48 protein-coding genes and 1 pseudogene (2 of these 49 cut by a window edge) are annotated in these 57,671 nt (G+C 31.8%); 27 read left to right on the forward strand and 22 right to left on the reverse strand.

What is annotated here, in order from left to right; all coding sequences use genetic code 11:
• From QWY92_RS15945 to QWY92_RS15955, 3 genes are all read left to right on the forward strand, one after another.
• Positions 1-602, forward strand: partial view of a YfhO family protein gene (locus tag QWY92_RS15945; RefSeq protein ID WP_290273036.1) — the end only. The gene continues 1,834 nt to the left of window position 1, outside the view; the window shows 602 of its 2,436 coding nt (coding positions 1,835-2,436); the start codon falls outside the window, past its left edge; it ends in the stop codon at positions 600-602.
• 18 nt (positions 603-620) lie between these two features.
• On the forward strand, positions 621-1,907 hold the full coding sequence (locus QWY92_RS15950; protein WP_290273038.1) for a glycosyltransferase family protein: 1,287 nt from the start codon (positions 621-623) through the stop codon (positions 1,905-1,907).
• A gap of 73 nt (positions 1,908-1,980) precedes the next feature.
• The gene (locus tag QWY92_RS15955) at positions 1,981-3,435 is read left to right on the forward strand and encodes a lipopolysaccharide biosynthesis protein (RefSeq protein WP_290273040.1); all 1,455 of its coding nucleotides are present in this window, start codon (positions 1,981-1,983) and stop codon (positions 3,433-3,435) included.
• A gap of 111 nt (positions 3,436-3,546) precedes the next feature.
• On the opposite strand, the gene QWY92_RS15960 is transcribed toward QWY92_RS15955, so the two are convergent.
• From QWY92_RS15960 to QWY92_RS15970, 3 genes are all read right to left on the reverse strand, one after another.
• Positions 3,547-4,686 carry a hypothetical protein gene (locus QWY92_RS15960; protein WP_290273043.1) on the reverse strand — a complete coding sequence of 380 codons (1,140 nt, stop codon included), beginning with the start codon at positions 4,684-4,686 and terminating at the stop codon, positions 3,547-3,549.
• A gap of 379 nt (positions 4,687-5,065) precedes the next feature.
• Entirely contained in the window at positions 5,066-5,728 is a 663-nt protein-coding gene (locus QWY92_RS15965) for an HAD family hydrolase (RefSeq protein ID WP_290273046.1), read from the reverse strand.
• Between the two features lie 75 nt (positions 5,729-5,803).
• Positions 5,804-6,643: a mechanosensitive ion channel family protein gene (locus QWY92_RS15970; protein WP_290273048.1), complete on the reverse strand. Its 840-nt coding sequence runs from the start codon at positions 6,641-6,643 to the stop codon at positions 5,804-5,806.
• Positions 6,644-6,889: 246 nt separating this feature from the next.
• Here QWY92_RS15970 and QWY92_RS15975 point away from each other — a divergent pair, with 246 nt between their 5' ends.
• Both QWY92_RS15975 and rlmF read left to right on the forward strand, forming a co-directional pair.
• A complete protein-coding gene (locus QWY92_RS15975; protein WP_290273050.1) occupies positions 6,890-7,090 on the forward strand; it encodes a DUF3995 domain-containing protein in 201 nt (66 codons plus the stop codon).
• Positions 7,091-7,195: 105 nt separating this feature from the next.
• On the forward strand, positions 7,196-8,080 hold the full coding sequence (gene rlmF / locus QWY92_RS15980) for a 23S rRNA (adenine(1618)-N(6))-methyltransferase RlmF (protein ID WP_290274123.1): 885 nt from the start codon (positions 7,196-7,198) through the stop codon (positions 8,078-8,080).
• A gap of 147 nt (positions 8,081-8,227) precedes the next feature.
• Here rlmF and QWY92_RS15985 read toward each other — a convergent pair whose 3' ends face one another.
• The gene (locus QWY92_RS15985; RefSeq protein ID WP_290273052.1) at positions 8,228-8,902 is read right to left on the reverse strand and encodes a ZIP family metal transporter; all 675 of its coding nucleotides are present in this window, start codon (positions 8,900-8,902) and stop codon (positions 8,228-8,230) included.
• Positions 8,903-8,987: 85 nt separating this feature from the next.
• On the reverse strand, positions 8,988-9,719 hold the full coding sequence (locus tag QWY92_RS15990; RefSeq protein WP_290273055.1) for a class I SAM-dependent methyltransferase: 732 nt from the start codon (positions 9,717-9,719) through the stop codon (positions 8,988-8,990).
• A gap of 240 nt (positions 9,720-9,959) precedes the next feature.
• Between QWY92_RS15990 and QWY92_RS15995 the strand changes: the two genes are divergently transcribed.
• Positions 9,960-11,117, forward strand: a complete 1,158-nt coding sequence (locus tag QWY92_RS15995) for a THUMP domain-containing class I SAM-dependent RNA methyltransferase (protein ID WP_290273057.1) — start codon at positions 9,960-9,962, stop codon at positions 11,115-11,117.
• Between the two features lie 114 nt (positions 11,118-11,231).
• Here QWY92_RS15995 and QWY92_RS16000 read toward each other — a convergent pair whose 3' ends face one another.
• Both QWY92_RS16000 and QWY92_RS16005 read right to left on the reverse strand, forming a co-directional pair.
• Positions 11,232-12,530 (reverse strand): sulfatase-like hydrolase/transferase, encoded by a 1,299-nt coding sequence (locus QWY92_RS16000; RefSeq protein ID WP_290273059.1) that lies wholly within the window; start codon positions 12,528-12,530, stop codon positions 11,232-11,234.
• 80 nt (positions 12,531-12,610) lie between these two features.
• The gene (locus tag QWY92_RS16005) at positions 12,611-13,186 is read right to left on the reverse strand and encodes a GNAT family N-acetyltransferase (RefSeq protein ID WP_290273061.1); all 576 of its coding nucleotides are present in this window, start codon (positions 13,184-13,186) and stop codon (positions 12,611-12,613) included.
• A 130-nt stretch (positions 13,187-13,316) separates the two neighbouring features.
• On the opposite strand from QWY92_RS16005, the gene QWY92_RS16010 reads away from it, so the two are divergent.
• The 5 genes from QWY92_RS16010 (at position 13,317) to QWY92_RS16030 (ending at position 18,192) form a co-directional block, all read left to right on the forward strand.
• Entirely contained in the window at positions 13,317-13,739 is a 423-nt protein-coding gene (locus tag QWY92_RS16010; protein WP_290273063.1) for a PaaI family thioesterase, read from the forward strand.
• 2 nt (positions 13,740-13,741) lie between these two features.
• Positions 13,742-14,875, forward strand: coding sequence for a chorismate-binding protein (locus QWY92_RS16015; protein ID WP_290273065.1), 1,134 nt, complete (start codon positions 13,742-13,744; stop codon positions 14,873-14,875).
• A 103-nt stretch (positions 14,876-14,978) separates the two neighbouring features.
• Entirely contained in the window at positions 14,979-16,739 is a 1,761-nt protein-coding gene (gene menD, locus QWY92_RS16020) for a 2-succinyl-5-enolpyruvyl-6-hydroxy-3-cyclohexene-1-carboxylate synthase (RefSeq protein WP_290273067.1), read from the forward strand.
• An 85-nt stretch (positions 16,740-16,824) separates the two neighbouring features.
• Positions 16,825-17,163: a DUF2853 family protein gene (locus QWY92_RS16025; protein WP_290273069.1), complete on the forward strand. Its 339-nt coding sequence runs from the start codon at positions 16,825-16,827 to the stop codon at positions 17,161-17,163.
• 198 nt (positions 17,164-17,361) lie between these two features.
• Entirely contained in the window at positions 17,362-18,192 is an 831-nt protein-coding gene (locus tag QWY92_RS16030; protein ID WP_290273071.1) for a CvfB family protein, read from the forward strand.
• On the opposite strand, the gene QWY92_RS16035 is transcribed toward QWY92_RS16030, so the two are convergent.
• Positions 18,184-18,612 (reverse strand): hypothetical protein, encoded by a 429-nt coding sequence (locus tag QWY92_RS16035; protein ID WP_290273072.1) that lies wholly within the window; start codon positions 18,610-18,612, stop codon positions 18,184-18,186. The genes QWY92_RS16030 and QWY92_RS16035 overlap by 9 nt on opposite strands.
• 237 nt (positions 18,613-18,849) lie before the next feature.
• Here QWY92_RS16035 and mnmE point away from each other — a divergent pair, with 237 nt between their 5' ends.
• From mnmE to QWY92_RS16075, 8 genes are all read left to right on the forward strand, one after another.
• Complete coding sequence (gene mnmE / locus QWY92_RS16040) at positions 18,850-20,247, forward strand: tRNA uridine-5-carboxymethylaminomethyl(34) synthesis GTPase MnmE (protein ID WP_290273074.1); 1,398 nt, start codon at positions 18,850-18,852, stop codon at positions 20,245-20,247.
• A 253-nt stretch (positions 20,248-20,500) separates the two neighbouring features.
• Positions 20,501-21,076, forward strand: coding sequence for a helix-turn-helix domain-containing protein (locus QWY92_RS16045; protein WP_290273076.1), 576 nt, complete (start codon positions 20,501-20,503; stop codon positions 21,074-21,076).
• Positions 21,077-22,216 carry a tyrosine-type recombinase/integrase gene (locus QWY92_RS16050; RefSeq protein ID WP_290273078.1) on the forward strand — a complete coding sequence of 380 codons (1,140 nt, stop codon included), beginning with the start codon at positions 21,077-21,079 and terminating at the stop codon, positions 22,214-22,216.
• Positions 22,203-23,156 (forward strand): hypothetical protein, encoded by a 954-nt coding sequence (locus QWY92_RS16055; protein ID WP_290273080.1) that lies wholly within the window; start codon positions 22,203-22,205, stop codon positions 23,154-23,156. Before QWY92_RS16050 ends, QWY92_RS16055 begins: the two co-directional genes overlap by 14 nt.
• Before the next feature lie 203 nt (positions 23,157-23,359).
• The gene (locus QWY92_RS16060; RefSeq protein WP_290273082.1) at positions 23,360-23,692 is read left to right on the forward strand and encodes a helix-turn-helix domain-containing protein; all 333 of its coding nucleotides are present in this window, start codon (positions 23,360-23,362) and stop codon (positions 23,690-23,692) included.
• 15 nt (positions 23,693-23,707) lie between these two features.
• Positions 23,708-24,391 carry a hypothetical protein gene (locus tag QWY92_RS16065; protein ID WP_290273084.1) on the forward strand — a complete coding sequence of 228 codons (684 nt, stop codon included), beginning with the start codon at positions 23,708-23,710 and terminating at the stop codon, positions 24,389-24,391.
• The gene (locus QWY92_RS16070) at positions 24,391-25,143 is read left to right on the forward strand and encodes a P-loop NTPase family protein (protein ID WP_290273086.1); all 753 of its coding nucleotides are present in this window, start codon (positions 24,391-24,393) and stop codon (positions 25,141-25,143) included. Before QWY92_RS16065 ends, QWY92_RS16070 begins: the two co-directional genes overlap by 1 nt.
• A 54-nt stretch (positions 25,144-25,197) precedes the next feature.
• Positions 25,198-25,635 carry a hypothetical protein gene (locus QWY92_RS16075; protein WP_290273088.1) on the forward strand — a complete coding sequence of 146 codons (438 nt, stop codon included), beginning with the start codon at positions 25,198-25,200 and terminating at the stop codon, positions 25,633-25,635.
• A 69-nt stretch (positions 25,636-25,704) separates the two neighbouring features.
• On the opposite strand, the pseudogene QWY92_RS20600 reads toward QWY92_RS16075, so the two are convergent.
• The 3 genes and pseudogenes from QWY92_RS20600 to QWY92_RS16085 all read right to left on the reverse strand — a co-directional run.
• Positions 25,705-25,797 (reverse strand): annotated as a pseudogene (locus QWY92_RS20600) (topoisomerase DNA-binding C4 zinc finger domain-containing protein); the annotation flags it as partial.
• 143 nt (positions 25,798-25,940) lie between these two features.
• The gene (locus tag QWY92_RS16080; protein ID WP_290273089.1) at positions 25,941-26,378 is read right to left on the reverse strand and encodes a hypothetical protein; all 438 of its coding nucleotides are present in this window, start codon (positions 26,376-26,378) and stop codon (positions 25,941-25,943) included.
• Between the two features lie 111 nt (positions 26,379-26,489).
• On the reverse strand, positions 26,490-27,494 hold the full coding sequence (locus QWY92_RS16085; RefSeq protein ID WP_290273092.1) for an IS30 family transposase: 1,005 nt from the start codon (positions 27,492-27,494) through the stop codon (positions 26,490-26,492).
• 418 nt (positions 27,495-27,912) lie between these two features.
• Between QWY92_RS16085 and QWY92_RS16090 the strand changes: the two genes are divergently transcribed.
• A complete protein-coding gene (locus QWY92_RS16090; RefSeq protein ID WP_290273094.1) occupies positions 27,913-28,884 on the forward strand; it encodes an IS110 family RNA-guided transposase in 972 nt (323 codons plus the stop codon).
• Positions 28,885-28,928: 44 nt separating this feature from the next.
• Here QWY92_RS16090 and QWY92_RS16095 read toward each other — a convergent pair whose 3' ends face one another.
• From QWY92_RS16095 to QWY92_RS16145, 11 genes are all read right to left on the reverse strand, one after another.
• Complete coding sequence (locus tag QWY92_RS16095) at positions 28,929-32,579, reverse strand: RNA-binding domain-containing protein (protein WP_290273096.1); 3,651 nt, start codon at positions 32,577-32,579, stop codon at positions 28,929-28,931.
• Positions 32,580-32,732: 153 nt separating this feature from the next.
• Positions 32,733-34,055, reverse strand: coding sequence for a DGQHR domain-containing protein (locus QWY92_RS16100; RefSeq protein WP_290273098.1), 1,323 nt, complete (start codon positions 34,053-34,055; stop codon positions 32,733-32,735).
• Positions 34,045-34,764, reverse strand: a complete 720-nt coding sequence (locus tag QWY92_RS16105) for a hypothetical protein (protein ID WP_290273101.1) — start codon at positions 34,762-34,764, stop codon at positions 34,045-34,047. The genes QWY92_RS16100 and QWY92_RS16105 overlap by 11 nt, the downstream gene beginning before the upstream one ends.
• A gap of 414 nt (positions 34,765-35,178) precedes the next feature.
• Entirely contained in the window at positions 35,179-36,003 is an 825-nt protein-coding gene (locus QWY92_RS16110; protein ID WP_290273103.1) for a hypothetical protein, read from the reverse strand.
• 5 nt (positions 36,004-36,008) lie between these two features.
• Positions 36,009-36,773: a phosphodiester glycosidase family protein gene (locus tag QWY92_RS16115; protein WP_290273105.1), complete on the reverse strand. Its 765-nt coding sequence runs from the start codon at positions 36,771-36,773 to the stop codon at positions 36,009-36,011.
• Positions 36,774-36,989: 216 nt separating this feature from the next.
• Positions 36,990-38,426 (reverse strand): RICIN domain-containing protein, encoded by a 1,437-nt coding sequence (locus tag QWY92_RS16120; RefSeq protein WP_290273108.1) that lies wholly within the window; start codon positions 38,424-38,426, stop codon positions 36,990-36,992.
• Between the two features lie 180 nt (positions 38,427-38,606).
• On the reverse strand, positions 38,607-40,121 hold the full coding sequence (locus QWY92_RS16125; protein ID WP_290273110.1) for a S1 family peptidase: 1,515 nt from the start codon (positions 40,119-40,121) through the stop codon (positions 38,607-38,609).
• A gap of 1 nt (position 40,122) precedes the next feature.
• Complete coding sequence (locus tag QWY92_RS16130) at positions 40,123-40,734, reverse strand: hypothetical protein (protein ID WP_290273112.1); 612 nt, start codon at positions 40,732-40,734, stop codon at positions 40,123-40,125.
• 78 nt (positions 40,735-40,812) lie between these two features.
• Positions 40,813-42,414, reverse strand: coding sequence for an eCIS core domain-containing protein (locus QWY92_RS16135; RefSeq protein WP_290273114.1), 1,602 nt, complete (start codon positions 42,412-42,414; stop codon positions 40,813-40,815).
• Between the two features lie 108 nt (positions 42,415-42,522).
• Positions 42,523-44,304, reverse strand: a complete 1,782-nt coding sequence (locus QWY92_RS16140; RefSeq protein WP_290273117.1) for a serine hydrolase — start codon at positions 44,302-44,304, stop codon at positions 42,523-42,525.
• A 952-nt stretch (positions 44,305-45,256) separates the two neighbouring features.
• Positions 45,257-46,006, reverse strand: a complete 750-nt coding sequence (locus QWY92_RS16145; protein ID WP_290273118.1) for a DeoR/GlpR family DNA-binding transcription regulator — start codon at positions 46,004-46,006, stop codon at positions 45,257-45,259.
• A gap of 166 nt (positions 46,007-46,172) precedes the next feature.
• Between QWY92_RS16145 and QWY92_RS16150 the strand changes: the two genes are divergently transcribed.
• The 7 genes from QWY92_RS16150 to QWY92_RS16180 all read left to right on the forward strand — a co-directional run.
• Positions 46,173-47,276, forward strand: a complete 1,104-nt coding sequence (locus QWY92_RS16150) for an acyltransferase family protein (protein WP_290273120.1) — start codon at positions 46,173-46,175, stop codon at positions 47,274-47,276.
• A gap of 147 nt (positions 47,277-47,423) precedes the next feature.
• Positions 47,424-50,612, forward strand: coding sequence for a SusC/RagA family TonB-linked outer membrane protein (locus tag QWY92_RS16155; RefSeq protein WP_290273122.1), 3,189 nt, complete (start codon positions 47,424-47,426; stop codon positions 50,610-50,612).
• 11 nt (positions 50,613-50,623) lie between these two features.
• Positions 50,624-52,123: a SusD/RagB family nutrient-binding outer membrane lipoprotein gene (locus QWY92_RS16160; RefSeq protein WP_290273124.1), complete on the forward strand. Its 1,500-nt coding sequence runs from the start codon at positions 50,624-50,626 to the stop codon at positions 52,121-52,123.
• A gap of 622 nt (positions 52,124-52,745) precedes the next feature.
• Positions 52,746-54,206 carry a sodium:solute symporter gene (locus QWY92_RS16165; RefSeq protein ID WP_290273126.1) on the forward strand — a complete coding sequence of 487 codons (1,461 nt, stop codon included), beginning with the start codon at positions 52,746-52,748 and terminating at the stop codon, positions 54,204-54,206.
• Between the two features lie 77 nt (positions 54,207-54,283).
• Positions 54,284-55,105 carry an N-acetylmuramic acid 6-phosphate etherase gene (gene murQ, locus QWY92_RS16170; protein ID WP_290273128.1) on the forward strand — a complete coding sequence of 274 codons (822 nt, stop codon included), beginning with the start codon at positions 54,284-54,286 and terminating at the stop codon, positions 55,103-55,105.
• The gene (locus QWY92_RS16175) at positions 55,102-56,772 is read left to right on the forward strand and encodes a glycoside hydrolase family 3 protein (protein WP_290273130.1); all 1,671 of its coding nucleotides are present in this window, start codon (positions 55,102-55,104) and stop codon (positions 56,770-56,772) included. Before murQ ends, QWY92_RS16175 begins: the two co-directional genes overlap by 4 nt.
• Positions 56,773-56,838: 66 nt before the next feature.
• Positions 56,839-57,671: the 5' portion of a glycosyl hydrolase family 18 protein gene (locus QWY92_RS16180; RefSeq protein ID WP_290273131.1), read on the forward strand. The gene runs 628 nt beyond the window's last position; 833 of the gene's 1,461 nt are visible here — the first part of the coding sequence; it begins with the start codon at positions 56,839-56,841; its stop codon lies off the right edge, out of view.

The following is a 57,671-nucleotide window of genomic DNA, read 5'->3' on the forward strand; positions in this document are numbered from 1 at the left end:
ATTTTTATATTTCGAAAAACAATATTAATGTGCTTAATATGTTTAATACCAAATATCTTATAGCACAAGGTGAAAAAGGAGAAGTTTTTCCATACACCAATGAAGAGGCGAATGGAGCTGCATGGTTTGTAAATCAACTTAAAAAGGTAGATTCGGCAAACGATGAAATTATGGCTTTGGATAGTTTAGATAATAAACATGTAGCGGTTTTTACAAAAGGTAAAGATGAATTACTACCAACGGAAAGTAAAACATTTAAAGTCGATTCGTTAGCGTCGATTAATTTAGTATCTCATGCACCTAATAATTTAAAATACACGTCTAATAATTCAAATGAAGGATTTGCTGTATTTTCAGAAGTATATTATGGTAACGGTTGGAAAACTTTTATCGACGGAAAACCAACGGAACATAGTCGCGTAAATTACACGTTGCGTGGATTATTTATTCCAGCAGGAAAACATGAGATTGAGTTTAAATTTGATCCTGATGTTGTTAAAACAGGAAGTTATATTGCGTTGGCAAGTTCAGCGTTATTTGGTTTGTTGTTATTGGGTGGATTGTTTTTTCAATTCAAGAAAAAGAAAGCCACAAAAGCATAACTTGCTTCGGAAGATATCATGAAAAATTCTAAAGTACTTATCATTAGCTATTATTGGCCACCGGCAGGAGGACCAGGCGTACAGCGTTGGCTAAAATTTGTAAAGTACTTGCCTGAATTTGGTGTAAAACCCATTGTTTATATTCCTGAAAACCCCAATTATCCGCTTTTAGATGAAAGCTTAATAGCGGAAGTTCCAAAGGAAGTAACTGTTATAAAACAACCGATAAGCGAACCTTATCGATTGGCAGGATTGTTCTCTAAAAAATCATCAAAAACAATTAGTAAAGGGCTTATTCCAGAGGCTAAAAAGCAAAGTTTTATCGAAAAATCTATGCTTTATATTCGTGGTAATTTTTTTATTCCTGATGCTCGTAAAAGTTGGGTGAAACCTTCCGTTACTTATCTTTCAGAATATATTTCAAAAGAAAACATTGAAACAATTATTACCACAGGTCCACCGCATAGTTTGCATCTTATAGGTTTACAACTTCAACAGAAAATAGGAGTGAAGTGGATTGCTGATTTTAGAGATCCATGGACCACTATTGGCTATCATAAACAGTTGAAATTAACCGAAAGTTCTAAACAAAAACATAAAACTTTAGAGAAAGAGGTTTTAAACAAAGCAGATGACATTATAGTAACCAGTTCGGTAACTAAAACAGAGTTTGAGGGTATTACAAAAAAGCCTATTACTGTAATTACAAACGGTTATGATTATGAGCCTTTACAAGCTGTAACGCTCGATTCTAAGTTCTCAATAGCGCATATTGGGTCGTTGTTATCCAAACGAAATCCTGAAGTTTTATGGCAAGTTTTATCAGAATTAGTAAAAGAAAATGCTGAATTTGAAAAAGACTTTGAGTTAAATTTTATTGGTGCTGTGAGTGAAAATGTACTGCAATCTATCGAGATTTCTGGGCTTTCAAAATACATGAATAATTTCGGGTATGTATCGCATAAAGCATCTATTCGTTATCAAAAGAGTTCACAAGTTTTATTGTTAGTCGAAATTGATTCTGAAGAAACAAAATGTATTATTCCTGGTAAATTGTTCGAATATCTGGTGTCTAATCGTCCAATTTTAGCTTTGGGACCAAAAGGTTCGGATGTTGAAACCATAATAAAAGAGACCAATACCGGAAACTACTTTAGTTACAACGATAGTAAATCGTTAAAATCGACTATCTTGGGGCATTATAAAAACTTTAAAAATAAAAACTTGAAAGTGCATGCCGTTGGATTACAGAAATATAGTAGAAAAAACTTGACTGCTCAATTGGTTTCCGTATTAAAAAAGTAATAAAATAAGCATTCACAAAAATCAATTTCAAATCAACCTGTTTTGAAATTATAATGTTGAAATCAAAATAATTATGGGCGTAGTTGCTTCTCAATCCTTTAAAAACATAATTTCTACCTATTTGGGGTTTTTAGTAGGAGCAATAAATACCTTGTTTCTTTATACCAAATTTTTAAGTGCGGAATACTACGGTATGGTAGGCTACATGCTGTCTTTGGCTTATGTTATTATGCCTTTGATGAATTTTGGTACACATAATACATTAGTTAAGTTTTACTCTACTTTTAAAACGCGTGTATCGTTAAATAGTTTTTTAACACTCATGCTGCTTTTGCCTATTGCCGTTATTATTCCTATAGTTTTAATTGTTTATTTCGGACATGAATTTATAGGTAATTTATTGTCTAATGAAAATGCAATTATTAAAAATTACCTGTGGCATACTATTATTATCGGTATTTCATTAGCGTATTTCGAGGTTTTTTTTTCTTGGGCAAAAGTGCAAATGCTAACGGTATTTGGAAACTTTATGAAAGAAGTTTTTCACCGTGTTTTTACCATGATTCTCTTGTTTTTACTTCATTTTGAATATATCAATTTAGAGCAGTTTATGGCTGGTTTAGTGGTGGCTTATTTCCTGAGAATGCTGATAATGAAAGTTTATGCTTTTTCGTTAAAGTTTCCAAAATTAACCTTTAAGCGGGTTAATGGTTTAAGCCGAATTTTAAAATATTCATTTTTAATTATTATAGCCGCCGCCATTGCAACCTCACTTTTAGATGTTGATAAAGTGATGCTTGGGTACTATATTCCTCTAGAACAAATTGCATATTATAATGTGGCTATTTTTATAACGGCAGTTATAGCAGTACCTCAGCGCTCGATGTATCAATTGTTAATGCCTATGACAGCCAAGTATTTAAACGATAAGAATTTTGAAGCTTTAGAAGATTTATACAAGCGTAGTTCACTCAACTTGTTTATTATAGGTGGATTTATCTTTTTGCTGATTGTTTTAAACATCAATCAGCTTTATTTGATTATTCCTAAAGAATTTAATGGCGGGTTGTATGTAGTGTTTCTAATTAGTATTGTAAAATTATACGATTCACTTTTAGGGAGTAATAATGCCATTTTATTTAATAGCGATTATTATAGAATGGTACTAGTTTTAGGTGTAATTCTTGTTGTTATTATGGTTGCACTTAATGTGTTATTTATTCCTGTTTTAGGGATAAATGGCGCAGGACTCGCTACTTTTTTAGCCGTATTTTTATACAATTCCGTTAAATTGTACTTTGTATATAACAAGTTTAAAATTCTGCCGTTTTCAGCTAAAACATTACAGATAGGTGTGTTTATTACAATTACGGTATTGCTGTTTTACTTTTGGGACTTTCCATTTCATCCTATTTTAAATATTGGTTTAAAATCGACTTTAATTACTGTGCTTTACATCTATATGGTGCTTAAATTTAAATTTTCCGAAGATATTTCAAATTTACTAAAACGTTATTTAAAGTTGTAAGTTTGTTTTGAAAGGAAAAATAGATAGTAAAACCTATAAAATGAAAAACCCTGCGAAGTTGCTTTGAGGCAAACAATCGTCAGGGTGTTTCGTACTAACCAACCAAAATTTTTATGATCGTCTTCCTGTGGTTGTCGATCTTGTATTGTTGCTAGAATTACTTCGGCTTTGTGTTGCTCTGCTATTACTTTTTTGTGCGGTATTAGCTCGAGTTGTGCTAGGCGTACTTTTCGTACTTCTAGTTGTATTATTGCTTCTATTATATGTACGAGTTTTTGTAGTTTTTGGACTTTGTACTCTCGTGTTTTTTTGAGTACGCGTTGTTGTTCTGTTATTAATCGTTGGTCTTGTAGTTGTACTTCTTGTAGTACTTCTATTTGGTGTCGATTTCACACTACTATTATCGCGTTTTGCGTAAGTGCGATTTGTAGATCTGTTATTACTCGATGTTCTATTTGGTATTGAATTATTGTAACGACGGCCGCTATTGCTGTTTTGAGCAACTTGACGTCTTGAGTTTGTCGTTCTGTTAATTTTAGTAACATTTCTAGCGCTTCTATTTACGGTAGCGTAGTTTCTGTTTCGTGTTATTGTATTTCCACGACGACTATAAATTGCCGATGATGGGCGGTAATTGTTGTAAAAAGGTCTATTGTAAACATAACGTGTTGGTGTATAATGTTGGCGGTAAGGTCTGTTGAAAACCACACGAAAATTTAATGATGGTATACGGTAATAATTGTGCCATGGACGGTAAACATATCCGCGGTTATAATTGTTAATGTATCCTGTATAATGACTATATCTGTTATAACGATCGTAGTGTACATACAATCCGCCAACATGCGAAATATAACCATTACTGTTGTAGTTTATATTTACATTTCCAGCTTGCGATATACGGCCATAATAATCGTAATAAATTGGCGTGTTTTCTATTTGAATAATAGCACCATATTCATCATATTGAACATAAGCGTTATAATCGTAACCCGAATTATAGCTAAAATCGATATTTCTAGAATGTAAAGAAACATTGACGTTAGAGGTTTGACGTTGTAAATTGAAATCGAATTGTCCATCAGGAAAAATCGAAAATTCAATGCCACGTTCTACAAAAATAAAAGAGTTTCCGTAACCTCTATTGTTATTTATTGTGGTGTTTATGTCGCTGTTTGTTGTTGGGGTGTCTGCATTAACGGAAAACCCTGTGAAGATTAAGCCGGCTAATAAGAATATATATCTTTTCATATTGCTATATTTTAATGTTATACACTTTGATAATTACAAACAGCGTGCCATAAAATTAAAACATGCTGTGAAGCCTTGTTTTTAAAGGGAATAAAAACGGATGTGTTGTTTGTTTTGAATGGTTTATTAGAGTTTTAGTAAAAAGAACAATGGTATTATAAGTATTATAAAATAGATGAATATGAGAATCCTTATCTATTAAATGTACATACGTTGTAAAATTGACACGATGCTTGAATGAAAAGTTAGTTCATACCTAGGTTGAAGAATGAAAAGAATAAAGGCATAGGGGGATAGGGTAGCCGAAGAGTTGAAATAGAGTAAGCCTTATTATACGTTGGATAACAAGAACGTTTTTGGTGATTAAATCTCTAATAAATTAGGAGTTGAAATACGACGTTATTTTTTCAAAAGTTATCGACTTAAAATCTTCAATTTTTAAATTGGCGTTGGTATAATCTTGATTTTTAGAATGGATACTATCAAAACCAACGCAAAAAATATTTGCCCCGTTGGCAGCCGCAATCCCATTTGTAGAATCTTCAATAACCATACATTCCGAAGCTTTAAAACCAGAGGCTTCAGCTGCTTTAATAAAAATTTCAGGATGTGGTTTCGATGCTTTTAAATCGGCACCACTAAGTTTAGCTTTAAAATATTTATTCAAATCAAAACGTTTAAAAATGCGTTCAATACTAGGCATGGAGGCCGATGATGCTAAAACTAAAGTCAGTCCGTTGGCGTGGTAATTTTTAATTAAATCGAGTACGCCATCAATTAAATCGAATGTTTTATCGTTTTCAAAAATGTATTCGTAATGCTTACGTTTTATAGCAACCAAAGCTTCTGCAGTTTCCTTGAGGTTGAAATGTTCTTTCACCTGCTTGCAAACATTTAAGGTCGATTGCCCAGTGTACGATTCGTAAAGCGCATCAGACACATCGGCATTTACATCTCGAAACATTTGGTGGTAAGCGGCGTGGTGTAGCGGTTCGCTATCAATAATAACACCATCCATATCGAAAATAACGGCTTTTAACATGATTGAATTTATTTTGGACGAAGATAAAAGAATTCGTGATATTAAAAATTCCAAAGCCGTTTTAAATAAAAGTGTTTACTCGGGTGTATTTGGTTTGATGTGCAAATCCATTTGAGGAAACGGAATAGTAATACCATGTTCAGCAAATTTCTTGCTAATGTTTCTTCGGACATCACTTTTTACACGACTTATTTGAAATATTTTTTGACTAAAAAATAGCACTTGAAAATCTAAGGACGAATTTCCAAAATTAATTAATCGAGCTTCGGTAGTTTCTCGATCTGTAATATCCGGATGTTCAAAAGTGCTTTCTTCTAAAATTTTCATAACCAAATCAATGTCGCTGCCGTAAGCAACTCCTACATTGATTCTAAAACGCGCTTTCATTGCTTGGTGGCTCCAGTTAATCACTTTATTGGTGGTAATAAGTGAATTTGGAATAATTATAGAAACGTTATCCGTATTCAAAGCTTTAGAGGTTCGTAGTCCGATACTCTGTATTTTAACAATTTCACCATCAACATCTAGTACATCATCTATTTTTATAGATTGTTCCGATAGTAAAATAATTCCCGAAATAATATCATTAAACGTTTGCTGTAATCCTAAACCAATACCAACAAGTAAGGCTGCCGATCCTGCGATTAACACTGTTACTTTTATACCAATAGTTTCTAAAACAAGGCCAATGGTGATAATCCAAACTACATATTGAATAATTTGAAATAGGGCATAGGCATTACCTTTATCAAACTTGCTAAAGCGACGTTTTCTAAAAAGGGCTTTCTTTATTAAGATTAATATAAGTTTAGAGATCAGAACAATAATTAAAATGGAGACTAATGTGTATACCTTAATATGGCTTTCTCCCACACTAATAAGTTCTTGTTCTAAAAATTTTGTAAATGTTTCCATATGGTTGTAAAATTGGCTGCAAGTATAGTTTAAAAATACAAAATGCAAGAGATACTTTGTGTCTAAATTGGCATAATTATAGTTTATTAAGGCTAAATTTGGATTATAAATTTATAAGAGATGGTTGCAGCTTTATCTGTAATACTTAATTTTATTTTTTTATTAGGTTTAATTCGTTGTAATTGGCTTTTTGGTGGGCTATAAAGGCTTTCAGGGACTTTACCGTGCAAAGAAAATGAAGAACGTGTGCTAAATCCTAAAAAGATTAATACGGCAATTGTTGGAATGGGCTTAATTACGTTTTGTTTTGTCTATTTTTGCAAAGCAGAATTAAGCACGCTTAATTTACCTTATTGGATTGGGCTTTATGCCGGCTGGATTATTTCAGAATTGTTTTTATTAAGAGCCATTGGCGATTTTAAATACGTTGATTTTTCAAAAAGGTAAGGCAAACTTAATTCGGAAGATTAGATTCAAAACTCTTTTCGCCGTTGTGTTTAGCAATAAGCAGTATAGGCTTAATTATACAGATTTTAACTTAATATAGATACCATCAAAACAACACCAAGCTTTCACCCGAAAAACAAACACCAAGAAGGTTACGATTTAGAAGCCTTATGCACTGCATTTCCAGGCTTATTACCTTTTGTTTTTGAAAATAAACACCAAACACAAACCATAGATTTTGCCAACCCCAAAGCAGTAAAAGCACTAAATACGGCTTTATTGGTTAAATATTATGGCGTTACATTTTGGGCTTTTCCAGACACTAATTTATGCCCGCCAATTCCAGGCCGTGTAGATTATATGCACCATATAGCGCATTTAGTTAAAAAAACAAATACCGAGAACGGCGTTAAAATATTAGATATTGGTACAGGCGCTTCTTGTATTTATCCTATTTTGGGGCATGCTGAATACAATTGGGATTTCGTAGCCACTGATATAGATGAGAGATCGTTAAAAACGGCAGATAAAATTGTAACTAAAAATAATTTAAGTAAAAGTGTTACGTTGCGTCATCAAAAGGACGAAGCCCATATTTTTACAGGAATTATAGAAGAAGACGAAATGTTCTCTGTTGCAGTATGCAATCCGCCATTTTATAAATCGGAAGCAGAAGCTTTAGAGGCTACCACCCGAAAGTCTAAAAACTTAAACAAAAACACAGATAAGCTGGTTCGGAATTTTTCAGGAACTCAAAACGAATTGTTATACAAAGGTGGCGAAAAAGCTTTTTTACACACCTATTTATACGAAAGTTCTCTTTACAAAACCCAGTGCCATTGGTTTACAACCTTGGTTTCTAAAAAAGACTTAGTAAAAGGGATGTATGCGTCGCTTAAAAAATTAGGAGCGACCGAAATAAAAACCATAAACATGGGGCAGGGCAATAAAATATCGCGTATTGTAGCATGGACTTTTATGGAGAAATAAAATGTTTTACGCTTTTGAAAATCGCCTTGTTTTTGGTGATATTTCACACAAAAAAACTCAAATTAAACATTACTTTGTCTAATTTGAGTTTTTTTATTACTAATAAATAGATGATATTTATTAATATTCTCTTTTCTTCTCGAAATACTAAATCACGTAAGCGATTCCAACGCCTAAAATAATAGCAATAAATTTGCTTAGATTAAACTTGTGACCTTCTCCACTTTCAAACAAAATGGTCGTGGAAATATGGAAGAATATACCAATAACCACAGCATTAATACTATGTGCAAAGTGTTCCGAAAAATCAGCCGTGTTAGAAATAAAAGTTCCCAGAGGCGTCATACAAGCAAAAATTACTAAAAACGCTACAATTTTCGACCTACTAAAACTAGACTGAAATAAAAACATACTGATAAGTGTCGCAATTGGAATTTTATGAATTAAAACCCCATAAATCATATCATTGTGTTCGTGTATAGGGAACCCTTCCAAAAAGCTATGAATACACAAACTAACAAATAACAACCACGGAAAATCGGTATCTTCCTTATGGATATGTACGTGTCCATGTTCGGCGCCTTTCGAAAATAATTCCAAAACAATTTGCAGTAAAATACCGCCCATAATAAATAATCCGGTACGCTTGGAATTCAAATGATGGTACACCTCTGGCAATAATTCAAAAAGTGTTAAAGCCAACAGAAAAGCACCACTAAAAGAAAGTAGGAGCTTGGTATTCCACGATTTTTTGTTCTTAGTAATTGTGGCCAGTAGCACACCAAAAATAACAGCAATTATGGGTAAAATAAATTTAATCATCTAAAAAAATACTCAAAAAAAATGAGGTTTATAAGTGTTTTTAACTCAAATAATTTACACTGTAAGGCATAAAATCAACAGTTGTTTATTTAAAAATCATCACTAAACGTTCCGATGTTTTTGCATTGAACTTACTCAATTTATAATCTCCAAAAACATCCAATAAATACACGCCAGCCTGCTCAAAAAGTGACTGAAAATCGGCTAAAGTAAATCCGCGAACACGCTCCTGAAATTTATAAGCATTCCCGTCCGTATCAAACGAAATATCTTTAATAATATAGCCGTTTTCCACGTAACGTTTCAAATAAAAATCAATGCCATCTACCGTTTTTACTTCCTCGGGCACCAAATTATCAATCACAAACTCACTGTTCATAAAATCAATCACGCCAAAACCAAAATCGTTCAAATTAGCCTTAATCGCTTCAATTGTTCTTAAATTATCAGCATCATCTTCAAAATACCCAAAACTGGTAAATAAATTAAAAACGGCGTCAAACTGCTTATTATAAGGCTTGCTCATGTCGTGCACATCAAATTTCAAACTATGATTTTCAAACTGTTTTGCAAAATCAATACTGTTTTCGCTCAAATCTACACCCGTTACATGGTAGCCCATTTTGTTTAAATATCGCGCATGTCTGCCCTTGCCACAAGCCAAATCTAGCACCGTTCCGCCCTCAGGCATATTCAAATATTCAGTCAGCGTATCCATAAAAGCATGCGCCTCGGTATCATCTCTATCCTTGTATAAAATGTGGTAGTACGTCGTATCAAACCACGATGTAAACCATTTTTTTTCCTCTTTCTCCATATTATTTTTTGGGGGTTACCACGCTTGGGCGTGGTCGGGCTTTCTGCTATATCTTTTTGCTAACTCGTTTAAAAACATGAAGTTGAGTGTGTAAAGTCAATCATTTACAAACCGCGTAAAAGGTCTTTAAATTTCAGCAAAAAGGATGCCGCTGCAATCCCTAACCCATTATCTGCCAATTTAGGCTACTTTACGCAAAATTACGTTATTTTTGCAATCTATAAGACGTAGACGTAAAAAATGGAAGAAAATTTCAACATGGTTGCCAAAACCTTATTTGGCTTTGAAGATTTATTAGCAAACGAACTCACACAAATGGGGGCTTTATACGTGAAAAAAGGTGTGCGAAACGTATCTTTTTCAGGCGATAAAGGTTTTATGTACAAATGTAACTTAGGGCTTCGTACTGCCGTTAAAATCCTAAAACCAATCCATAGTTTTACGGTTAATAGTGAAAAAGAACTATACGATAAACTTTACGCCATGAACTGGGCCAACTATATGAAGGCCACAGGAACACTTGCTGTAGATGCGACTATACATTCCGATTTATTTACCCATTCGCTCTATATCGCACAAAAAACAAAAGATGCCATTGTTGATAAATTTAGAGATACCGAAGGTGTACGCCCAAACGTAGATTTAAAATTCCCAGACATAAAAATAAACGTACATATCGATCGTAGAAAATGTACTATTTCTTTAGATTCATCGGGTGATTCTTTGCATAAACGTGGTTATAAAACCGCGACTAACATTGCACCAATAAACGAAGTTTTAGCAGCTGGATTAATTATGCTTTCTGGTTGGGATGGGCAAACAGATTTCATGGACCCTATGTGCGGTTCTGGAACGATGCTTATCGAAGCTGCCATGATTGCCTGTAACATACCGCCAAACTTGATGCGAAAAGAATTTGCATTTGAGCGTTGGACGGATTGGGATGTGGAATTATTCGAAAAAATTGAAGAATCTTTACTTAAAAAAACACGCGATTTTCATCATAAAATTATCGGCTTCGATAAAGCTCCAAGTGCTGTAACCAAAGCCAAAGAAAATGTTGTTAACGCCCAACTGGAAGATTTTATAGAGATAAAACACGAAGATTTCTTTAAAACTCAAAAAGGAGGTGACGAAAAACTACACATGGTTTTTAATCCACCTTACGGCGAGCGTTTAAATATCGATATGGAAGAGTTTTATGCAAATATCGGAGATACGTTAAAACAAAATTATCCAGGTACTGATGCTTGGTTTATTACATCCAACCTCGATGCTTTAAAGCATGTAGGATTAAGACCGTCACGAAAAATTCAACTTTTTAATGCCAAATTAGAATCCCGTTTAGTAAAATACGTGATGTATGAAGGCAGTAAAAAAGGAAAGTACATGAATTAAAGCGGTTTTCGTTTTTCTACATAGTATTCAGCGCGTTTCATAAAGTTTTTAATTTGTGCTGATAAAAAATACCCCCTTAATTTTATGAAAAACTAAGGGGGTATTTTATTTTAATTAATGTCTTATTTCAGCAAGCTTTTGTAGTAATACTTCTTTTTGAGCTTCGTCTTCGTCGCTTAAAGGCAATTGATTTGTGCTTAGTAAATTGGGATTCTCCATCGGGTTTTCGTTTAAATTGAATAGGGCTTCACTACCATCTTCAAAGTAAATATACTTATGTGTTTTATTTCCAATGGTATAATCGGAATCACCGTTGGTTTTACCAATTTCAGAATAAATATAATCTCGAGAATTACTGTTGCTATCAGTTAGTAAACCTTTAAAACTCTTACTATCATTAATTTCAGTAGTAGAAACGCCTGCTATATTGGCGATGGTTGAAAATAAATCAGTTCCGTTAATTAAAGCGTTTTCTTCTTCATTGATGCGGCTAACCCCTTTTCCTGAAATATACATCGGTACATTTACGCCGCCTTTATAAACGGTTTCTTTTACACGTCTAGAGCTAAATTCTTGAGCCACATTATTTGGTGTGCCATTATCTCCAATAAATATGATGATGGTATTGTTTCTAACCTCCTCAGACATGGCATTTAATAAGCGTCCAATTTCGGTGTCCATAGCTTCTATCATTGCCAAATAATAGGGTAGCGGATTGGCATCAATACTAGCTTGGTCTGCAGGTAAATCACCATAAGTATGCAAATTTGTAGGAGGTAAGTGAAATGGAGAATGTGGAGCATTATAGGCCAGCCACAAAAACCACGGCGATGTTTGTTGGTTTATCCAATCTATCGATAAATCAGTGAATTTGGTCGTGCTATAGTCTGTTGATTTATTTGTTTGTCCGTTTTCAGTTAAATCCCAATTAGTATAAGATGGCATGGTACCATTTAGGAACCCCGTATAATAATCAACGCCCATATCTGAAGGGTGATTTGCGTTTCTAGATAAATGCCATTTACCAATAACGGCATTACTGTAAGAGGTGTTTAGCGATAAATATTTTTGTAGAGAAACTTCGGTCGTAGAAAGTTCATCGCCCACTTTGGTAACCTGTGTTCTAAAAGCATATTTGCCTGTAATAATACTTGCTCTAGTAGGTGTGCATGTCGGGTTTACCCAAAAGTTGTTAAATAGAATCCCGTTATTTATTATATTTTGAACATTGGGTATATTCGGTTTAGTTGTTCCAATATTATAACCTGGAGCGGCATCTAAACCCATATCGTCCGCTATAATTAATAAGATATTAGGTTCTGAGGATTGGCTAGGAATACTTGTTGGTTTTTCCTCTTTTGAACAAGAAAAAAGGACTAAACTATAAAACAAGAAACTTATTAATTTATTCATATATAGTAAGACCTTAGAAGAGTAAAATAGTTTAATCTGAAGGTTTTTATAGTTTAATTATTCATTCTAGGTTGAAACCATTATTCGAACCCTGCAAAATTTGTTTTTTTAATATTTGGCCATTCTTCCTTTAAAATGCCGTAACAGCATGAACTTCTTTTAAAACCATCTAGCATCAACATATCTTTACGTAAAATGCCTTCTAAGGTACCTCCAATTTTTTCAATGGCTTTTCTAGAGGCTATGTTTCGCTCATCTGCCCGAAACTCTACTTTATCAAACTTCAAGGTTTCAAAAGCATATTGAAGCATTAAAAATTTCATGTGCATATTTAAACCAGTACCCTGAAATTCATGGCCAATCCACGTCCAACCAATATGTAACACCTTATCATGCTTATTGATGTAGGCAAACCTTGTGGTGCCTGCATATGTATTTGTTTGCTTATCGAATACTAAAAATGGTATCACCGTTTTATTTTGGTAACCCGCAACAGCTGTTTCTGCATAAGTTTTTAAATCTTCTGGTGTTGCAATTTTACTTGGCGAATATAAAACGAGTTTATCTTGTTGTCCGATAGTTGCGATTTCAGTGTAATTATTTAAATCGAGTAAGGTGAGCTTTACACGATTATTTTCTAGTATAGGAGATGTCATTTAAACTTTTATTTTAAGTTTTGTTTATTTCAAAAATTAAACGCTTTAACGTAAAAACGCTTTAAATTAAGGAATAAATAAGGTTGCATTTTGTATTTTTACAAATTCGATTTAAAACTACAATATTTCTATGCAATTATCTAAAAAAGAAGTTTTAGAAAAGGCAAATTCCGCTTGTAAAGATACTTTAATGGAAACATTAAATATTGAAATGGTAGATTTTGGTGACGATTATTTAACCGCCAGAATGCCCGTAAACTCTAGAGTACATCAACCCGATGGCGTGTTGCATGGTGGAGCAACAGCGGCTTTAGCTGAGAGTGTTGGTAGTTTTGCGAGCCATGTTTTTATGGATACTGAAAACCTTTTTATTCGCGGTTTAGAAATTACGGCAAACCATTTAAAAAGTGTGAAAAGTGGTTTTGTTTATGCGAAAGCAACTTTTTTGCATAAAGGCAGAACCACCCAATTATTAGATATAAAAGTAACGGACGAAGCAGATAATGTAATTTCTGTTTGTCGCCTGTCTACTATTTCGTTACCTAAAAAATAAGAATGATATTTATTGATTTTTTAGAACGTATTGATAGTCACTACAACGCCGGATTACCTTTTGTTGCTTACCGAAAACCAAACGAAAATAAGTTGAATGCTTTGCTTCAAAATTCGGATAATTTGGAGGTTATTAAAGATTTTACTGAAAAAGGTTTTGTGTTTTCTCCGTTTGATGATTCCGAGACATCGGTGTTAATTCCTTTAAGTCGTTCTGAAAAATTAGAATCAACTTTCGAAATTTTAGAGACTTCTGAAACCCTTCCGAAGAAAGAAAAATTAAGAACGAGAAGTGCTGCAGATGAGGAGAAAGAAACTCATATTGAATTGGTTAAAAGTGGGGTGGAAGCGATTGAAAACAATCAATTTAAAAAGGTTGTTTTATCGCGATCGGAACATGTTCCTCTTACAGAAAATAATCCGATTTCTATTTTTCAAAAATTATTACAACACTATGCGTCGGCATTTGTGTATTGCTGGTATCACCCGAAAGTAGGATTGTGGTTGGGAGCCACGCCAGAAACTTTGGTAAAAATTGAAGGCAATCGATTTTCAATTATGGCATTGGCAGGAACTCAAAATTACAAAGGTAGTTTGGCTGTAAAATGGCAAGAAAAGGAATTGCAAGAGCAGCAATATGTAACCGATTTTATTTTAGATAATATAAAAGATACCATCGATAATATCAATGTGTCGGAAACAGAAACGGTAAAAGCGGGTAATTTACTGCATTTAAAAACTAAGATTTGGGGTGTTTTAAAACCCAATGCCATTCTGTTGAAAGATTTATTATACAGTTTGCATCCAACGCCGGCAGTTTGTGGATTGCCAAAATTAGCAGCTAAGGACTTTATATTAAAAAATGAACATTATAAACGTGGGTTTTACACGGGGTTTTTAGGTGAATTGAATTTAGAAACTACTGCAGCACCGCGCTCGGGAAGACGAAATATTGAAAACCGAGCTTATGCCATAACACGAAAAAGCACCCAACTTTATGTGAATTTGCGTTGCATGCAGCTTAAAGGAAATAACGCCATAATTTATGTTGGTGGAGGAATTACCGAAAGTTCGAACCCCGAAAGTGAATGGGAAGAGACGGTTTCAAAATCCTTAGTGATTAAGAGTGTGTTATAATTTTTCATTATAGAATAACACATAAATAAACTTCAAATTTATTAGGGTTCGTTAGTACGAACATTTGAGATAATTCTTATTTTTGAGGATATATTCAAGTTTTATGAAGTATCCAAAAATTCCGCTAGCGCAAACCCTAATTCAATTGTGTAAAGCCAAAGGAGTTAAACATATTGTATTGTCGCCCGGTAGCAGAAATGCGCCATTAACCATCGGTTTTACGCACGATCCGTTTTTTAATTGTTATAGCATTGTTGATGAGCGTTGTGCTGCATTTTTCGCATTAGGTATTGCGCAACAATTGCAAGAGCCTACGGCAGTGGTATGTACTTCAGGAAGTGCTTTATTGAACTATTACCCGGCCGTAGCTGAAGCTTTTTATAGTAATATTCCATTAATTGTTTTATCGGCGGATAGACCAAAACACCTTGTCGGTATTGGAGATGGGCAAACTATAAATCAGAAAAACGTTTTCAAAAACCATATTTTATATTCAGCTAATTTAAAACTCGACTTAAAGGATGAAAAAAATGTGCCGAATGATGAAGAGCTTCCAATATTCAAAAATTTAGAAGATAAGTTTGAGCGCTTGTTAGGACTTCAAAAAGGGATTCAAACCTTTAATGAAGAGGAGATAAATGACGCTATTAACACTGCAAAAATAAAAAAGGGACCAGTACATATTAATATCCCTTTTGATGAACCACTTTACGATATAGTAGAACATTTAACGGTAACACCTAAAGTGATTGATATTCCTGTAAAAGAAGTCGAGATTGAAACACATGTTTTAAAATCGTGTTTTGAAGATTGGAATTCGGCGACCCGAAAAATGATTTTGGTAGGTGTAAATGAGCCTAATAGTATTGAACAAAAATGGTTGGAAGAAATCGCCGAAGATGATAGTGTTATTGTGCTTACTGAAAGTACATCGAACTTGCACCATCCTAGTTTTTTTCAAAGTATAGACCAATTAATAGCGCCTTTAACCGAGGATGAACAGCGACAACTTCAACCTGAAATATTAGTAACTTTTGGAGGTTTAATTGTTTCCAAAAAGATAAAGCAATTATTACGGAAACATAAACCAAAACAACATTGGCATATTGATGAGCAGGAAGCTAATGACACGTTTTTCTGTTTAAACAATCATATTAAAGCAACACCAAATGCTTTTTTTGAAGCGTTTTTACCGTTAGTTACGCATTATGTAAAAAGTAATTATAAAAACACTTGGGCGGCCGTAAAAAAAACTAGGCTAGAAAAACATAAAACGTATTTGGCAGATATTCCTTTTTCAGATTTTACTGTTTTTAATAAAGTTTTAAAGTCGGTTCCTGAAAATTATATATTGCAGGTTGGTAATAGTTCGGCTATTCGTTACACGCAATTATTCAATATAAATAAAACCTTAGAGGTGTTTTGTAATCGCGGAACAAGTGGAATCGATGGTAGTACATCAACCGCTATTGGTGCGGCAGTAGCTCAAAATAAACCAACATTGTTTATTACAGGCGATTTAAGTTTTCTGTATGATAGTAATGCACTTTGGAATAATTATATACCAAAAAACTTTCGAATTATTGTAGTGAATAATCAAGGTGGTGGTATTTTTAGAATACTTCCGGGGCATAAAAACACTGAAAATTTTGATACCTATTTTGAAACGAACCATAACTTAACAGCCGAACATTTATGCAAAATGTATGGTTTAGATTATCAAGTGGCTTCCGATAAGCTGACTTTAAAAGAAGCTTTAAGCGGTTTTTACGAAGCTGGAGAAAAGCCTAAAGTTATAGAGGTATTCACGCCTAAAGGCTTAAATGATGACGTTTTATTAAACTATTTTAAAAGTTTAAAATAAGAATGTGACCTACGAGTTTATTTGGTGTCATAATAATAGTTATCTTGATAACGAATTTATTAACCAATATAAAGACGATCTAAACATGAGTAAAAGAGACGAATTAATTGTAAAGTATGCAGCCGATTTAAAAGAAAAATGTGGTGTAGATGCAGATATGGATTTATTGAAAAAAGTAACTATTGGTTGCGGACCATCAATTTATAATGCAGATTCTTCTACAGTGTCTGGATCGGATGCTTCGGAATTAGCGACTGTAAAGAACAATTTTTTAATTAAGAAATTAGGATTGGCTGATGATGCTAAGTTAGATGCCGGAATTGAAGCTGTAATGGAGCAATACGGAAAATCTAACCGTAGTAAATACAGAGCTGTTGTATATTATTTACTAACTAAACATTTTGGAAAAGAATCTGTTTATTAGTAGTATACTTAAAATATTTAGAAAAGCGTTACATGGTTGTGGCGCTTTTTTTATGTCTAATTTTTAGTGTTTTAAAGAGCTATTATTCTGTTGTGTCAAAAAAATAAACGACCTATTATCTTTGTTTAGATAAAATATTTTTACTTTTCTCATTCTTTTAATTGAGATTCTTTTTTGTAATATCATTACATTTGCGGCATGATACATTTAGGACAAGTAAATACATTAGAAATACTCCGTGAAACTGATCACGGTGCTTATTTAATTGATGATGAAGATAACCAAGTTTTATTGCCAAATAGATATGTTCCGAAGGAATTTAAAATTTGGGATAAGCTAGAAGTTTTTGTGTATTTAGATAATGACGAACGCCCGGTTGCGTCTACTGATATGCCTTATGTTATGCGCGATGGTTTTGCGCTTTTACGTTGCAACCAAGTGAATGATTACGGTGCATTTTTAGATTGGGGCTTGGTTAAGGAATTGTTTTGTCCGTTTCAAGAACAAGCTTTTAAAATGAAGCCTGGAGGTTGGTATTTGGTACACTGTTATTTAGATGAAAAAACAGAAAGACTGGTGGCTTCTAGTAAAACACTTCGTTTTTTAGATAATACGGAATTAACGGTTTCTGAGTTTGATGAGGTAGATTTAATTGTATCACATCCATCGGATATTGGAATGAATGTTATTGTAAATAAAAAGCATATTGGTTTAATTTACAAAGATCAAATTTTTAAAGATTTAAGTATTGGTGATAAGCTAAAAGGGATTGTTAAAAAGGTGCGTCCAGGAAATAAATTAGATATTACTTTGGGGCAAATTGGTTATAGAAATATAGAGCCTAATGCTGAAAAAATAATGCACGAATTACACGATAATAGTGGTTACTTAAATTTAACCGACAAATCGAGTCCAGAGGCTATTAAAGAGCAATTACAAATGAGTAAAAAGAACTTTAAAAAAGCTATCGGAACCCTTTACAAACAGCGCGAAATAGAAATTAAACCAGATGGTATTTATCTAGTTTAAGCTAATCTGTATTTTACTTTTAACCTTACTGTAAACAAAATTAATAGCTTCGTTAATATTGTCGAAATGGATGTTGTCTCGAGAGCAGAAGTTGCTTTCAATTTCAGCATTCATATATCCTGCGGCATTATGGCTAACAACGCTATATGCCGATAAATTCTTTACTTTGTCTTGAATTTTAATAATATCTAAAAGATTAATCGAGTACGAATTTATTCTATTGGCAATTACTCCAAAGGGGCGAGACATGCCAAAAAAAAGCGTTAGTTTTTCTATAATATCGGTCGTGTTAGAAACATCAACATGTACGCCTTCATTAAACTCAATAACGGCGATGTGATTAAAAAAATAAATGTCTCCTAATTTTTCGTGGACAGATTTCACAATATGATGTGAAAATTCCGAGTCAATAATTTTCATGGTAATTATATGGATTAAAAGTTTATATAAGGGTGGTTACTATTAAGTAAGACACATTTATAACTCGTTGGTCACATGTTAAATACGTTTTTTTATTCTATTTTTTCTTATTAAGTCAAAGCTGCTGTTTATAGAGAATACCCAAATTAATACGGAATCAATTATAAGATAATTTTACACATATTTTCAAATCAAAATTTTAACTGAAAAGCTTTACAATTTTAGTATTTTTGCCTTATGATTAATGAAGATACTATTGTTGCATTAGCAACCCCATCGGGCGCCGGAGCCATTGCTGTAATTAGATTGTCTGGACCTAAAGCTATAAGCATAGCTGATAATAGTTTTAGGTCGATAAGGAAAGGTAAAACCCTGAGCAGTCAAAAAACGCACACTATACATTTAGGTCATATTCTGGATGGAGAAAGAACAATTGATGAGGTTTTAGTATCTATTTTTAAAAACCCGAATTCTTATACAGGAGAAAATGTTGTTGAAATTTCGTGTCACGGCTCAAACTATATTCAACAAGAAATTATTCAATTATTTCTTCGGAAAGGATGTCGTATGGCTACTGCTGGCGAATTTACATTGCGCGCATTTTTAAACGGAAAATTAGATTTAAGTCAAGCAGAAGCCGTGGCCGATTTAATATCGAGTGATAATGAAGCATCGCATCAAATAGCTATGCAGCAAATGCGTGGTGGTTTTTCTTCGGAAATAGCAAAGCTTCGTGAAGAACTTTTAAATTTTGCCTCTTTAATAGAACTAGAGCTCGATTTTGCAGAAGAAGATGTAGAATTTGCCGATAGAACCCAATTTAAAGCCTTAGTAGAGCGTATCACATTTGTTTTAAAGCGATTGATAGATAGTTTTGCTGTTGGGAATGTTATTAAAAATGGAATTCCTGTGGCTATTGTAGGAGAGCCTAATGTTGGGAAATCCACACTTTTAAATGCCCTATTGAATGAAGAACGCGCCATAGTTTCGGAAATAGCAGGAACCACGCGTGACACTATTGAAGATGAAATTTCGATTGGCGGTATAGGCTTCCGTTTTATTGACACTGCAGGTATTCGCGAAACGACTGATGTGGTTGAAAGCATTGGTATTAAAAAAACTTTTGAAAAAATAGACCAAGCACAAGTGGTTGTTTTTCTTGCTGATAGTAGTAATTTTAAAGAAACTTCTTTTTTGAAATCTTTTAGAATTGAAGTAGAAAAAGTTAAAAATAAATACCCTCTAAAACCATTATTGATTGTTGCTAATAAGGTTGATAAATTGAATGATAATCAGATTGGTGTTGTAGAATCTGAAATTCCGAATATTCATTTATTATCTGCGAAATCAGGAACAGGTGTAGAGGAGCTTAAAGATAAACTGCTCAGTTTTGTAAATACAGGAGCATTACGAAATAATGATACTATTGTAACCAATTCTAGACACTACGATTCACTTCTAAAAGCTTTTGAAGAAATCGATCATGTTAAAAATGGTTTAGAATCAGGAATTTCAGGGGATTTATTAGCGATCGATATTCGTCAGGCTTTGTATTTCTTTGGAGAAATCACCGGTGAAATTACTAATGATGACTTATTAGGTAATATTTTTGCTAATTTCTGTATTGGAAAGTAAATACCAAAAACAAAACATAATAAAACAAAGAAAACCCTTGTAAAACAAGGGTTTTTTTGTTTTATTGCTTTTCGTTATTTTGTTTAAATAGGTACATTTTTATTGTTTTTTGTACCTATTTTGTACCTCGTTTTGTGTTTTTTGTTATGTTTGCATCAAGATTGTCGCCTGTTGGTTTTATTTGAACCATGTAGAACCACTCTGAACCCTCTAGAACCGCATAGAACCATAAAAAAAAGCGAAATTGTGTCGTATGTTAGTAAATAAAAGATGTACATATTGTGGGGAGAAATTCCAAGCAAAGACTACAAAGACTAAGTATTGCAGCCTTTCTTGTAACCAAAAACACTATAAGCATAAGGCAAAGAAAACACGACAAGTTCTCGCCAAAAACAGTGAAATTACGGAGAGACATCCCTTTTCAGAACGGTTGGAACTGGTTAAGGTTAAGGAGTTTTTAAGTGTAACAGATTGTGGGATTTTATTAAATGTTAGCAGATCAACAATTAAGCGTTTAATCTTATCAGGAGATTTATTGAGTTTTAAAATACGAGGTCGTGTTTTAGTTTCTAGAAAGGATTTAGATCATTTATGCAGGCAAGGATTTAATAAACCCAATGATAAAAAGGTCGAGATAAAGAAAAAAGAGTTTGATGAAAAGAAGTATTATTTTATGGGAGAAATTTCAGAGTATTATAAAATCTCCCTTAGGTCGATTGAAAGACACTTAAAATTAAAAGGTATAGAGAAAATAAAGAAAGGTCGTTTTACCTATGTGTTAAAAAGAGATATTCGAAAATTATATGGAGCACCAAATAAAAGGAGTTAAATGGCTAATGTAACATTAAGAGATAAAGAAGTAGCAAATGGTAAAAGAAGTCTATACTTGGACTATTACCCTGCAATTATTAATCCAGAAACAGGAAAGGAAACAAGGAGGGAGTTTTTAAAACTTCAAATTTATAGTGTTCCCAAGAATGAGATGGAAAAATCGCATAATAAAGAAACAATTCAGTTTGCTGAACTTGTAAGATCTAAACGCTTAATTCAAATAAGGGATAAAGAATATGGATTTAAAGAGAACATCAATTTTAGTTTAAACTTTGTAGCTTTTTATCAAACTATTATCGAGGAATATTATAATAAAAGTAGCCGAAATAATTATTTATCATGGAAGGCTTCTTTAAAGTATTTTGAAGAATTTGCAGGTCATAAATTAACTACTAATCAAATTACACTTTTGCATATTAAGAAGTATAGAAGTTTTTTACTATCAACTAAAAACCTAAGAACTAAAAAAGGTAGTTTGGCTATAAATACGGCTTCGTCTTATTATAAGAAATTTATATATGTACTTAAAGAAGCTTACAAGCAGAATTTAACCACAACCAATTTAGCGTTACATGCAGACTATATTAAAGAAGAGGAAACGCATAGAGAGTATTTAACGGAAGCGGAGCTTTCTTTACTGTGGAAAACCGATATAAAGATTGAAAAAATAAAACACATGGCCATTTTTTCTGCTTTAACAGGACTAAGGTTTATAGATATTAAGAATTTAACTTGGGAGAAAATGTATCAAGATAAACATCTAGGAGATTATGTTAAGCTTAGAGAGCAGAAAACAGGGAATATAAATAATCATCCCATTTCAGAGTCTGCTTATAGCATTTTAAAGTTACAAGACCCCTCTACAGGTATCATATTTAAAGATATTAAATATTCGCAAATAGTTAGACCACTAAAAAAATGGATTGAGGCAGCTGGCATAAATAAGAAAATTTCATTTCATAATTTTAGGCATAGTTATGCTACACTGCAATTAGCAAATGGAACTGACATTTACACCGTTTCAAAACTATTAGGACACAAAAATATTTCAACTACACAGATTTATACCAAAGTAATGGATAAAAATAAAGTAGGAGCTGCTAACCGCATAAATTTAGATTTAGATGGATTATCTTAAAACTTACCTTAGTTTCTATGAAAAATATTATAATTACTCTAAGATAATTATGATTAAACAATTTAAGGAAGCGAATAAAAAGAACAGATCGTTTCTGAATATGGCTAATAAAATGTTAAAGGCTTTTAATGAATATAGAATTAATAAATATGAAAATATTTTACATGAAAAGGCTAATTCTGCCTTTTTAGAGTTTCAAAAGAGACATAGCTATTATGAAGGGGATGAAGAAGACATTATTTCATGGGCTTTGAACGACGAGGTGTTAAAAGCTTTCATTACTCAAGGTGAATACAATTATGACTGTTTTGTCCGTGATTTAGCAATTTCAGAATCATTAAAAGAGGTTACTAGACATTTTCATAATTATTATAATTATTACCAGTTAATTTATGAATTAAATAAATATGAATATTTTTATCTAATAGATTTTCAAGGGGGAGGTTATGAAAACTCTAGTGCATATAATGAGATGTTAGATGTAAAGTATCCAAAGAGAATTGATGAGCGCAAAGAAGCTGAGCGTGTTGAAAAATCTAAAAGAAAAGGAGGGAAGCCTGCTTTAAGTATTAAAAATAAAGATGAGCTTTCAATAGAAGAAATAGATGCTGTAGAAATTATAAACAGTTTTTCTGATGGTGAGCGTGCTTTACTATTTGCAATATTTAATGATGAAAATAAAAAAAATAACCTCGCAGAAATACCACTCACAGAATTCATAAGGTTTGCCAAAATAATAGGTAGTTATGAGGATCTTTCTATTTTTAAAAAAAATGTAAAGAACAGCACGTTTTACTCCATGGCGAACAAAGGGATTAGCTATTATACCGCAACTCATGGGCAAAAGGAATTAATTGAGGATACTAAAGCTAAATTGCAAAAACTGAAGGTTCCTTTTATGGTAAGATTTTTAAGTAAATTACTTTTAGAATTGCTCTAAAACAAAGAAAAACATCAATAAAAAAAAAGAATCTAATCAAACATTAGGTTCTTTTTTTTGTTTTATAGTGTCCTTTGTAGTGTTTATTCTCCTCTTTTTTAGTGTTTTATAAATTCCGATGCCTCTCCGATCGGTTTCCGATACAGTCTTCCAACCAACTAAACTCATTATATATTTGAAGAATAAATATAAATTATACAATTATGAAAAAAGAATTTTTTATGCTCTCAGAGGACGAAATTGAAAACCTTGTAGAGCGTATTTCAAACAATTTAAAAAAGAATTACGAATCTCAAAATCGTATTCAGCAGGACGAATTATTGTCTATAGATGAAGCTGCAAAACTCATAAAGTTAGCTAAGGCTACACTTTATGGTCTAGTACACAAAAAGGCTATTCCGTTTAGCAAAAAAGGCAAACGCCTATATTTCCAAAAAACAGAACTACTTGACTGGATAAAATCTGATAAAAAGGATACAAAACAATCTATGAACTATAAAGTAGATGAGTATTTATCTAAAAATCGATTAACATAAATTAAATATAGATTTATGACAATTCAAACAGGTTTTATAAAACTATACAGAGATTTAGTAGACTGGGAGTGGTATACGGATCTAAACACATGTAAGCTATTTATACATTGTTTAATAAAGGCAAATTACAGTACAAAAAAATGGCAAGGAATAACAATCCGTAAAGGGGAGTTTATAACATCAAAAGAGCGATTGGCCATAGAAACAGGTTTATCCATAAGTAAGGTTAGAACGGCTTTGGACAAATTACTGTCTACCAAGGAAATAAAGCTAGAGCCACATACAAAATATACTAAGGTTATTATTACTTCAGACTATTTTGATGATGTCGATTTCCAAGTGTCTGAAAATAGCAAACAGAATAACAAACAAAATAGCAAACAAAATAGCAAACAAAGTAACAAGAATTTAGCAATTGAAGCACAAACGAATCGCAATTTAGTAGCAACTACTAAGAAAGAAAAAGAAGAAAATATAATTAATAGAAAAAATAGATTTAAAGAAGATGTTTTTGCTCTCACTAATTTTTCAAATAAGATTTTAAATGATTTTTATAATTATTGGTCTGAAGTAGATACTTCTAAAAATTTAATGCGATTTGAAAGTCAAACATATTGGGAGCTAGATAAACGATTAGACAAATGGTTGTCTAATGAGAAATCGGCTCCATTGAAGTCTAAATTTATAAAAAATAGATAATGCATATAAGTGAAATAATTAATAAAAAATTTGATGTTAAAAGCTTTCAAGTTTTAGAACAAAAAAATACAGCACAAATTAAATCGAAAGAAAGAATGAAGCTAGAATGGAATTACAAAAATGTGAAAACATTATTTTTGAAAAATCTAAAGACCATCATTAAAAAGGAATTTTTACAAAATGACGATAATTTACAAAAAGTAGATATTATTGTTAACTATTTAATACGAGATGATAAGTTTTTTCAATCACCATTACTAAGGTTAAAAGAACAATCGGCCCCAAATTTTAATAAAGGTTTGCTTTTAGTTGGAGGAGTGGGTACAGGAAAATCGTCATTTTTAGAGGCAATGAGTAAAACGCTGGATGTACATCCTTTTTTAAGAACCACCTATCATTTGTCTTCAGATCTGGTAATGGAATATGAAGGATTATTGGAGCCCTTAAATAAACGGGAGTTTTATAATAAATACTTTAACGGTCGGCGTATTTTTGATGATCTTTTAAGAGAAAAAGCAGCTTCGAATTTTGGTAAAACTAATTTGATTAAGGAGTTACTTGCTAGCAGATATCAAAATAATAAATTAACGTTTGCAGCAATTAATTATGACAACCAATTTCCAGGTGATGTGGAGATGGCATTAGATAAAATTGGAGATAAATATGAAGATTTTATTTATGATCGCGTGTTTGATATATTCAATATTGTTGAGTTTCCAGGAATGAGTATGAGAGGTAAAAACGTTAAATAACACCTTATTTAACGTTTTAATCAAGTTAAATCAGCAAAAACAACACGATAACTTATGAAAAAGATAAAAAGCTGCAAACATTGCTATGAGCAATTTGAAGCAAGAAGAAGCAATCATGTGTATTGCACAAATAGTTGTAAAACGAAAGCAAGCTATAAACGTAATAATTATAAATATGTATCAGGACATTATCAAAAAGAAGAACCAGGACTAAAAGTACTAGATCAAAATACCATTAATAATCCAGTTGTTCTTGAAGAGAAATTAGCAGCTATTGAGAAAAAAATAAGTGGTGTGAATTTAGACTCTGTTAAAAGTACAATGATTGGCACTGTAGCCGCAGATACTCTTAGTTATGGGTTAAAAAAGGTATTTATGCCTAATACGTTACCAGCAACTAAAAACGATATTTTACTTTTAAATGAAGAGATAAAAGAAATTAAACGTTTAATGTTTGAGCTTAAATATGGGGGGAAAGCATCTATTAAGTAATATATGTTATTAGATAATAATATTACCTACGAATTTTGTAAATCAATTTGGCTTTAACGGGAACAGAGCTTATTGCAGTTTTATGGTGTTTTTGCATCTAGGATAATTAGTGCAACCTAAAAAGACGCCAAATTTACCCTTTCTTTTAGTCATGAAACCATTTTTGCTATCGCAAAATCTGGACTAACCTATGATAATAAATACAGGAGCACTTTAGTAAAAAGTTAATGAGTTTTTACTTGTTTTTTACCACAGTACTTTGTTGTGCGTTCGGCTATTTTGTTATCTTTAAAATAGAAACTAATTTAATAAATACGACTGATAAATCTCTTTTCTTTTTCATTATTCCATTGTACTTGATATGTTCTTCCATCTATTTGGTCAAGTAATATGAAATTGTATGTGTTTTTTGTTGGGTAAAGGGTGAACCTACCAGCTATTTCTTCTTCTTCTTCTGTCCATACAAGTGAATTTGAATTTAAGACTAGCTCACCTTCGTAGCCATCTTTCGATATAGTAAAATGTACTTGCCACATTTTTCCATTACGTGTATCTAATTTAATAAGAGCCCAAATGTTTTCAGTTGGAAATAATTGATAAATTGGAGCTTGAGGTTGCAGAACTTTAATTTGTTTTTCTATTTGTTGCGTTGTGTTTCTTATACTGTCTTGTTGAGTTTGTCCTTGAGATGGCAAAACAAATAAAGTTAATAAAGTAATTATTATAAGAAATTTCGTTTTCATGTTTTTTATTTTGAATTCTTTCGGATGGTTGGTATTCTCTTTTTATTCGCTGTTAGTTTTTGCTGCATTCAAGGTTCTAACGCAACAAACGTTGCTTTTTTTAAGTTGATACTAAGCTACATTTTTTAGTTCAGAATTCATAATTTCTTGAGGCGTTTTATAGCCTATAATTTTCCTCGGTCTATTGTTGAGTTTTTCTTGAATTTTCATGAGTAATTTTTCATCAATTTGGTTAAAGTCTGTTCCTTTTGGCAGGTATCTTCTAATGAGTCCGTTTGTGTTTTCATTGGTTCCTCTTTCCCAGGAAGAGTAGGGATGCGCAAAGAAGATTTTCATACCAGTATTTTGAGTTATTTTTTCGTGTCTAGCCATTTCAATACCGTTGTCGTAAGTCATAGATTTTTTAAAAATGCTGTTTAATTGATTTAGTTTTTGAGAAAACATTTTAGCGACTTCATCTGCTTTGTTCGAGTTTAGTTTGATGATAATGGTGTATCTGGCTTTGCGTTCTACAATGGTTCCGATGGCACTTTTATGATTCTTCCCGATGATTAAATCTCCTTCCCAATGTCCAATTTCGATTCTATCTTGAATATGCTTAGGTCTATTGTCAATACTGACTTGATTGATTATTTTGCTGCCCGTTCCTCGTCTTTTTTTAGGAGGTCTACGTCTAGTTTTTTTACGTACCAGTAGTTTGATTAGTTTTTTGTTTAAACTAGCTTGTGGTCTTGTGTAAATGTGTTTGTATATAGCTTCATGGGAAATAGTCATAATAGGATCATTAGGATATAATTCTTTGATTCTACCAGATATTTGTTCAGGAGTCCACTCAGACAAAAGTCCTTTATAGACAAAATGTTTTAGAGGTTTGTGCGTGCTAATTTTATCTAGATTTCTTTTGTTTAAGTAATCATCTTTAGCACACCAATGCGCTAAATGTGCATCATATTTATCATTAGTATTACCTACTAATTTGTTTACTTCTCTGGTGATTGTAGATCTTGACCTATTAAGCTTTTTTGCAATGTCAGCTTTGTTTATGTTTTCATTTAAAAGAGTCTCAATTTGGACTCTTTCTTTTAAGGTAAGTCGTCTATGTTTTTTTACTTCCATTATAACAAATCTATTAATTTAGATTTGTTGCGTTAAGTTATTGAATAGAGCAGGACGGGTCAGTATGAAGCACAACGTTGTTGTATATGGTTTGTTGCGTGTTTCAAACAACTAATTTAGTAAATAATTACCGACCAAGAAAGTCCGCGAGGACTTTCACAAGTAGGCAATAAGCCAGCAATAAATTATATACGGCTTAAGTTAGCATTTTAATAAAAACACTAAATTTAAGACATATAATAAGAAAGAACAAAAGAGAGGAATAAGGTTAATATATACGCAGAGACTACAGATCTCGTCAACATTGAAAATCCCCTCTCTTTTACTACACAGATTTCGTACAGTTCTATGAGGCTATTAGACCTCGATTTTAAGTCGTTGAAACTCGCGTAGTCGTCCTTTCAAAAAACATTTTCATATGAATAAAGATATAAAATATTTTGGAATAGACATTAGTTATTTAGTTTTTGATGTTACGGATTCCGAAGGGAATTATTACCAGTTTAAAAACACTATTTCGGGCTTTAAAAAGTTTGTAAAACAGTTAGATATAAATAGTCATTGCGTCATGGAAGCTACAGGTTATTATCACTACCAGTTAGCCTATTATTTACAAGAAGAAGGTGTGAAAGTTTCGGTAGAAAATCCTTTATCCGTAAAACGTTTTATTCAAATGAAACTATCAAAAATCAAGACCGATAAAAGTGATTCTAAATTGATTTGTGAATATGCAAAACATGTAGAATTAAAGCTTTGGAAAGGAAACTCAAAGCATCAATTAGAATGCCTTCAAATGACTAGACTCCTTTCTGTGTATACAAAACAAAGCACTATGCTTAAAAATAAATTACACGGAGAAGCTGTTTTAGGAAACCCGAGTAAAGTTGTTGTAAGCTCTTTGAAACGCAATTTAAAACAGGTTGATAAAGAGATGAAAATGGTAGAATATAAATTATTAGTTTTAGTAAAACAAGCACATCAAGACGTTTTAACGCGCTTAAAAAGCATTCCAGGAATTGGACCAAAAACCTCACTAATGTTAGTGGTTTTAACCGACGGATTTGATCGTTTTACAAGTGCAAGTGAATTATGTAGTTATGCTGGACTAACTCCTGTGATACGACAAAGTGGAAGTAGCGTGAAAGGGCGTCCACGGATCAGTAAAATAAGGAATCAAAAACTTAGAAATTTGTTATTTATGTGCAGTTTTAATGCCTGTAAATATAACCATGCTTGCAAAGCAATTTATGATCGATTAGTAGCCAAAGGAAAGAGTAAAAAACTAGCCTTAATAGCAGTCTGTAATAAACTCTTAAAACAGGCTTTTGCTATCGCAAAATCGGGACTAATCTATGATAATAATTACAGGAGCACTTTAGTAAAAAGTTAATGGGTTTTTACTTGTTTTTTACCACAGTACTTTGTTGTGCCTCGTTATTTTATTTCAGTGTTATTCATTATTTGTTCCCTATATTTATTCTTAATAAATTTAGAAAGTTCCACACCTTTTAGTTTGTTTGAAGAACTTAAATTTCTAACATATATACTTTCCTCTGTAATACCTTTCTCATTTTTTAATAAAAAGACTTCTTCAGTACTTTTTTTAACTTTCACAATAAGGATATCTCCTTTTGGGAATTTTAAAAATTCATATTCTAGCAAAGTTGAAGAGAAGCTATCTCCGAAATAATCTTTAATCATTGAGTCGAAAAATTTACCAAAACCATCTCTATCTTTGTCTTTTTTAAATGATTTATAGTCTTGTTCGAGACCAAATATTTTTTTATCATCACTAACCCCTAACAATAAAACTCCTCCCTTTGTATTTGCAAAAGCACATATTGTTTTTAAAGCACTATGAATAATGATTTTGTCAATTCCTCTTACATTTTTACTTAAGTCTTTAACTTCTTCTATTTTGGATTTTATTTTACTGATATTTTCTTCTGATTGAGTTTTTTTCAATTGTTTTTCTAAACCTTCAATAATTCTGTTTTGGTCATTTGTTGGAATAGGTGTAATAAAAGTTGCCTTGAATTCTAATTTCTCACCTTCATCTTCATTAATTCTTTTTTGCCAATAAACTTTCTTCTCTTTAAGTTCTTTCTCAAGTTTATCTTCAATTGATTCTTCAACAGACAATACGCCTTGGTTAATATATTCTCGAATTCTTTTTAGGTTCTTGAGAGTATATTCATTTAAGCTATCGTCATTGTCTTTATCAATTTCAGTTAAAATTAAATTATTAGATAGAACTGTTTTTGCAACCGCTTTTAATAAAATGTCATTCTCTTGAATTGATTTTTGAACTAAATTAAAAACTATTTCAAGGTCATTTTCATCTTTACTATTAAATATATGTAGGATGTCAATAAAAAATAAGAGGTTTTTTGATTCAGGAAAGTTTTCTAAAGTTTTAGTCTGAACTTTGTCTTTTATCTTAATTATAAAATTTCTAAAATCGTTATATTTTTCAATTGTATAATCTTGAGTTAAACTATCTAAATTTTTAATACTATTAAAATATTCTATGTAAATATTTAGAAGATATGACCTAGCATTTTTTGTGTTTGAAAAAAATGCCTTTGCAAATTTTATATATTTAATTTTTTCATCAATTGAGTCTTTAAAGAAAGCGAACTGTTCGAAGATGAAGCCTTTTTCAAGTTCAATTCTAAAGTCAGAATTAATTTCTTCATCTGTTAAGTTTTCAGTAATATCGATATCGTAATTATTTAAGATATCATAATATTCATTTTCAAATCGAGTGCCTATTAATTGTTTAAAGCCTAAAACTAGATTTTCATTATTATAGCCTAATACATATAGTGGGATTTTATCTCCTTTTTTGAAAATATTATTTAAATCGTAATAATCATATTTATTATAAGATATTTCATTTTGATGTATTAAACCATCTCCAAATTCGCTAGAGATGAAAACACCAATGTTATCTGAATCAAATGTTGTAACATTTTTTACTATACCATAGATTATTTTACCTCTATTTAACCTTTTATCCTTTTTAAGGTTTTTTGAATAATAATAATTAGATTCTTTATCTAATTGTTTGCAAATAAAATATTGAAATTTTGAACAATATAATGTTATATCAATGTTAGTTTCCCATTCTAAACTTTCTTTTTTATTTTTTTTTAAATTTATATCGGTTATGTTATGAAAAGGTAAAAAACCTTCTGTTTCTCCAATCGTAGCTTTAAAACCATTGTAGTGTTTTTGAACTATTATGGTTTTAAAAAAATCTTCTTCTAAATTTAGAGCAATAAATTTATTGGGATTGTCTTCTAATTGAGAAAGTGTTATTTCAATATTGTTATTTTTTAAGACTACAGGTATGTTGTGTTTTTTAGTTGAATTAGAAATTATATAAAAAGCATTTAGAAGTAATTTTTCACTATCAGCTTTATTATTTAGTAATAAGGTATTAAATCGATAAAATTTTGATGTTAGAATATTAGCTTCTACAACTAAATCGGCAAGAGAGGAAAGATAGATTTGAATGTAAATCCAATTTACATATTTTATTATCTCCCCTTTTTTTTCAGATTTCAAATTTTGAGATAAAATAAAATATTCTTGTTTTAAAGAGTTTTTATATATTTCTAAAGACCTATTTATATAATTTATAAGTCTCTTTATTATGTATTTATTTTCGTTTCTAGTTGATTTTATAGAAGATAAAAACTTTAAAAGTTCTATTTCATTTATGTTTTCAAAATCTGAATATTTAATTAAATAATATATTTCTTTAAAATTTGTATCATTTACGTGTCTTTGGTATAGCTCTGGGATTTTGAAGTCAAGAATTGCTCTTATAGCTTTTTTTTCTAAACTGTTACTTTCTATTATTTGTAGAATTTTTAATTTAGTTAATTTTCTTTCGTCATCATCTTGTATAGCTCTTAAAATACCACTTGTAAGTATCCAGTTTTCGAAAAATGTATGTAAATCTATAATCTTTAAAACCTCCGATAAGTTTCTTCTAATAGATTCGTCATATTTTATCTTTGTTAAAATATAATTGCAATATGTGAAAACCCAAAAGCCACTTTCTTGCTCGTATTGTGATTTTAATTTTAGGTTATATTCATCATCTTTATCAAGGTATTTTAAAAAATATTTCTTTTTTAGAGAATCGTCTTTTATTATTTCATTAAATTCATAAAAAAAAGGGTCATCAATATTTACCTGTTTTAAATGTATTCTAGTATTTATATCTAAAATTTCACATTCAATTTCGTCGTTTATTTTTAATTTGTTTTCTTGATTTGGTAAAGCTTTTACTTCATATTTTTCTCCAACACTATCATTTAAATTTATAATTTTAATTTTAACCCCATTAAACAATGTTTTATCTTCAAAATTTCTAATTTTAAATTTATGTTTTTCACCTATACTATATAAAGGATGTCTATTGTCATTTATAATTAGTTTAGGTAAACCATTCCAAGCAACTCCTATAACTTTACAAGTAATATCTTGGTATTTCCATAAAGATTTTTTATGCCATTGACCTGCTCTTATTGTTAATTCATTTCCATCGTTATCCTCTATAATTACAGCATCTATATCTTCGTTTTTTTTATTTTGTATTTTACCATAATTTTTTATTTTGAAAGTTTTAATATCTCCAAAAGTCCAATTACTATTTGATGTGTCAATGTTTTTAAGCACGGGAAAACCACGTTTGTAACCAACTATTTTACATTTTATTTTTTCTAATTCTTCTTGCCAATTAAATGCCTCAATTGAAAGTATCCTAGTATACTCACTTTTTAAGTGAAAATAAATTCGATCATTAATTTTTACTTTCTTTTCAATATCGAATACAATTACTTGCCCAATTCTATATTTTGGATGAATAATTGTTAAAAACGTTTTATTAAGTGTTGGATTGAATTCTTTGATAAAATCATAGTTTTGATTTAATCTAATATTTTCAAATATTTTAATTTGATTTGAAGGAATATAATGCTCTTCTTTTGAACTCTGTTCTTGGACAATATAGAATTCTTTATCATTTATATATGTTGTAGTTTTAATTAAGCAATTAGTTTCATTCATAGTTTCTTTTAATGAGGCACAACGTTTAGTATATAAAAAGTAGCGGGTTTTATATACTAACTTTTCAGTTTAGAACTGAACTTTGTTTTATATATACACTTTGATGTTAACATTAAATCCGCTATTTTTTATATACATTGTTGGCAGCTGGGTTTACTTTTTAAAGTATCCTAATTCTTGTCCTAATGCAGTATATAATTTGTTTTGTAACCCTAAACTTCCTGATCCTGAAAAACTTCCTTCTTTTGAAAAGAAATCAGCACCTTTATCTTTTGCTTTGACTAATTCAGATTTTAATAAATTAGTAAGATCTTCAGATGTAATAGATTTAAAATCTGTATCTATTTTTAATTTTCTATAAATAGGATCAATAAGCTTTATTAAAGCACCCATACCCGTTGTTTTACAAAGAATATTAGGGTATTTCCTAGAGGTGTCTTGACCATCTTGAGGCCAATAAGGATTAAAAACATCTTTTATAGCTTTCAAATATGATTTGAAAAATTTAGGAAGTATTTTATAATCACTTCCGTCATTCAAATAATCCATTGGTAAGGATGCCCAAATTCCTTTAGGTCTAAAATGATTAAGAATCGCTTCTACGAAAAAAGCTTGCGAGAAAAATCCTTTTCCTGAACCGAGCATTTTTATAAATCCTTGGATTACAGAATCTTTATTATTGTTCAGGTGCATAGCTAGCATATGAGATAAGAAAATATCATTCTTATTTGGATCAGGATATGAACCAAAAATATCATAGTATAGAGACTTATTTACAGGTTTTTGATTAAAATTTACGTCAGCAAATACCTTTCCTTGTTCCCATTTATCAAAACCTAATAATAAGGTACAATTAAACTCGAACTGCTTAATGTAGTCCAAAACTAGTTGATTAGATAAATTGGGGTATTCATCTTTTAATTTATTTCTTCCAATCTTGATTTCGTTATTAGAAGCATCTTTAAAGAGCTTTATCATTCCCATCAGCCTATGCTGACCATCTACTATTAAAGCGAATTTTCCATCTGGAATTGTTAATTCAATCTCATTATCTTCGATTTCTTTATAAAATGCACCTATATAATCTTCTTGTTTAGCAGATTTAATAAATTCTAAATATTCTTCTTTTGTTTCGAACTCCTGATTTAAATCAAGAGATATTATTACTGAAGTAGGAAATGAACCTAACGCATTTGTATTTGAAGAATGAATATTAGATATTTCCTTCAACAAAAATTTATAAATATTACTGACTCTTTTATCATTAGTTAGTCTTTGATAATAAGAGTTTTTTACGTCTTTTTCAATCTGTTCTACATTTTTCAATGGAACAAAAGGATCATAGTTTTGAGGTTCACGGGACGTGAACTTAACTATATTTCTCAATGTTGGAAAATCTATAGCACTAATTCCAATAGGTTTAGAGGTTAATTGATTAACCAAAATCCCCTTAAGTTCTTTTGTCTTATTGCTCATTGTCAAAAGGGTTTTCTGTTTCGTTGATATTGCTTTCAGATCCGTTGTCATCTATTTCACTTTCGCTTGACTCTTCAGAAGTTGTTGTTTCAATCTGTGCGTCAGTTGAATTTTCTTGGATAGTTTCTAATTTTTCAATTCTCTTATTTAATTTGAAAATCGTTTTCTCTAATTGACCTACTTCTTTTCTTAAAACTTCTGAACTTGCTTTTGTTGCTTGTTCAAAAACTTCTCCTTTATACTCCTCGTCAAATATTGTTTTAAATTCTTCTTTTGCTGACTTTTCAGCAGTTTCTTTCGCGATTTTTGTTGATTCGAATTTAGCTTCTTCAACTGCTCTTGTTCTAATATCATTAGTAGATTTGAAACCAAAAAAACCTGCAATTGCTAGAATTATTGCAACTATTGCAGCGTAAAGTTTATTGAAAAAATTATCGCTTTCTTTTTCTTTGATAAGATCAAGTTGACGATCTTGAATTTTGTTTGACGTTTGTTTGATCTCATTTAATAGAGAATCAATTTTAACAATCTCCAACTTATTCAGTTCATTAATTGAATCTGTTTTTATTCCGTGATATTCAATTTGTATTGTATTCGTTTTTTGTTCCTCAACGTTAAGAGACTTTATCGTTATGAGGATTAAACCTATTACAGATAGTCCAATAACTACTGCTGCAATAGTGTTTAATAATAAATTATATCCTTTCATTTATCGTTAGTTTGTTTTTTTTGCCTTGCTGCCAACAGTTGTATATAGTTAGTGTTAACTATATATCTATTTTAGGGTTAACACTACTTTTTTAGGGTATTATTAAAGCTATTAATTTTTTAATCATTATGATTCAATATGAGTACATGAGCTAGTAGGTATTCATATCGAAATTCTTTAGGGAAGAAAATATTTTTAAATATATTAAAAGTTACTTAAAAAAGTATATGAAATAAAATATTTCTACAAACCGAGCTTATTTTAAATAAGCATATAAGATAAGGGAAGTTTTTTTATGGTTATACCTATGTCTTAAATTTAGTATTTTTATAAAAACACTAAATTTAAGACATATAATAAGAAAGAACAAAAGAGAGGGATAAGGTTGATATACACGCAGTGTTATATGCAGTATTATTTTTTTGTTTTAACTGAGCTATAAAACGTGTGCGCCCTAGCACCATTCCTTTTCCAATCATTTTCCATGATTATTAATTCTTCTGCTTCACCATTAATTTCAATATAATCTCCATTAGGCTTCCAGAGAGCATTTATGCGCCATTTAAATATTTCACCTTTTCTAACCAAATCAATATGAAAAGGAGTGGCATCCCTAAAACCGGTTATATTTCCAGTTTCACCATTATCAAAATTATAAGTGCCAGATAAATTACCGCTAATTTCATGTAAATTCATTTCTCCATTATGAAAACCTAATTTGAATTTCCATAAACCGCTAAAATTGGAAGAAGAAGGTTTGTCACTTTTATAGGGTGGTTTTATACTAACCTGAATACTGTCCTTATAGGTATTGTATTTTGTTGTAATTATCGTTTTAATAGATGTTTTTCCAGATTTGATAGTTTTAAAATTTATACCAGAATTATCAAGGAGCAGATCTGCGCCTTCTACAGTAGGGAATTTGAATGTATTGTTACCACTACTTAATGTTAAAAAAGTGTTATCATAAATAATTTCACAAGTGCCCTCGGCGATACTGATCTTTGATTTAGGTTTTATTAAAATATTATCTAGTTTTAAGTTATCACCTAGATAAACATTTTCTGGAATTAATATTTTGACCTCAGCTTTTTCACGATAAAGGAAATGGTAAAAATTATCTTTTAATGGTGTTAAGTAAAAGCTCAAAAGACCAATAGCTAAGGTGAAAACACCTCCAATGAAACTATTTATATGTTCTGAAAATATATTTTTAAGTAGTTCTTTATTAATTTTCATTATGACTAGTTTTTAATTGTAATAATATTAGGGACGTAATTGATTTCTTGATATCCTACGTGCATATTCAAAGCGGGAAAATATAAATGTGAACTCGGACCACCATCTAAGGCTAAAGCTATTTTTGTATTGGGATAGTCTGGTTTTTCATTTTTGATTAAAATTTCCGAAAACTCATACAAACTTATAGACCTTCCTTTATTGTTAAATACAGCACAAATTATTAATTCATTGGAGTTCGTAATCCCGATACATATTCGATCAAAATGAATTTTATCGTCCGAATATATATCATTCTCAAAATTTTTCACTAGTATTGGTTTTGATTGTATAGCCTCGTCAAAATTGACTTCATCTAAATCCTTTATGGCAACTATATCGATGGAATTATCTTTTTGGAATAAAAAACCACCAGTTTCCCATTTTATTTTTTTTGATTTTATATTTCCATTTTCTATTATTAATCCTAAAGGCATTTCTTTATTAGATTTATCATATCCCCAAAAGCCACCACTGATTAATACAATGGATTCTAGCGTTTTAAATTCATTATAAATTGAATCCATTTCACCTTTGATTTTTACTTCCTTTACATTAAGTTTAGCCGAGTTTAGTGGGATCTTTAGATAATACAATTCTAGTCCATAGGCAAAAGAGGACCGGTCATTTATCTGTTTATGATATAAGGTAAGCGTATCTGTGTTGGTCTCAATAAAGTATCTTTTTTCATCACCATTGTATAAGTCATTAACCAATTCTTGAGATTTCACTTGATAACAATTAAAAATACTTATAAATATGATATATTTTAATGATCTCATTTGTTGTAAATTTATTGTTGTTAATGATACAAGTAAATTGGATATAACGTCTCGGCTATGGTTAGTGCGGGAATTAAAAGTATTGAACTTTCGATTAAGCACTTAGCCAAAACTTTTGATTTAGCCTAAAATCCGCATTAATTATAGACATTTTTGGCAACTGGCTTAACTTCCATCTATTTGAAAAGATAAGGTTGTTCCATTTCCATCTTGTGCTCCTTTAATTTCAGGTGATGTCAATACGTGGCAACTTCCATTTGTTTCATTTGGTGATAAATTTCCACAATCAATAGCTTTCAATATATAAACGTGATTATCAGTAAGATTAATTTCTTTGGGAATACCAGATGGACAATTGCTGCCCTGCCATTGATTATTTAAGACTCCCTTATCTACCCAATTGCCATTGTTAGTTGTAACGTCATAAAGCCATAATCTAACTGATTCCGTTTTGCTGTCATGACAATTGGTAATCAGTAATTTAGAAACACCTTTTGATGGGGGGCGTTTTGGTGGAGTGGAGGTGTTTGGAGTAGTACATGTTTCGACACTAAAAGTAGTATTTTCAGCTGACCATTTACTATATGCTTTTACACGAAAACAATGCTCTTTTTTATTTCCTGTCGAATTACTTTCAATACTAAATTTATAACTACTTTTTTGAGGCTCAATAGTGATATGTTCATTGTCATTATCTACTCCTATAGTTAATCGTTGTTTAGATAGTTTTGTTACGTCGTTATTTCTTTTCCAAGTAATGTCCCCTTTAATTTTATATGCGTAGTGCCACTTCCAAAACTTCCAAGTTGATTGGTCTAGATCTCTTTCCCACTCAAAGTTAGTGAGTTTAATATCAGTTGGTTCGTTGGGAGCAGTTTTTAAAATTTTCCATTTTTGGAGATTACTTCCTGTAAATTCACCTAGCACTAAAGTTCCACCCGAATTTAAGCCTAGTGGCTCAATTACATATTGCTTTTTGAATTCGGCACTTTGAATATAATACATATCAGGTTCGTTTGGAACAGGGATGATTTTCCAAATTTGTTTTGCCTTAGTCGCCAAGCTATTTGCTAGATGAATGGGTGATACGCTCAGTTCATTTTTTTCTTCAATTGTAAATTCGTAGTTGTTTAATGTCTTTCGATTACTATGGTTTTCTCCGTCAGTAAAGACCATTGGTTCACTCGATAGTGCGGGTTGATGTAAATTATTTTCTATCGGTTGTACTGGACTTGTAACAAGAGGAGGAACTTTTACTGAAAGATAAAAATCAGAAGATAAAGAGCGATTGTCATAAGCCATTATGTAACGTGCATCATTTCCAAATCTATCAGGAATATTCGAACTTGTTAATTTGAACATTTGTGCTTTAGAGTAGTTAAGTGAATGTGGCCATATAGTTGTCCCTTTTGTTTTTGCGTTACCTTGAACATCTAAAACCAAATTTGTTTGAACATTTTCAATATAAACCCAACCTGACCCCAAATTTTGGGATAAAAGAGTAGGGCAATTAAAAATTAAATAAATTGCACACAGAAAACTAGTCATTAAATTTTTATTGCATCTTAGATTTTTTTTACAAAAAAAAAGGAAATTATTCATGATTTTTTTGATTTAAAAGATTAATTATAATTAAAGTCATTTAGATTTTTTATTTAGATTTTTGCCAACGTTGCGTATAAGAATAGTAGCCGACTGCGTGGTACTTTCTTGTCAAGTTACAAGAGGGTTTAAACCCTTCACTATTAAGGCTTTTATTTTATATATTGTTGGTTTTTGTTTTTACTTCCTGTTATAACTGTTGGAAAAACCTCCCATATGAACACCTAATACGAGCTGAGAGAATAGTCTATATTCACTGCATGATTTTTCACAAGCAGATGATATGTTCTGTGATTGGCATTGTCCATTGCTCATACAATTACTAAGGTTATTGGTGTTTTCAACGGTGCTACTCATATTTAGAGCTGCAGCACCCATGTAATAATTCCCTCTTCCAATGTGAGTTTGAAATGAGTATGTTCTAGGGATATAATTCTTTTGTTCAAATGTGTTTACTTCAATCTCATATCCTCTATATGCTTCTCTGTTCACTTTAACACCATCATATCTAATTATGGGGCCGTTACTATAGCTCCAATTAAAATCTTTTTGATACGTTAAGTTTCCTCCATCTATAGACACTATCTTCTGTTGAAAATTATTAGCGCTTGAAGCATATCTTAGAGAAGGGTTTGGGTTTAAGTTTTCAATATGATCTGGATATATGACTAATTGAAAATCAGCATTTCCAAAACGCCCTACTATCAAGTCATTGTTTACGTCTAATTTTGTTCCTTTCGGAACACAGAAAGTCATTCCTGAAAATAAGTCTTCATAAATGTCATATTTGAATTGAAGGTAATTGGTGTTATTATACATCGAGTAGCCGTTTATTAATTGCCGCAGCCCTAGGGGGTCATCAATGGTAGACATCATTTCCTGAATAGTTCTAACTTTCGTTTTAATAAATTTAAACTCCTTGTATTCTATAAAGTCAACATGACTTTCTTCCAGTATACTCTCTGAAGCAAAAGAAACTTTAGATACAACTCCACCACAATTAAGTATATGTGGGAAACCTTCACTAGAAATATGTAAATTATTGAGCTTGTTAGCTTTTATTCCCCAACTAATAGAATTGGCTCCTTCTTCTAATCCACCATCAGCTATACCAACTAAATTTCCATTAAGGTCAATAATCGGAGCACCAGAAAACCCAGGTAAAAGCGTGCCATCCAAATACAATATTTCAATCGATGGATTCGGTCGTTTACATGAATTTAAAGCATCTTTTACAGTTTTAGGTAATAGCCCTTCAAGTCTTCCATTTGAGCTGTATCCAAGCCTAAGAGTCCTGTCAATAATTGTATTTAAATTCCCTTTTCCATTGTAGCCCATCGTGTAAAGACTGGAATTTAATCCAAGGGAATTATTGATATTTGAAATAATTGTCAATTGCGAAGAAGCTGATTCAAGTTCAAGAAGCACCAAATCATGCTCTTTTAAAACTTTTATAACCTTAGCGCTCTTTACATCATTAGCAAGGGTTATCTCAATTTGATTGTGATTGTCAATTAAATGTAAGGTGGTAACAACCCAATTATTTTTTCTCCATAAAAATCCAGTACCGATTTTATCACCACTTTGGACTCTAACAATTGCGCTTTTTAAGTTCTCGATTGTTGAAGTAGAAGGTTGTGCTTTCAGATAGAATGAAGAAAAAAGCAATAAGTGAATAAATATAATTTTTTTCATGCTAATTATTATTACATAAACATTGTTGAAAAATGTGAAGAGTGGTTTTTTGATTATCTATATCAACTTCTTTCTCAATTGCATTGGCTATTTTCTCCCAAACTCCTCCTAGACGTTTATATGCATTAAGCTCATTTTGAATTGGAAAGTCTTTGTCTTTGTATCCTTGTGTTTTTTCACAGTCTGAGATTGAAACCTTAGTTCCATAGAGCACTGATTGTGCTCTTTTTCTATCTATAGTGGAATCAACTTTAACCCCTGACGGAACAAAACCAAAACGCTCATACAAAACAAATGCCTTTGCTTCATCCATACTAAAAATACTATCAGCAGTCCACATTTCTATTTCTGACTTTAGAGTTGGTGTAAACGAATTGTTAACTCTGAAAAATAAGCCGATTATAATTGCCAAAGAGCAAAATAAACCAAAGGATCCAACCCTTAGTGTTTGTGAATTAGAGTCACCTTTTTCCTTAAACCCCAGAAGTACAAGTAGGAATGAAGCTAATGAACCTATTATTAACCCCACAGTTCCAGAAGTAGACATGCCGATGAGTAACCCTATTAGAATCCCAAGTCCAGCTCCACCAAATATTGCTGTTGATTTGTTCATATTTTTTTGATTAAATTAAATCCAACGGTCTGAATAAACGCTCGTTTTAATGGCGTTTATTTTTTGTTATAGGCATTTTTATTCTCTACCACCTGCATAAAATGCTCCATCTATCAAAACTTCAATCCTTAATAGACTACTAAAACGTCTTGATAATAAATCTTGCAAATAATTTGCGAGTCCTTCTTGTGTTTCATCTACCTTATTCATTTGATCTGACTTCAATTGTATTACAAGGAGACCTTTGCCTTTTTCAGAATATCTCATTTGCTTGTTGGCAGTGGTTGCACGATCATTAATCCAATCTTTGAGATCCTTTGAGTTCTTAAATGGTTTGTCACGTGTTTTGAGTTCTACCAAATTCCCATTTATATTGAAATCAGGGGTTGTTACCTTACCACTTTCACTTTCAATTTCCAATTCAGGAATAGCTGTTAGTTCTCCGATTCCTTCACTTGCATGTCTTTCTATAAATTTCAATTCTCCTAATGCTCCAGAAGAGCCAAGAATTGCATCTTTGACTAAGATGCTGTAATCTCCCAAAATTTTATCTGACGAGAGGACTAAATCAAACCGCTGCATAATTCCAGTTGCGTAAGCAGGATTGATTTTTCTAAGCTCAGTTAATGTAAATCCCCCAACTACAATCAGCCAAGCCAAATCATATTCTGAATAACTACTAAGAAAAGTCTGTATTTCTTTAAGCTCTTCACGAACCCAACTGATTTCAAAATTTCCTCTATCATTTTCTCTTAAAATATCCAAAAAAACCGTCAATTTTGGGTTGAATTGACTTGGGGCAATTTCTTCTGGCTCTTCACCGTAACCTGATTTTAATTCAGTTTGTAATTCTCTTAGACCACCTTTGAAATATCTATCTACATTATCCCAAGCAACAATCTGTTGTATGTGTTCTCGAGGTATTGGTTTTCGTCCACCATGAGATAGTCTATTAATTACTTCTTCTGCTGAAAGATATAAAACATCTTTTTTCTCTCTCAGGCTTATCATTCTTTGAAAAACAGAATTTGATTGTTGTCCGAAACCAAACAAATTCGTTTTTTTAACTTTCTTCTGAGTTACTAACGCTTTATCTCCCATCTTATCCGCCTCTTTCTCTAACCCCGTATCATCATTCACATTCACTCCACCTTTCAGCTGCATGGTAGATTTTACTCGACCTTGCTTTTGTTGCACCACATGCCAAGCTTCATGAGGCAAGTGCCTTTCTTGTCCGGAAGCTAAATGAATATCCGTTCCCTGTGCATATGCGTGTGCTTGTAATTGAGCAGGTTTATCTGAATTGTAATGCACTTTTACATCATCCATAGAATATCCCGATAGGCTTTCAATTCCTGATTTTAAATTATCAGGTAAACCTGTATCGTTTCCTTTTTTCTGAATGGGGTGCTGATTTTGTGTAGAATGATTATCAGTCATAGCCTGCAATTGATCTACTTGCTTAGCCAGGGGGCTGTTGTTGGCCATTTCCTGAAAAACTTTCAACTGCCTCACCTGTGGACTATTATTCATTACCTCCTGTAGTTTCCGTTGTGCAACGGCTTCAGGTCTATTGTCTACAAACTGAAAAGCAGACTCACTATTGCTCTGTTTTTGAGAAACAGCATTCGCCACAGATTGGCTTTTATTCTCATGTGTTTTATCAACGTGTGTCTGCATAACTTGTTCTTTTCGAGTTGCGCTTATTGCCTATAACATTGTATATAGTTAGTGTTAACTATATATCTATTTTAGGGTTAATGCTACTTTTTCATGGTATTATTAAAACTATTTTATCTTCTTACATTCAAATATTCCAGAGGGTGCTTTATATTTCAAACCAGAAATCTCATTATTTTTTTGTATGAATTCAATTTGTAGGTCATCGAATTTTTCCACTTTAAATATGTGTTTTTTATAAGGAATAAGTACCTCGTCTGTAGTTCCTAGCATGGTTAGCCTATTATCTTTTATTTTTAATTCAAACTCGGAGCCAGCATATTCATATGTCCCCGTGTATAGATTTAATATTTCTGGGCTTGATAAAGATTCATCTATTTTTTTATTGAATGTAACTTGGCCTTCATCAATTGAAATCACGGCCGTAGATATTTCACCTTGTGGACTAACACTAAAATTAATACTCCATTTTCCTAGAATTTCATCATTTGGCGTGTCGAATCGGTTGTAGTGATAATGTTGCAGAGGTAAAGTTGTTCTCCTAAAATTGAAATTAACGGAGTCATTTTCTTTTCCAATAATGAACTCACCATAGACCTCGTTAACATAAGTGCCTAAGTAGTCATTTATATTATGTGTTGGAGAGGTTCCTTTAACATTATCAAACCCAACTTGAGCTCTGGCTTTTTTGCCCATTTCTTTCCTTTTAAAGTGGTCAGCCAACAATCGACCATTCCAATCTGTTTGCTTCAATCCTAAAAGCCTATCTACAAGGTTATATGCTATAATTGTATTGCCTAAACTTGCCCCATGATCACCTATTGAAAACGTTATAATTCCTATATCATCATAAGGTAGTATTATTACTTGCGAGTGAAATCCTGGCATTGCCCCACTGTGTCTTGTTAATACATTACCTTTATAAATCATAATTTCTCTTGCCATACCATAAGTAGAATTTAGCTTTTCTTTATAGCCTTTTTCTTCTAGATCTGAATTTCTAAATGCAATGCCTGGTTTCAAGGTTTCATTAATTATAGAGGTAGGTATTACCGCTTTGTTTTTATACTTACCATCTTTCATAAGTGCAATTACCCAGTGTGAAAGATCATCTAAACTTGTTATAATAGCTCCTGCAGGTCCTACACCTGCACCATCTTCTTTAAGAGGGATTTTATATAGAAGCGTAGTATCTCTTATCTCGTTATAAGGAACTCCATGATCGCTTGATTTTTGCATTTCGGCAATGGAAAAAACAGTGTTGTTCATTTCAAGTGGAATGAAAATATTTTCTTTGACATATTCTTCCCATGTCTTTCCGGTTCTGAGTTCTATTGAATAACCCACCGCTGTATACATGAGATTATTGTATATAAAGTCTTGGCGTAAGGGGATAGATGGTTCTAGGTATTTAATACGTTCAAAAAGTTCTTTGCGTGAAAAGTCTGATTGAAACCAAATCATATCATGTCTAGAAATACCAGTTTTATGCCCCAACATATCTCTAAGTGTTACATTACTGTTTAAGAAATCATTGTAAAACTGAAGTTCTGGAACAGATTCTGTAATAGGTTTATCCCAGTTAAAAACTCCTTTTTCTACTAACATACCAGCAGCTATTGTAGTAAAGAGCTTAGTGTTAGAGGCTATTTGAAATAGCGTGTTTTTTGTAACAGGAAGTTTGTTTCCATAATCTCTATAGCCATATCCTTTTACGAATACAAGTTCTCCATTGTGAATGATTGCAACACCTGCACCTGGTTCATTCCAGTCATTCAAAACATCAGACATATATTTGTCAAAACCTTTAAGTGATTTGTTAATATTAATTTCCTGGGCTATAATATTGATTGATAAGAGCGAAAAAAATACGAGAATAATGTTTTTCATAATAGCTGGTTCATGTTAATTCTATTATCTTAATAACACCAAACATTAATCAAAGAGCCAGTAAAAAACACGTTACTCATCGACAATATTTAGCGTTAATTACTAAAATTGACTTGTGCTTATAATTATGAAAACAAATAGGGAGATAGGGTAATAAGCTTGTTTATAGCTTATTGGAGTTTAAATATAGGTAAAAAAATAAACTTTAAAGATTTTTTAGTCTTTTTTTATTAAAAATAAAATCTTAATAATATGATTCCAATTCTATAATGAATACTAGTTTAGTAACTCTGAAAGTTTATAACTATTCAATAGTTTCTTTTAAATTAATGGGAGGGAAGAATGAATTTCTCAGTTATATATTTAGTTTATTGCTCAAAGGAAATCGTGTTTTAAGAAGGCATAATTTACTAATGAGCCGATTGATTTTGTTAATTGGCTCATTATTTTATATGTTTTTGAGCCAATTCGTAATATAATCGGCTCATGACTTATAATTGGTAGCAAAAAGATTGGACAAAATTCAGCTATGATAAATATTATGGTAGCTGAAGCCTTTAAAACTTCCGAAATTGAAGGTGATGGACGTTGTACAGCTTTTCAGATTAATTTTTGAAATCTCTTTATCTTTTTCTCAATTCTAACGTTATACGACACGCGCTATAGAAATATTAAACTTTTTAGTCATTTTAATCATAAAAATAGCACTAATTATTACCTTTGAAATTCGGGTGCTAATTTCCGTGTGACTTTCCGGGACTTTTTGTACCTCATTTTACGTTAAGCCTTGTAAATAAAGAAAAGTTGATTTCTGTATTGGAAAGTAAATACCAAACCCTTTTAATTTCAACATTTGGTCCTTCAAATTATAAAATTCGAGAACAAATGCATTGTGCATGGTCGGATAAATGCATAAATTTAAAAAATAAGTTGTTTGCTTTTCAGGTCTGTTTTATAACAAATTTACTCCAGCTGAAATATATTCATTAAGTATTGGGTCGTCTAAGTCGAGGTTAGTTACCACAGTGTCTATTTCATTCAAACCACAAACATCAAAATTAAGTTTTTCGTTTAGCTTGTTGGAAGTCACTAAATAAACAATATGCTCTGCCGAATTTATCATGGCTTTTTTTATTAATGAAACTTCATAGCCTTCATCTGTTATTCCTTGGTCTATGCTTAGACCGCTTACGCCCATAAAGCAAACGTCTGCTCTTACGTTCGATAAATATTGAATAACATCAATTCCCGTAGTAACCATAGAGCTTCGGTGTATTTTACCACCAATAAATATGGTTTCTATTAAAGGGTGTTCTGTTAATTGCATTGCTATTGGTAAACTATAGGTATAAATAGTCGCTTTTAAGTCTTTAGGAAATAATTTAGCAAGCATTAAGTTTGTAGTTCCGCCACTCATAATAATAACCATATTATCTTCGATTAAAGAGATGGCTTTTTGTGCAATATGAATTTTGTTTTCTCTATTATATATAATGTCTTCATTGTAGTGGTATAACTTTTGAATAGTTGAAATAGCGCCACCATGTACTTTTGTAATCAATCCTTTTCCATCCAATTCATGAATATCTCTTCTAATAGTATCTTCGGAAACTTCAAGTTTTTCGGATAAAAAACTTGAGCTAACCTTTCTGTTAATACTTACTTCGTCTATAATTTTTTTTTGTCGCTCTTTTTTCTTCATGATTCGTAAATGGAATTCTTCAAAAATAATTTTTTCAAAATAAAGGTGCAATTTTTTTGTTGTAAAAATGCAATTTTATGCATGTTTTAGTGCTGAATACGTAATTTCGTAAAAATAATTGATACATTAGGGGTGTTTACCGATAAAAATTTAAAAATAAATGATTATGAAACGTTCAGATAGACTAATTTCTTTAGATGTTTTAAGGGGTTTAACCATTTTGTTGATGATTTTGGTTAATACTCCTGGTAGTTGGGCTTATGTTTATTCTCCATTACGGCATGCGGAGTGGCATGGGTGTACACCGACAGATTTAGTATTTCCTTTTTTCTTATTCATAGTTGGCGTGTCTGCTTGGTTTTCGGTTAAAAAGTATGCAACTAAAATGTCAAAGCCTATGTTTTTTAAAATAGGAAAAAGAGCTTTGATTATTTTTCTGTTGGGTTTGCTGTTGAATTTATACCCTTATTTTGATTTTAGTAATGTTAGAGTAATGGGGGTTTTGCAACGTATTGCTATTGCTTACGCCTTCGGAACCATTATTTGTTTAAGTTTTGAAAGGAAAAAGATATTAGTTGTTTTAGGATTGATTGTACTTGGTTATTGGGGGTTGCTTTATTTCGGAGGAGGGACAGATCCTTATTCTTTAAATGAAAATATTGTTAGAAAATTTGATTTATTCGTTTTTGGCGAAAACCATATATATAAAGGTTTCGGTATTCCATTCGATCCTGAAGGGTTGCTGTCGGCTATACCATCTATTGCAACGGTAATCATTGGGTATCTTGTTGGTCAGTCTATAAGTCTTGAAGCTCATGTGTTGTTAAAATCTAAAAAACTAATGACTTATGGGGCTTTGCTTACTAGTTTAGGTTTTGTTTGGGGGTTTGTATTTCCGATAAATAAGGCGTTATGGACGAGTTCTTATGTGTTTTTTACAGCTGGCTTAGCGACATTGTTTTTAGCTCTATTAATTTATGTTATCGATTTTAAAGGATATACTAAATGGGTTAAACCTTTTATTCACTTCGGAACAAACCCGTTATTTATTTTTGTTTTTTCGGGCTTATATGTAAAAACAATAAGTTATTTAATTAAAATACCAACTCAAGATGGAGAAATTTCAGGATACAAATACTTGTATAGTAAGGTGTTTGTTCCAATTGCTGGCGATATGAATGGGTCATTATTATTTGCTTTAACTCATATTGTCGTTTTTTGGTTTATTTGTTTTTTGCTGTATAAAAATAGGATATTCATAAAAATATAGTCCTTACTGCGTAAATTGTCATTATACAACGCTTATTTTTCGAACTTAATAATTAAAACATGCATAAAACAGTGTAATATTGCAATAAATTTGCATTATCTGATTTTTTATTATATTTTTACTAAAATTAACTTAATACTAACTTATATGAAAAATTATTATTTGCAAGTAATTGCCCTCTTGGCGTTGTTTTTTATGCAAACTTCATTTGCGCAATCAGTTACGGTTTCCGGTGTAGTAACTGAAAAAGGAAGTGGCATGCCTTTAGTAGGGGTAAATGTGGTCATTGATGGCACATCAAACGGTAGTGTTACCGATTTTGATGGGAAGTACTCTATTAACGGAAGTGAATTAGCAGGAGAAACGCTAAGCTTTAGTTTTATGGGGTACGAAAACAAGCAGGTTTCTTTAACAGGTAAAACACAAGTGATAAATGTGGCATTGGAAGAAGATGCAACCAATCTTGATGAAATTGTTATTACTGCATTAGGAATTAAAAGAGAAGCAAAAGCTTTGGGATATTCGTTAACCGAAGTAAAAGGAGACGAATTGTCTTCAGTGAAATCAACAAGTGCTGTTAATTCGTTGCAAGGTAGAGTTGCGGGGGTTAATATTTCTACTAGTAGTTCGGGAGCAGCTGGATCTAGTAGGGTTATTATTCGTGGTGCAAGTTCGTTAACAGGAAATAATCAACCGCTTTACGTGGTAGATGGTATTCCTATTATTAACAATACAAACGGTTCAGTTGTTGGAGCAACTAATGACGGAACAGGTGATGGAGGTGATGATGTTTCTTCTATAAACCCTGATGATATTGAATCTGTATCTGTTTTAAAAGGTAGTTCTGCGGCTGCATTATATGGTTCATTAGCTTCTAATGGTGTTATCATGATAACAACAAAAACAGCTAACCGTACTAAAGGACTAGGTATTGAGTATTCTACGTCTTATACTTTTGATAAAGTAAATACAGATTTGTTAAATATGCAAACTACATATGGGCAAGGTAATAATAGATTGAAACCTGGTTATGAGTATGATATCAATAATAATCCAGTAGAAATCTCAGATCCTATACTTGCTACCGATGATTCTTTTGTTAGTGCATTGCAATCTTGGGGAACTCCTTATGATGGCTCACTTGTTTATAACTGGGATGGTGTTAAAAGACCATATTCATATACTGGTAATAATCTAGATAAATTTTACGATACAGGAACAACAGCTGTAAATACTTTGGCCTTAACGAAAGGTGGCGAGAATGTAAGCTATCGTTTTTCTTTTTCTAATTTAGAAAATAAAGATATTTTTCCTAATTCAACTTTAAACAGAAAGTCATTATCATTAAATACTTCTGCGAAAATCAATCCAAACTTAACCTCAACGGTTAATGCAAAATATGTTATTGAAAAAGTTCATAACCGTATTAACATTGGAGATACACCAGGAAATGCAAATACAGTAGCTTTTGTATTGCCAGGTAATTTAGATATTTACGATTTAAAGCCAGGTTCTAATGAGGAAGGAACAGAACTTTTGTTTCAACCAAGTCAATTTATTTCAAACCCTTATTGGGCAGTTAATGATTTTAATAATGATGATAAGAAAAATAGACTAACTGTTTCAAGTACTTTAAGGTATGATATCACAGATTGGTTGTATGCAACAGGTAGAGCAGGTATAGATACTTATGATTTATCTAGAAGAAATGTAACGCCTTTTGGAACAGCATACCGTCCAGCAGGACAAATGTCTCAAAGTAAATCTACTTATACGTCATTTGATTCGGATGTTATGTTAGGTTTTGATAAAGCTTTAACCGAAAAAATATCAGCAAATGCTATCATTGGTGCTAATAGTAGAACTGCTACTTATGAGCAGTTAAGTGCACTTGGTAGAGGTTTTATAGTTATAGGTTTAGAGGATATTAATAATACAACTTTACCTGAGCCAACAAATACTTATTTTAAAACTAAAACAAATTCAGTATACGGTTCGTTTGAAATGGATTATAATAAATACTTATATCTAACATATACAGCTAGAAACGATTGGTTCTCAACATTATCTTTCCCAGGAAAAACAACACCAAATAATGATTTTTACTGGTCGTTAAGTGGAAGTTTATTGCTTAGTGATGCATTCAATTTGCCAGAAGCAATTACTTACGCGAAAATTAGAACAAGTTACGCTCAAGTAGCTGGTGGAGCACAAAACGCATATGCCTTAAATTTAGATTATGCCATAACAGGATCATTCCAAGGTCAGTCTTTCGGACAGTTAAATGGAAACTCAATTCCTAATCCAAACTTAGTGCCATTTCAGAAAAATGAATTTGAAATAGGTTTTGATGGACGATTTTTTAATAATCGCTTAAACTTGGATATGGCTTATTACCAAAATCAAACCACTAATGATATTGTAAGAGCTGCGGCTTCTCAATCATCAGGTTTTACATCATCAATACTAAATATTGGTGAGTTAGAAAATAAAGGATTTGAGTTATTAATTGGAGGTACGCCAATTAGAACAGATAATTTCTCATGGAATACATCTTTTAACTTAGGTTATAATGATAGTGAAATTATTAGCACTGATGATGAGAACACACCTATTAATGTTGATGGTAGTCAAACAAGATCAAGAACAGCTATTATCTCTCATATAGTAGGAGAAAATTACGGTGTAATCTGGGGATCATCATATAAAAGAGATGAAGATGGTAATATTATGTATAATATTTCAGGTTCTGTACCAAAACCGATACAAGGCGAAAACAAAATACTAGGTCAAGGTGTTGCGCCTTATACAATGGGTTTCTCTAACTCGTTTAGATATAAAAATATGACCTTAGGTTTTTTAATTGATGCTAAATTTGGAGGAAGTGTACACTCTGGAACCAATAGAGAATTGGTTATGAGAGGACTGCATGAAGATACATTAGAAGGTAGAGAAACGGGATTAGTAGTATCTGGAATTGATGATGCTACAGGTGATGCCTTTACTACGACCGTAGCTCCAGAAAACTTAAGAACATATTATGGTTTTATTGGAGAAGAAAGCGTTGGTATTTCTGAAGCATTTGTTTACAGTACAGATTTTATAAAGTTTAGAGAATTAAGTTTATCATATAATTTGCCAAGTAAAGTTTTGGAAAACACTTTTATTAATGAATTAAGACTGTCGTTAATAGGAAGAAACCTTTTCTTTATTCAAAAAGATATTGATAATGTAGATCCGGAAGCAGCTTTAAACAACCTGAATTCTCAAGGAATTGAAAGGTTTGGTATTCCATCAACTAGAAGTTATGGTTTTTCTGTAAATGTTAAATTTTAAAAAAGAAAAAGATGAAAAAAACACTTATTTTACTAGTTATAGCTGCATTAACATTTGGAGCTTGTGATAAAGGGTTTGAGGAAATTAATACAAATCCCACAAAACCAACACAACTGGATCCGTCAACAAAATTAACATTTGTTCAATTATATACAGGAGGTAGTAGTTATGTTGCTACATTGTTTTATAATGTAATCCATTTAATGCAAAATGTGCAACAACTTAATGCCACATCTTATGTGTCATTTTTATACAAAGAAGGAAATACAAACCAGTTTTTTGAAGAGCAATTCTCAAATACGGTTAAGAATGTAGTCGATCTAGAAGCGCAATTATCAGCAAGTGAAGAGCCTAATGCAGCTACAGATTTAGCAATAGTGAAAATACAAAGAGTACTAATCTTTAGTCGAATTACCGATGCTTATGGAGATATTCCATACAGTGAAGCCGGAAAAGGGTTTTTAGAGGGTATTCGTTTTCCTAAATATGACAAGCAAAGTGATATTTATGCCGACATGTTATTAACTTTAGAAACAGCTGCAGCTACCTTAGGACAAGGTGGAGCAACAAGCTCATTTGGTGCAGCAGACTTAATGTACGGTGGAGATGTACTAAAATGGAAAAAATTCGCAAACTCATTAATGTTACGTTTGGCTATGCGTATGGTAAATGTAGATGATGCAGGTGCGAAAGCATGGGCAACAAAAGCCATTGCAGGTGGTGTTATGGTTAGTAATGAAGATATTGCTTACTTGAAATACGAAAACTCGGCTAATGATGCTGGTCCTAACGTAAACCCATTAACTAAATCTTTTACGTCAAGAGGTTCAACTCAATTGAAAATTTCTAAACCGTTCATGGATTTCATGAAAACTAAAGGAGATCCGCGCGTTTCTGTATTATGTTCTACAGTAGATGGTGATACAGATTTTGCACTTCAAACAGGACAAGATATAGATGATCCTGCTCGTGGAAATGCAAATTCAAAACCGAATATTAATATTTTTGGAGGGTCAGGAGTTATTATTTATGATGCACCTTTATTCTTTCAAACTTATGCGGAAGTAGAGTTAATGCTGGCTGAAGCAGCAGAACGTTGGGGCATAGCAGGTGGAAGTACAGCTGTGAAAACGCACTATGAAGATGGTGTAACTGCGGCCATGCAATATTTATCACTTTATGGTCATGGAGTAGAAATCACTACAGCACAAATTGATGATTATTTAGCAGCAAACCCATTTGTGCCTTCAGAAGCATTAAAAATGATTAACGAACAATATTGGGTAGCTACTTTTGGAAATGGTGTAGAATCATTTTCAAACTGGAAGCGATCTGGTTATCCTGTTTTAGTGCCAGCAAGTGTAGCAACACTGCTTACCGGAGGAGAAATTCCTAGAAGATTACCTTACCCAGGTTCTGAAAAATTAAACAATCCAGAGGCTGTTGAAGCTGCTACTATACAGCAAGGTGGCGATGATTTGTTAACAAGAATGTGGTGGGATGTAAATTAAAAATGAGTTTTTTAACTTAAGTATATCCGTTTATCTCTTGATATAAACATAATCAGTTTTTAATTGATTTGAGTTAGTTTTTTAAGAGGTGAGAGACGTTTATGTATTGCTCTCACCTCTTTTTTAAATAGAAATTAAAAAGCTTGCTTTGTAAAGGGAGATAGGATTATTATACCATTTTTACATAAGGAATTAATTAGAGATGGGCTAATAACATTATTGTCTAAACTCAATACAACAAGATTTTAGCAGTATAGGATGTATAGTTATGCTTAAATTTTAAGAGATGTTCTTTATTCTGAAACAAAAAAAATCAATAGATAAAATACTTGAAAAGATAATTCTTTATTAATTTTTCAAGATGAAGAAATAGATACTACATAATCTTTAGAAACTATTAAATATCCAAAAACAAACCTTTTATTTTATTAAACGTATTTATCAGATGTTCTATCTGTTATTGATAATAACGCTAAAAATCATACTATAATGTGTTCTTATAAATGTAAATATTCAATAACAAGTTTCTAATAATGACGGATGTTTTTGAAAATTTTAAAAAAACAAATAGAATTTTAAATACGAACTATTACAAATAGCACAAACCAACTAGATAATTAAAATGAGCGCAACACTAATTCTAATAATTATAGCATCTTATTTTGGGGTATTAATGCTGATATCTCATATCGTTTCAAAAAACACGAGTGACGAGTCGTATTACACAGGTGATAGAAATTCGCCTTGGCAAGTGGTTGCTTTTGGTATGATTGGCGCAGTTTTATCTGGTGTCACTTTTGTTTCTATTCCAGGTATGGTGGGCACTAATCATTTCTACTATTTACAATTTGTTTTTGGTAATGTTGTGGGCTATGTCTTTATAACGTATGTCCTGATACCTATTTATTACGATTTAAAACTAGTATCAATATATACCTATTTAGAAACTAGATTTGGTGTTAAGTCTTACAAAACGGGATCGTTGTTTTTCTTAATATCACAATCATTTGGAGCAGCATTAAGGTTATTATTGGCGGCTAAAATATTACAATATGCCGTTTTTGATGCTTTAGGAGTTCCGTTTTTTTTAACTGTACTTATCGTTCTTTTTTTAATTTGGGTATACACTCATAAATCTGGAATTAAAACCATTGTTTGGACTGATACATTGCAAACATTTTTTTTGTTAATGGCTGTAGGAATTACAATATATGTGGTGAAAAGTTCTTTGAATTTAAGTTTTTCTCAAACAATATCTTCTGTTGTAAATCATGATTATTTTGAAGTTTTTAATTGGGATTTTAATTCTGGAAATAATTTTTATAAACAATTTATTTCAGGTTTTTTAATAGCAGTAGCTATGGTTGGTTTAGACCAGAATATGATGCAAAAAACATTAACCTGTAGAAACAAAAAAGAAGCGCAACGTAATATTTTAACCTTTAGTTTAATTTTAGCAATAACTCAGTTTCTGTTTTTAGGCTTAGGGGTTATGCTGTATCTATATGCCGAAAAATTTGGTATTCAGCTAGAGATTGAAAACGGACAATTTATAAATACCGATACCTTGTTTCCAATGCTTTCTTTGAATCATTTCGGAATCATTGCGAGTATCAGTTTTATTCTCGGAATAACGGCGGCTTCATTTTCTAGTGCAGATTCAGCGTTAACGGCGTTAACAACATCTTTTACTCATGATTTTTTAGATATTCAGCATAAAAATTCAAAAGAAAAAAAACAATTAAAAAATAGAGTTTTGTTTGGCTTTTCAGCAGTCATTTTTACAATAATAATACTGTTTTCAGAAAGTAAAGGGGATGTTATTTCGATGATTTTTAAAGTTGCTGGCTATACTTACGGGCCATTATTAGGACTTTATTTATTTGGAATTTTTACTAAAATAAAAATAAAAGACGAAGCTGTTCCTTTTATATGTGTTTTAGCGCCTGTGTTGACTTATTTATTAAATCATTACTCTATCATTTGGTATGAGTTTGATTTTGGATTCATGAATATTTTTGTCAATGCATTTATAACTGTGGTATGTCTAATTCTTGTTAAGAAAAAGAACGAAGCAAAGTAGAATAATATAAACACATTTAAGAGTTCGTAAATGTGTGTTAAATCAAATAAAAAAATAATATAAAATATTTAGATGCTATGGAAAACCATTTAACAACTGAGCAAGTTTCAGACTACGATAACTTAGACCAAATGAAAACATTTGAGTTACTGTTAAATATGAATACTGAAGATAAAACAGTACCTCTAGCGATTGAAAAAGCGATTCCGTCTATTGAAAAATTAGTCGATACTATTTATGATAAAATGAGTAATGGCGGACGATTGTTTTACATAGGAGCTGGAACAAGTGGAAGATTAGGTGTGCTTGATGCTTCGGAATGTCCACCAACTTACGGGGTAACCGATGACATGGTGATTGGGTTAATTGCTGGAGGAGATATTGCCCTTAGGAAGGCAGTTGAAAATGCAGAAGACGATACCAAATTGGCATGGGATGATTTGCAGAAATTCAATATAAATGAAAACGATGTTCTTATAGGAATTGCCGCATCTGGAACAACACCGTATGTTATAGGAGGGGTTAAAAAAGCTAGAGAAAATAATATTATCACAGGATGTATTACCTGTAACGGGAATTCACCTTTATCACAGGAAGTTGATCACGCTATTGAATTAATCGTAGGTCCAGAATTTGTTACCGGAAGTACTAGAATGAAAGCAGGTACTGCTCAAAAACTAGCACTGAATATGATTTCTACTACCGTAATGATAAAATTAGGTAGAGTAAAAGGCAACAAAATGGTAGACATGCAACTGTCTAATAAAAAGCTTGTAAACAGAGGAGTTCAAATGATTATGAACGAACTTCATATTGAAGAGGAATTAGCAACTACACTATTATTAAAACATGAAAGTGTTAGAAAAGCAATTGATGCATTTAATACAACAAAAAAATGAAAAAAATTTTAGCAATAAGCATTCTGTCATTATTCTTATTTAGTTTCTTTTCATGTCATGATGCTAAAAGGTCTAGTAACGTAACAACAGCAACAACAAAGGCTCAGTGGGTAGACAGTATTTATAATAATATGTCGGTTAAAGAAAAGGTGGGGCAATTATTTATGGTGGCCACATATTCAAATAGAACGGACAGTCATTTAGATTCTATTCAAAAGCTAATTAAAGACCATGGTATTGGTGGGCTTATTTTTTTTCAAGGTGGTCCAGTACGTCAAGCAGAATTAACAAACACCTACCAAGCAATGTCTAAAGTGCCTTTGTTAATTGGCATGGATGCGGAATGGGGCTTGAATATGCGTTTAGATAGTACATCTGGTTTTCCATATAATATGACGCTTGGAGCTATAAAAAATGATGATATAATAAAACGAATTGGTCAGCAAATCGGTAAGCATTGTAAGCGTTTAGGCGTGCATCTAAACTTTGCGCCTGTGGTTGATATTAACACAAATTCGAATAATCCAATTATTGGAGTACGATCATTTGGAGAAGATAAGCTGAATGTAACAAGCAAATCATTAGCATTTACTCACGGTTTACAAAGTGAGGGCGTTTTGGCTTGTGCTAAGCATTTTCCGGGGCATGGCGATACCGATACAGATTCGCATAAAGCGTTACCAACGGTTAGTTTTTCAAAAGAAAGAATTGATTCTGTTGAACTTTATCCATTTAAAAAATTGTTTGAAAAGCAAGTTGGAGGTGTTATGGTTGCACACTTAAATGTACCAAGTTTAGAGCCTATAGAAGGATTACCTTCTTCACTATCTTATAACATTGTTACCAATATTTTAAAAGAACAGTTGGACTTTAAAGGATTGGTTTTTACCGATGCTTTAAACATGAAAGGTGTGGCGAATTATAAAGAACCAGGAGATGTCGATTTAGCCGCTTTTAAAGCTGGTAATGATGTGTTATTGTTCACTGAAAATGCACCAAAAGCAATTTTGAAAATAACGGAAGCTTATGATAATAATGAAATAACAGAAGCACGTTTATCGCATTCTGTAAAAAAGATATTAGCCGCCAAATACGATGTTGATTTAAATAAATTTCAACCTATTGAAATAAATGGATTAATAGACGATTTGAATGGTGTTGATAATCTAGAGTTAAATAAGGAAGCCATCAGTAATGCCATTACAGTGATTAAAAATGAAGATGATATTTTTACTAAGGATTCAAATAATAAAGAAAAAATAGCATTTCTGAAATTAGGAGATGGAGCTTCGGAAGCTTTTGTAAAGGAACTTGGTTCAGGTATTAGTGTGTATAATGTAGCTGAGGTTTCAGAAAAAGAACTCTTAAAAAATCTTAAGAAATATGATAAAATCATCATTGGGTATCATCGTTTGAAATACCGAGATACTAAAGTAATTTCCGAAGAGGATAAAGCATGGATTGAAAAAGTTGCTGAAACAAATAAGGTGATTTTAAATGTATTTGCAAGTCAATATTGTTTAAAAGATATTACTTTAAAAAACATTGAAGGCATCATAATGTCTTATGAAAATACCGATGTATCTCAAAGTATTTCTGCTCAAATAATATTAGGAAAACAACAAGCCTATGGTGAATTACCAGCGTCTTTTGGTACTGGTTTATAGTACGTTTTTAAAGTTAAAGCCCCAGATTGATAAGTGTTATTTTGTTTAATTTAAAAAGTAGGAAAAATGAAAAAAAAATTACTTCAATTATGTGTTATTGGGTTTCTAGGGATTCAAGTTACAACAGCACAAGAATTAATTGTTAAAGGAGCTCATCAATCACAAAAAGAGGAGTTTGGTGATGTGAAAATCGCTTTAAAAACATCGGATAATAAATCGGAAAGTATTATAAGTTTACAAGAAAATCAAGCAACTACGCTAAATAAAAAGGTGCTAGGTTTTTTGCCTTATTGGGAACGAAGTGCTGGTGCACACAATAATATAAGATACGATTTATTAACTCATTTAGCGTGTTTTGATTTTTTAGTCCAACTTGATGCTTCAGTAAGTACACCAGCGGGATGGCCATGGACAACAGAGATTAATGCAGCTCATGCGCAAGGCGTAAAAGTAGTTATGACGGTGGTTAATTTTGGAGGATCCGATGGTGCAGATGCTGTAGCCTGGGAAATGATAACAAATACGGCAAAACAAGCAACATTTTTCGCGAATATAAAAAACATCATTCAAACTTATAGTTTAGATGGTGTCAATATAGATTTCGAGGGGATGGCTACGGCTCATAGAGGAGCCGAGTTTAATACTTTCATGGCTAATTTAACCAATTATATTCACACAGAATTACCGGGTAAAGAGGTTTCTGTAGATGGCCCTGCTGTAAATTGGGGTGGATGGATTATGGACGATTTGGTTGATAGTGTAGATTATTTGGTTATTATGGCATACGATTATACTTCCGGAAGTGGTGCTAATTCTGGTCCTGTGGCACCTTTAACGCATCATACATCATGGAAAAGGTTTATTAAAAGAACTGTTGAAACAGGAACGTATGCTGCGCC

The organism is Algibacter miyuki (assembly GCF_030409805.1).
GTDB lineage: Bacteria > Bacteroidota > Bacteroidia > Flavobacteriales > Flavobacteriaceae > Algibacter > Algibacter miyuki.

Bases quoted from the DNA above. Each gene is read 5' to 3' on its own strand.
- QWY92_RS16000 (WP_290273059.1), bottom strand. From the start codon at position 12,530: ATGAATAAATTAATAAGTTTCTTGTTTTATAGTTTAGTCCTTTTTTCT.
- QWY92_RS16155 (WP_290273122.1), top strand. From the start codon at position 47,424: ATGAAAAATTATTATTTGCAAGTAATTGCCCTCTTGGCGTTGTTTTTT.
- QWY92_RS16105 (WP_290273101.1), bottom strand. From the start codon at position 34,764: ATGAAAGGATATAATTTATTATTAAACACTATTGCAGCAGTAGTTATT.
- QWY92_RS16100 (WP_290273098.1), bottom strand. From the start codon at position 34,055: ATGAGCAATAAGACAAAAGAACTTAAGGGGATTTTGGTTAATCAATTA.
- QWY92_RS16140 (WP_290273117.1), bottom strand. From the start codon at position 44,304: ATGAAAAACATTATTCTCGTATTTTTTTCGCTCTTATCAATCAATATT.
- mnmE (WP_290273074.1), top strand. From the start codon at position 18,850: ATGATTAATGAAGATACTATTGTTGCATTAGCAACCCCATCGGGCGCC.
- QWY92_RS15960 (WP_290273043.1), bottom strand. From the start codon at position 4,686: ATGAAAAGATATATATTCTTATTAGCCGGCTTAATCTTCACAGGGTTT.
- QWY92_RS16125 (WP_290273110.1), bottom strand. From the start codon at position 40,121: ATGAAAAAAATTATATTTATTCACTTATTGCTTTTTTCTTCATTCTAT.
- QWY92_RS16135 (WP_290273114.1), bottom strand. From the start codon at position 42,414: ATGCAGACACACGTTGATAAAACACATGAGAATAAAAGCCAATCTGTG.
- QWY92_RS16035 (WP_290273072.1), bottom strand. From the start codon at position 18,612: ATGAAAATTATTGACTCGGAATTTTCACATCATATTGTGAAATCTGTC.
- QWY92_RS15965 (WP_290273046.1), bottom strand. From the start codon at position 5,728: ATGTTAAAAGCCGTTATTTTCGATATGGATGGTGTTATTATTGATAGC.
- QWY92_RS16055 (WP_290273080.1), top strand. From the start codon at position 22,203: ATGGATTATCTTAAAACTTACCTTAGTTTCTATGAAAAATATTATAAT.
- QWY92_RS16050 (WP_290273078.1), top strand. From the start codon at position 21,077: ATGGCTAATGTAACATTAAGAGATAAAGAAGTAGCAAATGGTAAAAGA.
- QWY92_RS16175 (WP_290273130.1), top strand. From the start codon at position 55,102: ATGAAAAAAATTTTAGCAATAAGCATTCTGTCATTATTCTTATTTAGT.
- QWY92_RS16110 (WP_290273103.1), bottom strand. From the start codon at position 36,003: ATGAAAATTAATAAAGAACTACTTAAAAATATATTTTCAGAACATATA.
- QWY92_RS16070 (WP_290273086.1), top strand. From the start codon at position 24,391: ATGCATATAAGTGAAATAATTAATAAAAAATTTGATGTTAAAAGCTTT.
- QWY92_RS16150 (WP_290273120.1), top strand. From the start codon at position 46,173: ATGAAACGTTCAGATAGACTAATTTCTTTAGATGTTTTAAGGGGTTTA.
- QWY92_RS16045 (WP_290273076.1), top strand. From the start codon at position 20,501: ATGTTAGTAAATAAAAGATGTACATATTGTGGGGAGAAATTCCAAGCA.
- QWY92_RS16120 (WP_290273108.1), bottom strand. From the start codon at position 38,426: ATGAATAATTTCCTTTTTTTTTGTAAAAAAAATCTAAGATGCAATAAA.
- QWY92_RS15990 (WP_290273055.1), bottom strand. From the start codon at position 9,719: ATGGAGAAAGAGGAAAAAAAATGGTTTACATCGTGGTTTGATACGACG.
- QWY92_RS16090 (WP_290273094.1), top strand. From the start codon at position 27,913: ATGAATAAAGATATAAAATATTTTGGAATAGACATTAGTTATTTAGTT.
- QWY92_RS16010 (WP_290273063.1), top strand. From the start codon at position 13,317: ATGCAATTATCTAAAAAAGAAGTTTTAGAAAAGGCAAATTCCGCTTGT.
- QWY92_RS16165 (WP_290273126.1), top strand. From the start codon at position 52,746: ATGAGCGCAACACTAATTCTAATAATTATAGCATCTTATTTTGGGGTA.
- QWY92_RS15950 (WP_290273038.1), top strand. From the start codon at position 621: ATGAAAAATTCTAAAGTACTTATCATTAGCTATTATTGGCCACCGGCA.
- menD (WP_290273067.1), top strand. From the start codon at position 14,979: ATGAAGTATCCAAAAATTCCGCTAGCGCAAACCCTAATTCAATTGTGT.
- QWY92_RS16005 (WP_290273061.1), bottom strand. From the start codon at position 13,186: ATGACATCTCCTATACTAGAAAATAATCGTGTAAAGCTCACCTTACTC.
- QWY92_RS16060 (WP_290273082.1), top strand. From the start codon at position 23,360: ATGAAAAAAGAATTTTTTATGCTCTCAGAGGACGAAATTGAAAACCTT.
- QWY92_RS16025 (WP_290273069.1), top strand. From the start codon at position 16,825: ATGAGTAAAAGAGACGAATTAATTGTAAAGTATGCAGCCGATTTAAAA.
- QWY92_RS16030 (WP_290273071.1), top strand. From the start codon at position 17,362: ATGATACATTTAGGACAAGTAAATACATTAGAAATACTCCGTGAAACT.
- QWY92_RS16085 (WP_290273092.1), bottom strand. From the start codon at position 27,494: ATGGAAGTAAAAAAACATAGACGACTTACCTTAAAAGAAAGAGTCCAA.
- QWY92_RS16095 (WP_290273096.1), bottom strand. From the start codon at position 32,579: ATGAATGAAACTAATTGCTTAATTAAAACTACAACATATATAAATGAT.
- QWY92_RS15970 (WP_290273048.1), bottom strand. From the start codon at position 6,643: ATGGAAACATTTACAAAATTTTTAGAACAAGAACTTATTAGTGTGGGA.
- QWY92_RS16160 (WP_290273124.1), top strand. From the start codon at position 50,624: ATGAAAAAAACACTTATTTTACTAGTTATAGCTGCATTAACATTTGGA.
- QWY92_RS15955 (WP_290273040.1), top strand. From the start codon at position 1,981: ATGGGCGTAGTTGCTTCTCAATCCTTTAAAAACATAATTTCTACCTAT.
- QWY92_RS16145 (WP_290273118.1), bottom strand. From the start codon at position 46,006: ATGAAGAAAAAAGAGCGACAAAAAAAAATTATAGACGAAGTAAGTATT.
- QWY92_RS16080 (WP_290273089.1), bottom strand. From the start codon at position 26,378: ATGAAAACGAAATTTCTTATAATAATTACTTTATTAACTTTATTTGTT.
- QWY92_RS16065 (WP_290273084.1), top strand. From the start codon at position 23,708: ATGACAATTCAAACAGGTTTTATAAAACTATACAGAGATTTAGTAGAC.
- murQ (WP_290273128.1), top strand. From the start codon at position 54,284: ATGGAAAACCATTTAACAACTGAGCAAGTTTCAGACTACGATAACTTA.
- QWY92_RS15995 (WP_290273057.1), top strand. From the start codon at position 9,960: ATGGAAGAAAATTTCAACATGGTTGCCAAAACCTTATTTGGCTTTGAA.
- QWY92_RS16015 (WP_290273065.1), top strand. From the start codon at position 13,742: ATGATATTTATTGATTTTTTAGAACGTATTGATAGTCACTACAACGCC.
- QWY92_RS15985 (WP_290273052.1), bottom strand. From the start codon at position 8,902: ATGATTAAATTTATTTTACCCATAATTGCTGTTATTTTTGGTGTGCTA.
- QWY92_RS16130 (WP_290273112.1), bottom strand. From the start codon at position 40,734: ATGAACAAATCAACAGCAATATTTGGTGGAGCTGGACTTGGGATTCTA.
- QWY92_RS16075 (WP_290273088.1), top strand. From the start codon at position 25,198: ATGAAAAAGATAAAAAGCTGCAAACATTGCTATGAGCAATTTGAAGCA.